The 57671-nt window shown below is 72.9% G+C and carries 43 protein-coding genes, 1 tRNA gene and 1 pseudogene (1 of these 45 only partly in view); 10 read left to right on the top strand and 35 right to left on the bottom strand.

Annotated elements, in window-relative coordinates:
- Positions 1 to 14 precede the first annotated feature (14 nt).
- From J1M41_RS09250 to J1M41_RS09260, 3 genes are read left to right on the top strand one after another with little or no spacing between them, the layout of a single operon-like run.
- Positions 15 to 1616: a glucose-6-phosphate isomerase gene (locus J1M41_RS09250; protein ID WP_206451623.1), complete on the top strand. Its 1602-nt coding sequence runs from the start codon at positions 15 to 17 to the stop codon at positions 1614 to 1616.
- Positions 1606 to 3168, top strand: a complete 1563-nt coding sequence (zwf, locus tag J1M41_RS09255) for a glucose-6-phosphate dehydrogenase (protein ID WP_185194727.1) — start codon at positions 1606 to 1608, stop codon at positions 3166 to 3168. The genes J1M41_RS09250 and zwf overlap by 11 nt, the downstream gene beginning before the upstream one ends.
- Complete coding sequence (locus tag J1M41_RS09260; RefSeq protein ID WP_036315284.1) at positions 3165 to 4106, top strand: glucose-6-phosphate dehydrogenase assembly protein OpcA; 942 nt, start codon at positions 3165 to 3167, stop codon at positions 4104 to 4106. Before zwf ends, J1M41_RS09260 begins: the two co-directional genes overlap by 4 nt.
- A gap of 93 nt (positions 4107 to 4199) precedes the next feature.
- Here the strand turns inward: J1M41_RS09260 and secG are convergent, their stop codons facing one another.
- The 11 genes from secG to uvrA all read right to left on the bottom strand — a co-directional run bounded on the left by secG (position 4200) and on the right by uvrA (position 17201).
- Positions 4200 to 4451, bottom strand: coding sequence for a preprotein translocase subunit SecG (secG, locus tag J1M41_RS09265; RefSeq protein ID WP_036315286.1), 252 nt, complete (start codon positions 4449 to 4451; stop codon positions 4200 to 4202).
- An 81-nt stretch (positions 4452 to 4532) separates the two neighbouring features.
- Positions 4533 to 5324 carry a triose-phosphate isomerase gene (gene tpiA / locus J1M41_RS09270; protein ID WP_144825452.1) on the bottom strand — a complete coding sequence of 264 codons (792 nt, stop codon included), beginning with the start codon at positions 5322 to 5324 and terminating at the stop codon, positions 4533 to 4535.
- Positions 5325 to 5326: 2 nt separating this feature from the next.
- On the bottom strand, positions 5327 to 6574 hold the full coding sequence (pgk, locus tag J1M41_RS09275; RefSeq protein ID WP_206451624.1) for a phosphoglycerate kinase: 1248 nt from the start codon (positions 6572 to 6574) through the stop codon (positions 5327 to 5329).
- Between the two features lie 107 nt (positions 6575 to 6681).
- Positions 6682 to 7692: a type I glyceraldehyde-3-phosphate dehydrogenase gene (gene gap, locus J1M41_RS09280; protein ID WP_041105191.1), complete on the bottom strand. Its 1011-nt coding sequence runs from the start codon at positions 7690 to 7692 to the stop codon at positions 6682 to 6684.
- A gap of 185 nt (positions 7693 to 7877) precedes the next feature.
- Complete coding sequence (locus J1M41_RS09285; RefSeq protein ID WP_036315296.1) at positions 7878 to 8504, bottom strand: superoxide dismutase; 627 nt, start codon at positions 8502 to 8504, stop codon at positions 7878 to 7880.
- Between the two features lie 149 nt (positions 8505 to 8653).
- The gene (gene whiA, locus J1M41_RS09290) at positions 8654 to 9619 is read right to left on the bottom strand and encodes a DNA-binding protein WhiA (protein WP_036315298.1); all 966 of its coding nucleotides are present in this window, start codon (positions 9617 to 9619) and stop codon (positions 8654 to 8656) included.
- A 31-nt stretch (positions 9620 to 9650) separates the two neighbouring features.
- Positions 9651 to 10697 carry a uridine diphosphate-N-acetylglucosamine-binding protein YvcK gene (yvcK, locus tag J1M41_RS09295; protein WP_206451625.1) on the bottom strand — a complete coding sequence of 349 codons (1047 nt, stop codon included), beginning with the start codon at positions 10695 to 10697 and terminating at the stop codon, positions 9651 to 9653.
- Positions 10694 to 11590 carry an RNase adapter RapZ gene (gene rapZ / locus J1M41_RS09300; RefSeq protein WP_036315303.1) on the bottom strand — a complete coding sequence of 299 codons (897 nt, stop codon included), beginning with the start codon at positions 11588 to 11590 and terminating at the stop codon, positions 10694 to 10696. Before rapZ ends, yvcK begins: the two co-directional genes overlap by 4 nt.
- Entirely contained in the window at positions 11587 to 13512 is a 1926-nt protein-coding gene (gene uvrC, locus J1M41_RS09305; protein WP_036315391.1) for an excinuclease ABC subunit UvrC, read from the bottom strand. The genes rapZ and uvrC overlap by 4 nt, the downstream gene beginning before the upstream one ends.
- Entirely contained in the window at positions 13505 to 14176 is a 672-nt protein-coding gene (locus J1M41_RS09310; protein WP_206451626.1) for a 1-acyl-sn-glycerol-3-phosphate acyltransferase, read from the bottom strand. The genes uvrC and J1M41_RS09310 overlap by 8 nt, the downstream gene beginning before the upstream one ends.
- A gap of 40 nt (positions 14177 to 14216) precedes the next feature.
- Entirely contained in the window at positions 14217 to 17201 is a 2985-nt protein-coding gene (gene uvrA, locus J1M41_RS09315; RefSeq protein WP_206451627.1) for an excinuclease ABC subunit UvrA, read from the bottom strand.
- Between the two features lie 114 nt (positions 17202 to 17315).
- Between uvrA and J1M41_RS09320 the strand changes: the two genes are divergently transcribed.
- Positions 17316 to 17996 carry an MBL fold metallo-hydrolase gene (locus J1M41_RS09320; RefSeq protein ID WP_036315309.1) on the top strand — a complete coding sequence of 227 codons (681 nt, stop codon included), beginning with the start codon at positions 17316 to 17318 and terminating at the stop codon, positions 17994 to 17996.
- A gap of 30 nt (positions 17997 to 18026) precedes the next feature.
- On the opposite strand, the gene J1M41_RS09325 is transcribed toward J1M41_RS09320, so the two are convergent.
- Positions 18027 to 18950 (bottom strand): methyltransferase domain-containing protein, encoded by a 924-nt coding sequence (locus tag J1M41_RS09325; RefSeq protein WP_036382741.1) that lies wholly within the window; start codon positions 18948 to 18950, stop codon positions 18027 to 18029.
- Between the two features lie 42 nt (positions 18951 to 18992).
- Between J1M41_RS09325 and J1M41_RS09330 the strand changes: the two genes are divergently transcribed.
- Both J1M41_RS09330 and J1M41_RS09335 read left to right on the top strand, forming a co-directional pair.
- Positions 18993 to 21626, top strand: coding sequence for an RNA helicase (locus J1M41_RS09330; RefSeq protein WP_044658952.1), 2634 nt, complete (start codon positions 18993 to 18995; stop codon positions 21624 to 21626).
- A 32-nt stretch (positions 21627 to 21658) separates the two neighbouring features.
- Positions 21659 to 23125, top strand: coding sequence for an alpha/beta fold hydrolase (locus tag J1M41_RS09335; RefSeq protein ID WP_206451628.1), 1467 nt, complete (start codon positions 21659 to 21661; stop codon positions 23123 to 23125).
- 53 nt (positions 23126 to 23178) lie between these two features.
- Here the strand turns inward: J1M41_RS09335 and J1M41_RS09340 are convergent, their stop codons facing one another.
- The 7 genes and pseudogenes from J1M41_RS09340 to coaE (J1M41_RS09375) form a co-directional block, all read right to left on the bottom strand.
- Complete coding sequence (locus J1M41_RS09340) at positions 23179 to 24438, bottom strand: TerC family protein (RefSeq protein ID WP_206451629.1); 1260 nt, start codon at positions 24436 to 24438, stop codon at positions 23179 to 23181.
- 241 nt (positions 24439 to 24679) lie between these two features.
- A pseudogene (locus J1M41_RS09350) lies at positions 24680 to 25624 on the bottom strand (TerC/Alx family metal homeostasis membrane protein); the annotation flags it as partial.
- A gap of 76 nt (positions 25625 to 25700) precedes the next feature.
- Positions 25701 to 26465 carry a hypothetical protein gene (locus J1M41_RS09355; protein ID WP_061867947.1) on the bottom strand — a complete coding sequence of 255 codons (765 nt, stop codon included), beginning with the start codon at positions 26463 to 26465 and terminating at the stop codon, positions 25701 to 25703.
- Entirely contained in the window at positions 26462 to 27100 is a 639-nt protein-coding gene (locus tag J1M41_RS09360) for a SatD family protein (protein WP_044658956.1), read from the bottom strand. The genes J1M41_RS09355 and J1M41_RS09360 overlap by 4 nt, the downstream gene beginning before the upstream one ends.
- Positions 27101 to 27176: 76 nt before the next feature.
- Positions 27177 to 29306 (bottom strand): excinuclease ABC subunit UvrB, encoded by a 2130-nt coding sequence (uvrB, locus tag J1M41_RS09365; protein ID WP_100058001.1) that lies wholly within the window; start codon positions 29304 to 29306, stop codon positions 27177 to 27179.
- A 37-nt stretch (positions 29307 to 29343) separates the two neighbouring features.
- Positions 29344 to 29991, bottom strand: coding sequence for a dephospho-CoA kinase (coaE, locus tag J1M41_RS09370; protein ID WP_036315330.1), 648 nt, complete (start codon positions 29989 to 29991; stop codon positions 29344 to 29346).
- Positions 29988 to 32357 carry a dephospho-CoA kinase gene (coaE, locus tag J1M41_RS09375; RefSeq protein ID WP_206451630.1) on the bottom strand — a complete coding sequence of 790 codons (2370 nt, stop codon included), beginning with the start codon at positions 32355 to 32357 and terminating at the stop codon, positions 29988 to 29990. The genes coaE (J1M41_RS09370) and coaE (J1M41_RS09375) overlap by 4 nt, the downstream gene beginning before the upstream one ends.
- A gap of 154 nt (positions 32358 to 32511) precedes the next feature.
- Here coaE (J1M41_RS09375) and J1M41_RS09380 point away from each other — a divergent pair, with 154 nt between their 5' ends.
- Positions 32512 to 33213 (top strand): YigZ family protein, encoded by a 702-nt coding sequence (locus tag J1M41_RS09380; protein WP_041102704.1) that lies wholly within the window; start codon positions 32512 to 32514, stop codon positions 33211 to 33213.
- Positions 33206 to 34423, top strand: coding sequence for a methyltransferase (locus J1M41_RS09385; RefSeq protein ID WP_230260433.1), 1218 nt, complete (start codon positions 33206 to 33208; stop codon positions 34421 to 34423). Before J1M41_RS09380 ends, J1M41_RS09385 begins: the two co-directional genes overlap by 8 nt.
- A 135-nt stretch (positions 34424 to 34558) precedes the next feature.
- On the opposite strand, the gene rpsA is transcribed toward J1M41_RS09385, so the two are convergent.
- From rpsA to polA, 3 genes are all read right to left on the bottom strand, one after another.
- Positions 34559 to 36016 (bottom strand): 30S ribosomal protein S1, encoded by a 1458-nt coding sequence (gene rpsA / locus J1M41_RS09390; protein ID WP_036315338.1) that lies wholly within the window; start codon positions 36014 to 36016, stop codon positions 34559 to 34561.
- 142 nt (positions 36017 to 36158) lie between these two features.
- Positions 36159 to 37532 (bottom strand): GNAT family N-acetyltransferase, encoded by a 1374-nt coding sequence (locus J1M41_RS09395; RefSeq protein WP_155933116.1) that lies wholly within the window; start codon positions 37530 to 37532, stop codon positions 36159 to 36161.
- Complete coding sequence (gene polA, locus J1M41_RS09400; protein WP_206451631.1) at positions 37516 to 40329, bottom strand: DNA polymerase I; 2814 nt, start codon at positions 40327 to 40329, stop codon at positions 37516 to 37518. The genes J1M41_RS09395 and polA overlap by 17 nt, the downstream gene beginning before the upstream one ends.
- Positions 40330 to 40396: 67 nt before the next feature.
- Here polA and J1M41_RS09405 point away from each other — a divergent pair, with 67 nt between their 5' ends.
- Entirely contained in the window at positions 40397 to 40915 is a 519-nt protein-coding gene (locus tag J1M41_RS09405) for a PaaI family thioesterase (RefSeq protein ID WP_155933120.1), read from the top strand.
- Positions 40916 to 40946: 31 nt separating this feature from the next.
- On the opposite strand, the gene J1M41_RS09410 is transcribed toward J1M41_RS09405, so the two are convergent.
- The 8 genes from J1M41_RS09410 to J1M41_RS09440 all read right to left on the bottom strand — a co-directional run bounded on the left by J1M41_RS09410 (position 40947) and on the right by J1M41_RS09440 (position 47226).
- Positions 40947 to 41324: a monovalent cation/H(+) antiporter subunit G gene (locus J1M41_RS09410; protein ID WP_010078746.1), complete on the bottom strand. Its 378-nt coding sequence runs from the start codon at positions 41322 to 41324 to the stop codon at positions 40947 to 40949.
- A 13-nt stretch (positions 41325 to 41337) separates the two neighbouring features.
- Positions 41338 to 41622 carry a monovalent cation/H+ antiporter complex subunit F gene (locus J1M41_RS09415; protein WP_010078747.1) on the bottom strand — a complete coding sequence of 95 codons (285 nt, stop codon included), beginning with the start codon at positions 41620 to 41622 and terminating at the stop codon, positions 41338 to 41340.
- Positions 41619 to 42053 (bottom strand): Na+/H+ antiporter subunit E, encoded by a 435-nt coding sequence (locus J1M41_RS09420; protein WP_010078748.1) that lies wholly within the window; start codon positions 42051 to 42053, stop codon positions 41619 to 41621. Before J1M41_RS09420 ends, J1M41_RS09415 begins: the two co-directional genes overlap by 4 nt.
- 38 nt (positions 42054 to 42091) lie before the next feature.
- On the bottom strand, positions 42092 to 43762 hold the full coding sequence (locus J1M41_RS09425; RefSeq protein WP_010078749.1) for a monovalent cation/H+ antiporter subunit D family protein: 1671 nt from the start codon (positions 43760 to 43762) through the stop codon (positions 42092 to 42094).
- Positions 43759 to 44190, bottom strand: a complete 432-nt coding sequence (locus J1M41_RS09430; protein ID WP_010078750.1) for a cation:proton antiporter subunit C — start codon at positions 44188 to 44190, stop codon at positions 43759 to 43761. Before J1M41_RS09430 ends, J1M41_RS09425 begins: the two co-directional genes overlap by 4 nt.
- Positions 44187 to 45281, bottom strand: coding sequence for a hydrogen gas-evolving membrane-bound hydrogenase subunit E (mbhE, locus tag J1M41_RS12090; protein ID WP_241247895.1), 1095 nt, complete (start codon positions 45279 to 45281; stop codon positions 44187 to 44189). Before mbhE ends, J1M41_RS09430 begins: the two co-directional genes overlap by 4 nt.
- Positions 45209 to 47074, bottom strand: a complete 1866-nt coding sequence (locus tag J1M41_RS12095) for a proton-conducting transporter membrane subunit (RefSeq protein ID WP_342214095.1) — start codon at positions 47072 to 47074, stop codon at positions 45209 to 45211. Before J1M41_RS12095 ends, mbhE begins: the two co-directional genes overlap by 73 nt.
- A gap of 70 nt (positions 47075 to 47144) precedes the next feature.
- Positions 47145 to 47226, bottom strand: a tRNA-Leu gene (locus J1M41_RS09440).
- A 176-nt stretch (positions 47227 to 47402) separates the two neighbouring features.
- Between J1M41_RS09440 and J1M41_RS09445 the strand changes: the two genes are divergently transcribed.
- Positions 47403 to 47999 (top strand): ANTAR domain-containing response regulator, encoded by a 597-nt coding sequence (locus J1M41_RS09445; protein ID WP_010078752.1) that lies wholly within the window; start codon positions 47403 to 47405, stop codon positions 47997 to 47999.
- Positions 48000 to 48017: 18 nt separating this feature from the next.
- Here the strand turns inward: J1M41_RS09445 and pyk are convergent, their stop codons facing one another.
- The 5 genes from pyk to trpA all read right to left on the bottom strand — a co-directional run.
- Positions 48018 to 49505 carry a pyruvate kinase gene (gene pyk / locus J1M41_RS09450; RefSeq protein ID WP_036338629.1) on the bottom strand — a complete coding sequence of 496 codons (1488 nt, stop codon included), beginning with the start codon at positions 49503 to 49505 and terminating at the stop codon, positions 48018 to 48020.
- A gap of 76 nt (positions 49506 to 49581) precedes the next feature.
- On the bottom strand, positions 49582 to 51042 hold the full coding sequence (locus tag J1M41_RS09455; RefSeq protein ID WP_158183747.1) for a glutamate synthase subunit beta: 1461 nt from the start codon (positions 51040 to 51042) through the stop codon (positions 49582 to 49584).
- Entirely contained in the window at positions 51035 to 55687 is a 4653-nt protein-coding gene (gene gltB / locus J1M41_RS09460; protein WP_036338633.1) for a glutamate synthase large subunit, read from the bottom strand. Before gltB ends, J1M41_RS09455 begins: the two co-directional genes overlap by 8 nt.
- Before the next feature lie 203 nt (positions 55688 to 55890).
- Complete coding sequence (gene lgt, locus J1M41_RS09465) at positions 55891 to 56814, bottom strand: prolipoprotein diacylglyceryl transferase (RefSeq protein ID WP_342214098.1); 924 nt, start codon at positions 56812 to 56814, stop codon at positions 55891 to 55893.
- A gap of 100 nt (positions 56815 to 56914) precedes the next feature.
- Positions 56915 to 57671: the 3' portion of a tryptophan synthase subunit alpha gene (gene trpA / locus J1M41_RS09470; RefSeq protein WP_206451632.1), read on the bottom strand. Its footprint extends 50 nt past the window's final position; 757 of the gene's 807 nt are visible here — the last part of the coding sequence; its start codon lies off the right edge, out of view; its stop codon occupies positions 56915 to 56917.

Below are 57671 nucleotides of genomic sequence, written 5' to 3' on the forward strand. Positions count from 1 at the left end.
GAAGGACCCCCCCCATGAGCACCCTCGGCCTCACCGCCACCGGAGCCGCCCTCGAGGCGATCGACCGCCATCTGCCCGCTCTCCTTCAGGACCGCGTCGCCTCCCGCCTCGGGGAGCAGGACGCCGACCTGTGGGGGGCGTCGGCCCGCGACGAGGCTGCCAAGCGGCTCGGCTGGATCGACCTGTTCGAGGACTCCCGCGCCCTCGTCCCGCACATCGCCCAGCTGACCCGGGAGCTGCGCGCCGAGGGTGTGGACCGCGTGATCCTGGCGGGCATGGGTGGCTCGTCCCTGGCCCCCGAGGTGATCGCGGCGACGGCCGGCGTCGAGCTCGAGGTCCTGGACTCCACGGACCCGTTCCAGGTCTCCCGCGCCCTCGAGCGCGACCTCGAGCGAACCGTGCTGGTGGTCTCCTCCAAGTCCGGCTCCACCGTGGAGACCGACTCGCAGCGCCGCGTCGTCGAGGCCGCGTTCCGCGACGCCGGGATCGACCCCCGCACCCGCCTGGTCGCCGTCACGGACCCGGGCTCACCGCTGCACGCCGCGTGCGAGTCCGCCGGCTGGCGCGCCGTCTTCACCGCGGACCCGACCGTGGGCGGGCGCTTCTCGGCCCTCACCGCGTTCGGCCTGGTCCCCACCGGCCTGGCCGGTGTGGACGTCGCGGCCCTGCTGGACGACGCGGAGGCCGTGCTCGACCTGCTGATCGCCGACGACGAGGACAACCCGGGCCTGCAGCTCGGCGCGGCCCTGGGCGGCACCCGCCCGCTGCGCGACAAGCTCGTCTTCGCCGACCACGGGTCCGGCATCGCCGGACTGCCGGCCTGGATCGAGCAGCTGATCGCCGAGTCCACGGGCAAGGACGGCACCGGGCTGCTGCCCGTCGTCGTCGCCCCCGGCGACCCCGAGACCGCGTGGGACGCCCCCGACCTGCTGCAGGTGCAGCTCGTCGGCGAGGACGACGTCGCGGCCCCGGGCCACGGCGTGCAGGTCGCCGGCTCGCTCGGCGCCCAGCTGCTGCTGTGGGAGGTGGCCACCGCGGTGGCCGGTCGCCTGCTCGGGATCAACCCCTTCGACCAGCCGGACGTGGAGGCCGCCAAGGCCGCCGCCCGCACCCTGCTGGACAGCCCCGCCGCCGAGCGGACGGCCGACGGTGAGGTGGAGGGCGTCGAGGTCTCCGGCCCGGCGTCCGTGACCTCTGCCCCGGACCTGGCCGGCGTGCTGCGCGCCACGGCGGCGCTGGTGCCCGAGGACGGCTACCTGGCGGTCCACGCCTACCTCTCCCGTCACGACGACGCCGAGCTCGAGGAGCTGCGCGCGGACCTGGCGGACCTGGTCGGCCGCCCGGTCACGTTCGGCTGGGGTCCGCGGTTCCTGCACTCCACCGGACAGTTCCACAAGGGCGGCCCGGCCGTCGGCGTGTTCCTGCAGATCACCGGCGACGCCGGCCTGGACCTCGAGGTGCCCGGCCGCCCGTTCTCCCTGGGCAGGCTCATCGCCGCGCAGGCCGCGGGCGACGCCCGGGTGCTGGGCGATCTCGGCCGCCCCGTGGTCACCCTGCACCTGCGCCGCCGCGACGCGGGCATCGAGGCCCTGAGGAGCGCCGTCCGTGGCCGGTGAGTCCCGGACCGCCCCCCGCAACCCGCTGCGCGACCCCCGTGACCGGCGCCTGACCCGCATCGCGGGCCCGTCGGCGCTCGTGCTGTTCGGCGTGACGGGCGACCTGGCGAAGAAGAAGCTCCTGCCGGCCATGTACGACCTGGCCCAGCGCGGCCTGCTGCCGCCGGCGTTCTCCCTCGTCGGCTTCGGCCGCCGCGACTGGTCCGACGAGGAGTTCGCCGACTACGTGCGCGCCGCCGTCGAGGCCTCCTCCCGGACCACGTTCGACGAGACCGTGTGGGACCAGTTCCAGGGCGGTCTGCGCTTCGTCTCCGGCGCGTTCGACGACGAGGCGGCCTACGTCCGTCTCGACGAGGTGCTCGCCGAGCTCGAGACCTCACGCGGCACGCGCGGGAACACGGCGTTCTACCTCTCCATCCCGCCGGACTGGTTCGAGGCCGTCTCCCGCCACCTGGCCGACCAGGGCCTGGCCGACCGGTCGCAGCCGGCCGAGGGCCCGTGGCGCCGCGTGGTCATCGAGAAGCCCTTCGGCCACGACCTGGCCAGCGCGCAGGAGCTCAATGCTGTGATCGAGCGCGTCTTCCCCTCGGACGCGGTGTTCCGCATCGACCACTACCTCGGCAAGGAGACGGTGCAGAACATCCTCGCGTTCCGGTTCGCCAACCGGATGTTCGAGCCGCTCTGGAACGCGGAGCACGTGGACCACGTCCAGATCACGATGGCCGAGGACATCGGCATCGGTGGACGGGCGAGCTACTACGACGGCGTGGGCGCGGCGCGCGACGTCATCCAGAACCACCTCCTGCAGCTGCTCGCGTTCACCGCGATGGAGGAGCCGATCTCGTTCGACGCGGACCATCTGCGCGCGGAGAAGGAGAAGGTCCTCGAGGCCGTGACCGTCCCGGACACGCCCGAGGGACTCGCGGCGGCCTCCGCCCGCGGCCAGTACACCTCCGGCTGGCAGGGCGGCGAGCGGGTCACGGGATTCCTCGACGAGGAGGGCTTCAACCCGGCGTCCGTCACGGAGACGTACGCCGCGCTCAAGGTGGGCATCCGCACGCGGCGCTGGCAGGGCGTGCCGTTCTACCTGCGGGCCGGCAAACGCCTCGGCCGGCGGGTGACGGAGATCGCCGTCGTCTTCAAGAAGCCCCCGCACCTGCTGTTCCCCGTCCACGACGGGGACGAGTTCGGGCAGAACATCATCGTCATCCGGGTGCAGCCGGACGAGGGCGTCACCATCCGCTTCGCGTCCAAGGTGCCCGGCACGCAGACCGAGATCCGCGACGTCACGATGGACTTCGGCTACGGCCACGCCTTCACCGAGGACTCCCCCGAGGCGTACGAGCGTCTCATCCTCGACGTGCTCCTCGGGGAGCCGCCGCTGTTCCCGCGCCAGGCCGAGGTGGAGCTGTCCTGGCGGATCGTGGACCCGTTCGAGGAGCACTGGGCGAGCCTGGGCACCCAGCCCGAGCCCTACGCCCCGGGCACGTGGGGACCGCCCTCGGCCGACGCCCTCATGGCCCGCGACGGACGAAGCTGGAGGCGCCCGTGAAGATCCGCATGCACGACACCACCACCTCCCAGGTGGCCAAGCGCATCACGCAGCTGCGCGAGAAGAGCGGGGTCGTGGCCCTCGGCCGCGTCCTCACGCTCGTGATCAGCACGGACGACGCCGGCATCGAGTCCGCCGTCCAGGCCGCCAACGCGGCCTCGCTCGAACACCCGTGCCGCATCGTCGTCCTGGCCCTGGGCGACCCCGCGGCCCCCACCCGCCTGGACGCCGAGATCCGGGTCGGGGGCGACGCCGGCGCCTCCGACGTCGTGGTGCTGTGGTGCGCCGGGGAGAACGCCCACGCCGACGAGTCGCTCGTCTCCGGGCTGCTCCTGCCCGATGCGCCCATCGTCGTGTGGTGGCCCGGGGTGCCACCCGGGGTCCCCTCGGCGACGGCGCTCGGTCGCCTGGCCCACCGCCGGATCACGGACACGGCCTCGGCGTCCGCGGCCGAGCCCGCCCTGTGGGCTCTGCGCGCGGGCCACCATGAGGGGGACACCGACCTGGCCTGGACGCGCCTGACGCTGTGGCGGATCCAGGTGGCCGGGATCTTCGACACGCTCGACGTGGCCACCCTGCGCTCGGTGACGGTGGACGGGGCGCCGGACTCCCCCAGCACCATGCTGCTCGCGGCGTGGCTCACCCTGACCCTGAAGGTGCCCGTGACGATCGCGCACTCGAAGGTCGGCCACGGGATCCGTGCGGTGCGCCTGCGGTGCACGGACGGGGACGTGGTGCTCTCCCGCTCGCAGTCGCAGGTGGCCCGGCTCTATCAGCAGGGCCGGCCGGTGCAGCGCATCTCCCTGCCACGCCGGACGATCCAGGACTGCCTGGCCGAGGAGCTGCGCCGCCTGGACCCGGACGAGGTCTTCGGCGCCGTGCTCCACCAGGGCCTGCCGCGCACGGACCTCTCCCCCGTGCAGGCCTCCGAACGCTGAGGGGCCCCCGGCGCCCCACCGGTCCGGGACGCGCGAACGCCCCGCACGGATCTTCCGTGCGGGGCGTTCGCGTCGGGGCCCGGCGGGGCGGCCTCAGGACTCCATGGTCAGACGCGGCAGGACGCCGAGCAGGGCGATCACGACACCCCAGGCGACCACGGAGCCGACGGTCAGGCGGGTGAGCAGACGCTGGGCGGAGCCCGAGGAGCTCATCGAGCTGGTCACGCCGCCGCCGAACATGTCCGAGACGCCGCCGCCGCGGCCCTTGTGCAGCAGGATGAGCAGCACGATGACCACGCTGAGCACGACCACGAGGATCTGCAGGGCCAGGGTCAGGACGTCCACGGGAGGGCTCCTCGGGTCGAGGTGCGGCCCCGGCGCGCGCCGGGGCCGTCACGGAGAATGCGGTCGGTCGGGCCGGACGGATCAGGCCTGGTCGAACCGGACGATCTTAGCAAACTCGTCCGCGTCGAGGCTGGCGCCGCCCACGAGGGCGCCGTCCACGTCTGGCTGCGCCAGCAGCGCCGGCGCGCTGGAGGACTTCACGGAGCCGCCGTAGAGGATCCGCAGTCCGGCGGCGACGTCGTCGCCGTGCAGTGCGGCCACGCGGGCGCGCAGGGCCGCGCCCATCTGCTGAGCGTCCTCGGGGCCGGCGACCTCGCCCGTGCCGATCGCCCACACGGGCTCGTAGGCGACGACGACGCCGGCCACGTCCTGCGCCGACAGGCCCGCGATCGAGCCCTCCAGCTGGGCGAGCGTGTGCTCGACGTGCCGGCCGGCCTGGCGCACCTCCAGGCCCTCGCCCACGCAGATCACCGGGGTGAGGCCGTGGCGCAGGGCCGCGGCGGCCTTGCGCGCGACGAGCGCGTCGTCCTCCCCGTGGAGGGTGCGACGCTCGGAGTGGCCCACGATCGCGTAGCGGCACCCCAGCGCGGCCAGGAACGCGCCGGAGACGTCGCCCGTGTAGGCGCCGGCGTCCTCGGGCGAGAGGTCCTGCGCGCCGTAGGCGAGGTCCAGGCGGTCGCCGGTGACGAGCGTCTGCACGGCCCGCAGGCCCGTGAAGGGCGGGAACACCGCGACCTCCACGGCCTCCTGGTCATGGTCCGCGTCCGTGAGGAGCCACGTGAGGCGCTGCACCAGGGTGACGGCCTCGAGGTGGTCCAGGTTCATCTTCCAGTTGCCCGCGATCAGCGGCACGCGTGTGGTCTGCTCCGCCATGCTCACGCCCGCCCCTCGCCGGCCAGGGCGGTGACGCCCGGGAGCTCCTTGCCCTCGAGGTATTCGAGGGAGGCGCCGCCGCCGGTGGAGATGTGGCCGAACGCGTCGTCGGCGAAGCCGAGCGTGCGCACGGCCGCCGCGGAGTCGCCGCCGCCGACCACCGACAGGCCGCCGGCCGCGGAGGCCTCGGTGAGGGCCCGGGCCACCGCCCGGGTGCCCTCCGCGAAGGCCGGGAACTCGAACACGCCCATGGGGCCGTTCCAGAACACGGTCTGGGCGCCGCGGATCTGCTCCGCGAACGCCCGGGCCGTCTCGGGGCCGATGTCCAAGCCCATGGCGGACGCGCCGTGCGCGCCCGAGGTGAGGGCGTCCACGGCCAGGACCTCGTGCTCGGCGTCGGCCGCGAAGCCGGAGGCCATGACGATGTCCGTGGGGAGCACGATGCGGGCGGCCCCGGCCTCGGAGCGGCGCAGGTACTCGCGGACGGTGTCGAGCTGGTCCTCCTCGAGCAGGGGGGCGCCCACCTCGTGGCCCTGCGCCTTGAGGAACGTGAAGAGCATGCCGCCGCCGATCAGCAGCGTGTCGGCCTTGTCCAGCAGGTTGTCGATCACGGCCAGCTTGTCCGAGACCTTCGACCCGCCCAGCACGACGACGTAAGGCCGCTCCGGGGACTCGGTCAGACGGGTGAGCACCTCGAGCTCGGCGGCGACCAGCGGGCCCTGGTGGGCCGGCAGCTGTGCCGCGACGTCGAACACGGAGGCGTGCTTGCGGTGGACCGCGCCGAAGGCGTCGCCCACGTAGGCGCCGTCGTCGCCGGCCAGCGCCGCCATCTCGCCGGCCAGTGCGGCGCGCTCGGCATCGTCCTTGGAGGTCTCGCGGGCGTCGAAGCGCACGTTCTCCAGCAACAGCACCTGGCCGTCCTGCAGGGCGGCGGCCTTCGCGCGCGCGTCGTCCCCGGTCACGTCCGCGGCCAGGGCGACGTCGGCGCCCAGCAGCTCGGCCATGCGCGCGGCGACCGGACGGAGGGAGTACGCGGGGTCCGGCTCACCCTTGGGGCGGCCCAGGTGGGCCATGACGATCACGCGCGCACCGGCCTCGGCCAGGTCCCGGATCGCGGGCAGCGAGGCCCGGATGCGGCCGTCGTCGGTGACGGTGTCCCCGTCCAGCGGGACGTTCAGGTCGGACCGGATGAGCACGGTGCGGCCGGCGACGCCGGCCTCGAGCAGATCGGTGAGGGTCGGTGCGGGCATGATGCCTCCTGGGGTGCCGGAGCGGGGTCGGTTCACGGTGCAGTCTAGGCGGACGGCCCGGGCCGACGGAGGAACCGTCGGCCCGGGCCGTCGGGCGCCGTGCGGGCTCAGAGCTTCGAGCCGATGAGGTCTGCGAAGTCCATGAGCTGGGAGGTGTAGCCGTACTCGTTGTCGTACCAGCCGATGATCTTCACGGTCTGGCCGATGGACTTGGTCAGCGGGGCGTCGAAGGTGCACGCCGCCGGGGAGGTGATGATGTCCGAGGACACGATCGGGTCCTCCGAGTAGACCAGGCGGCCCTGCAGCGGACCGGACTCCGCGGCCTTCTTGAACGCCGCGTTGATCTCCTCGACCTCCACGTGGCGCGTCAGCTCCACGGTCAGGTCGGTGGCCGAGCCGGTGATGGTGGGCACCCGCATGGCGAAGCCGTCGAGCTTGCCCTTCAGCTCCGGGATGACCTCGCCGATGGCCTTGGCCGCGCCCGTGGAGGTGGGCACCATGTTCTGGGCGGCGGCGCGCGCCCGACGGCGATCCTTCTTGTGCACGTTGTCGTGCAGGTTCTGGTCGCCGGTGTACGCGTGGATCGTGGTCATGATGCCGTCCACGATGCCGAACTCGTCGTTGAGGACCTTCGCCATCGGGGCCAGGCAGTTCGTGGTGCACGAGGCGTTCGAGACGATGTGCATCGTCTCCGCGTCGTAGGTGTGCTCGTTCACACCCATCACGAAGGTGCCGTCGACCTCCTTGGCGGGAGCGGAGATGAGGACCTTCTTGGCCCCGGCGTCGAGGTGGGCCTGCGCCTTGGGGCCGGTCGTGAAGATGCCGGTGCACTCGATGACCAGGTCCACGCCGAGCTCACCCCACGGCAGCTTCGTCGGGTCGGCCTCCTGGAAGAACGCGACGTCGCGGCCGTCGATGCGGAACCCCTTCTCGGTCCGCTCCAGCTCGCCCGGGTAGCGGCCCAGGATGGTGTCGTACTGGGTCAGCCAGAACAGGTCCTCGGGGTCGGCGAGGTCGTTCACCGCGACCAGCTCGAGGTTCTCGTGGCCGCGGTCCCTGAGCACGCGCACGATGTTGCGTCCGATGCGGCCGTAGCCGTTGATGGCGATCTTGGTCATGGTGGTCTCTCTCGTTAGTTCGCGTTGCGTGGTCCCCGTGGCGGTGGGTCCGGGGCGGTACGGTCGAGCGGTCGCGCCCGGTCCGGGCGCGCGGTGGGGACAGGGCCGGAGCGCCGAGCCCCTCCCCGCATCGGGGCGCTGACGTCGTGGGGCCACGACGTCAGCGCCCCGGTGCGCGGTGTGGATCAGGCCGGGAGGATCAGGCCGGAGGCGCCGGCGCGGGCGGCCTCGAAGCGGGCCTGCACGTCGGCCCAGTTCACGATGTTCCAGATCGCCTTGACGTAGTCCGCCTTGACGTTCTGGTAGTCGAGGTAGAAGGCGTGCTCCCACATGTCCAGCTGGAACAGCGGGATGGTGGCGACCGGCACGCCGTTCTGCTGGTCGTAGAACTGCTCGATCACCAGGTTGCCGCCGATGGGCTCGTAGGCCAGCACGGCCCAGCCGGAGCCCTGGATGCCGAGGGCGGCGGCGGTGAAGTGGGCCTGGAACTGGTCGAACGAGCCGAAGTACTCGTCGATGGCGGCGGCCAGCTCGCCGGTCGGCTTGTCGCCGCCCTCCGGCGAGAGGTTCTTCCAGAAGATCGAGTGGTTCGTGTGCCCGCCCAGGTTGAAGGCGAGGTCCTTCGACAGCTGGTTCACGGAGCCGAAGTCGCCGGCCTCACGCGCGGCGGCCAGCTTCTCCAGGGCGGTGTTCGCGCCCTTGACGTACGTGGCGTGGTGCTTAGAGTGGTGCAGCTCCATGATGCGGGCCGAGATGTGCGGCTCCAGCGCGGCGTAGTCGTAGTCCAGCTCCGGAAGGGTGTATTCGGTCATGCTTCCTCCTTGGTCAGGCGAGGCTGCGGGCAGGACGCCCTCGGCCTCCACCTCGGGCAACCTCGCGTCTCGGCGGCGTATTCCGTCCGTCTCCATTGTGATCGGGGGCGGAGCGCCGGGGCCAGATCCCGTCGACGGTGATCCCGCGCTCAGCCTTCGGAGGCCGCGTCCGTCCCGGGGATGCCCCGCTCGGCGGCCCGCTTGTCCGCCATGGCCAGTAGCCGGCGGATGCGCCCGGCGACGGCGTCCTTGGTCATCGGCGGGTCCGCGAGGCGGCCGAGCTCGTCGAGGGAGGCCTGCTTGTGCTCGAGGCGCAGCCGTCCCGCGTAGCGAAGGTGGTCGGGCACCTCGTCCCCGAGGATCTCGAGGGCCCGCTCCACCTTCGCCCCGGCCGTGACAGCGGCCTGGGCGGAACGGCGCAGGTTGGCGTCGTCGAAGTTCGCCAGGCGGTTGGCGGTGGCCCGGACCTCTTTGCGCTCGCGCCGCTCGCGCCAGAGGGTCGCGGTCTGCTCCGCGCCGACGGCGGCGAGCAGCGTGGCGATCGCCTCGCCGTCGCGGACCACGACGCGGTCCGACTGACGCACCTCGCGCGCCTTCGCCGCCACGCGGAGCCGACGCGCGGCCCCCACCAGCGCGAGCGCGGCCTCCGGGCCCGGCGTGGTCACCTCGAGGGCCGCCGAGCGGCCGGGCTCGGTGAGGGAGCCGTGGGCCAGCAGGGCCCCGCGCCACACGGCGGCGGTGGCCGCCGTCGTCCCGCTGACGAGGACCGGCGCGAGGCCACGCACGGGCCGTCCCCGCTGGTCGATGAGCCCGGTCTGCCGGGCGAGGTCCTCTCCCCCGCGCACGACCCGGAGCACGTACCGCTGACCACGGCGCAGGTTGCCGCCGGAGACCACCACGATCTCCGGGGCCAGGCCGTACAGCTCGGTGATGGCGGCGCGCAGGCGGCGCGCACTGGCGCCGTGGTCCAGTTCAACCTCCACGACGACGCGGCCGGCCACGAGGTGCAACCCCCCGGCGAACCGCAGCATCGCCGCGGTCTCCGCCCGCCGCTCCGGGGTCGCGGCGACCGGCACACGGGCCAGCTCCTCCTTGAGGGTCATGGTCAGCGCCATGCTCGTGCTCCTTCTCGGCGAGGTGCGCGCGTCAGTGGGTCATCGCCTCGTCGATCGCGACGGCCAGGCGCAGCGGGTCGTGGACCTGGGGATCCTGGGCACTGCTCACTCTACTGAACGCCACGCGCGCGCCCATCCGGGCCGCCTCGGCCTCCACCGCCGCCCGGTCGGTGACCGCGTCCACGTCGGCGATCACCACGTCCAGCCGGAGGTCCGGCGCATAGGAGTGCAGCACCTTGAGGTGGTCGGCGTGGGTGAGGCCGGTGGTCTCCTGGTCTCCCGTGCGCAGGTTCAGCACCATGAGGCGCCGGGCGGTGGTGGCGGCGAGGGCCGCGCGCACGTCCGGCATCAGCAGGTGCGGCAGCACCGACGTGTACAGCGAGCCGGGTCCGAGCACCACCCAGTCGGCCAGCTCGATCGCCGAGAGCGCCTCCGGGGTGGCGGGGGCGTCGGACGGGCTCAGGCGGACGTCGGTGACGCGCCCCTCGAACGCGGCGACCGCGAGGGCCACCTGGCCCTCCACGCATCGGGTGCGCAGGCGGCCGTCCGGGCCGGCGCTGAGCACGTCCCCGCCGATGGTCAGCGGCACCCGCGAGACCGGCAGGACCTCACCGTGCGCCCGCAGCAGGGCGCCGGCCCAGCGCAGCCCGTCCACCGGGTCGCCCAGCAGCTCCCAGAGGGCGACGATCAGGAGGTTCCCGAGCGCGTGGTTGTCCAGGGTGGCCTGGTCGGCGGGCACCTCGGTGGAGCGGAAGCGGTGCTGCATGACGTGGGCCCAGGTCCGACCCCAGTCGGTGTCGTCGCACAGGGCGGCCAGCGCCATGCGGAGGTCGCCGGGCGGCAGCACCGCCATCTCCCGGCGGATGGTGCCGGAGGAGCCACCGTCGTCCGCCACCGTGACGATGGCCGTGAGGTGCCCGGCCACGTGCCGCAGGGCCGCGAGGGACGCGGAGAGGCCGTGGCCGCCGCCGAGGGCGGTGACGCGGGCCGTGGGGCGGGACATGCCCGCACCCACCCCGCGCCCTTCCGAACCCATCCCGGGCGGCAGGGGCAGTTGGCCGGTGAGCGGGGACGTCATTCGCGCCCCATGTCCCGGTGCTGGACGTGCACCGTGACGTGGGGCACCTGGGCCAGGCGCCGGGCCAGCTCCTCGGCGACGGCCACGGAGCGGTGCTTGCCGCCCGTGCAGCCGATGGCGAGCGTAGCGTAGTGCTTGTTCTCCCGCCGGTAGCCCTCGAACACCGGCCCCAGCATGGCGACGTACGTGCGCAGGAAGTCCTCGACACCGGGGCGGGAGAGCACGTAGTCCGCGACCGCGGCCTCCGTGCCCGTGTGCGGACGCAGCGCCGGCACCCAGTGGGGGTTGGGGATGAAGCGCATGTCCGCCACGAAGTTCGCGTCCGCCGGGACGCCGTACTTGAACCCGAAGCTCATGATGGTCAGGCGCAGCGTGACGGGGCCGGACTCCGAGAACAGCTCGGTGATCTCCGTGGCCAGGCCGTGCACGTTCAGCTCGGTGGTGTCCACCACGACGTCGGCACGCGCCTTGAGCGGCTCGACGACGTCCCGCTCCGCGCGGATGCCGTCCAGCAGCCGGGCGTTGCCCTGCATCGGGTGGGGGCGGCGGCCGGCCTCGAAGCGTTGCAGGAGGACGTGGTCCTCCGCATCGAGGAACACGGTGCGATACTCCACTCCGCTGTTGGCCAGGTGCTGCAGGGCGGCGTACAGCTCCTCGAAGTAGGAGCGCGAGCGCACGTCCACCACGATCGCCAGGCGCGGGAACGCCTCCGGCGAGCGGGCGATGAGCTCGGCCAGCGTGCCGAACAGGGCCGGCGGCATGTTCTCCACCACGTCCCAGCCGTGGTCCTCGAGCGCGTGCGCGGCGGTGGTCCGTCCGGCGCCGGACATCCCGGCGATCACGAGCACCTCGGATGTCGGCGGCTTCTCCGGCTGGAGGGTCTCCTCGGTCATGACTCCACTGTATCCGCGGGCGTGTCGGCCGTGAGCGCCGTGTGGACGGCCTCGGCCAGCCGCGGCCCGATGCCGGCGACCTCGGTCAGCCGGTCCACGCCGGCGGCCCGGATCTCGGCGACGGAGCCGAAGTGGTTCAGCAGCGCGGTGCGCTTGGCCGGGCCCAGGCCCGGGATCCCGTCCAGGGCGGAGACGGTCATCGCCTTGGACCGCCGGCTGCGGTGGCCCGCGATCGCGAACCGGTGCGACTCGTCACGGATGCGCTGGAGCAGGTACAGGCCCTCCGAGGTGCGCGGCAGGACCACCGGGAACTCGTCGCCCGGCAGCCACACCTCCTCGAGCCGCTTGGCCAGCCCGACCACGGGCAGGTCGTCCAGGCCCAGCTCCTCGAGGACCGCCGCGGCCGCGGCCACCTGGGGCGGGCCGCCGTCGACCACCACGAGCGAGGGCGGGTACGCGAAGCGGCGCCCCGCCTCCTGATCGTCCCCCTCGACCTGACCGGAGAGCGGGGCGCCCTCCGCGCGCTCCTTGGCCAGGCGGGCGAAACGACGCCGCAGGACGTCGCGCAGGGACGCCGTGTCGTCCCGGGCGGCCTCCCCCGTGACGTTGAAGCGGCGGTAGTCCTTCTTCTTCGGCAGCCCGTCCTCCATGACGACCATCGAGCCGACCACGTTGGTGCCCTGGGAGTGGGAGATGTCGTAGCACTCGATGCGCAGCAGGGGCTCGGTGATCTCCAGGGCCTCCTGCAGCTCCCGCAGGGCGGCGGAGCGGGTGGTGAGGTCCCCGGACCGCCGCGACTTGTGCAGCTTGAGGGCCATCTCCGCGTTCTCCCGGACGGTCTCCATGAGGTCCGCCTTCGAGCCCCGCCGGGGCACGCGCACGGCGACCCGGGACCCGCGCAGGCCCGAGAGCCACTCGGTGAGCTGTGCGGCGTCGTCGGGCTCGACCGGGACGAGGATCTCGTGCGGGATGCGCTCCGGCCCCTCGAGGTCGCCGTAGACCTGCTGGAGCAGGTGCGCGACCATCTCCGGCTCGGCGACGTCCTCCACGCGCTCCATGACCCAGCCGCGCTGGCCGCGGATGCGTCCCTGCCGGACGTGGAACACCTGCACCGCGACCTCCAGCTCGTCCGCGTGCAGGGCGAAGATGTCCGCCTCCGTGTTCTCCGGCAGCACCACGGCGTTGCGCTCGAACACGCGGCGCAGCGCGGCGATGTCGTCCCGCAGCCGGGCCGCGTCCTCGTAGCGCAGCTCCTCGACGGCACGGGCCATGGCCTTCTCCAGCTCGCGGATGAACCGGTTCGCGTCCCCGGCCATGAAGTCGCAGAAGTCCTGGGCCAGCGCGCGATGGTCCGCCGGGCTGATCCGGCCCACGCAGGGCGCCGAGCACTTGCCGATGTAGCCGAGCAGGCACGGCCGGTCCTGGGCGCGGGCCCGCTTGAACACGCCGGCCGAGCACGTGCGGACCGGGAAGACGCGCAGCATCAGGTCCACGGTCTCGCGGATCGCCTTGGCCGGGTGGAACGGGCCGAAGTACTTCACGCCGGGCTTCCGGTCGCCGCGCATCACCTGGACGCGCGGGAACTGCTCGTTCATGGTCACGGCCAGGTACGGGTACGACTTGTCGTCCCGGTACATGATGTTGAACCGGGGGCGGTACTCCTTGATCCACGTGTACTCGAGCTGGAGCGCCTCCAGCTCGGAGCCGACGACGGTCCACTCGACCGCGGCCGCCGTGAACACCATGGTCCGGGTCTTGGTGGCCAGCCGGGCGGGGTCCTGGAAATAGGAGCTCAGGCGGGCGCGCAGGTTCTTCGCCTTGCCGACGTAGACGACGCGTCCGTCCGCGTCGCGGAAGCGGTAGACGCCGGGCGACGTGGAGATCTCGCCCGGAGCCGGGCGGTAGGAGGCCGGATCAGCCACGGGCACCCGGGGCGGCGTTGTAGGCGTCCACCCGCTCCTGCCCCGAGAGCGCGCCGATGGCGTCCATGATCGCCGCCGTCGCGTCGCGGCGCTGCGGCAGGGTGTGTCGACGCCCGGGGTGGCCGAAGTCCAGGGGCGCGCCCACGCGCACGGAGAACCGGTGGGGACGGAAGCCGTTCGTGTCCGGCGGCTGGAGGTGCTGCGTGCCGACGAGGCCCACGGGCACCACGGGTGCGCCGGTGGCCAGGGCCAGCCAGGCCGCACCGGTGCGGCCGCGGTAGAGGCGGCCGTCGCGGCTGCGGGTGCCCTCCGGGTAGATGCCGACGCCCTGGCCGGACTCGAGCAGGCCCACGAGGGACTCGAGCGCGGCCACGGAGGCGGCCTGCTCGCCCCGGCGGACGGGGACGGAGCCCACGGACTCGAAGAACCGCCGCCGGACGCGGCCCCGCAGGCCCGTGCCCGTGAAGTACTCCTCCTTGGCGAAGAAGTGGACCGGGCGGGGGGCGAGGGCCTGGAGGATCACCGAGTCGACGAAGGACAGGTGGTTGGAGGCCATGACGAAGGGGCCCCGCGCAGGGACGTGCTCCATGCCGACGACCTCGGGGCGGCAGGTGAGCAGCAGGAGCGCGGCGGCGCTCCTGCGCACGGGCTCCGACGTCGCCATGGCTCTCCTTCGTCCGCGTCCTGCGTGGGCGGGGTCCATGCTACGCGAGCAGTTCCGCGAGGAACCGGCCCGTGTGGCTCTCCGCGACGTGTGCGACCTCCTCCGGCGTGCCCGCGGCCACGATCGTGCCGCCCCCGGAGCCGCCCTCGGGGCCGAGGTCGATCACGTGGTCGGCACTCTTGATCACGTCGAGGTTGTGCTCGATGGTGAGCACCGTGTTGCCCTTGTCCACGAGGGACTGGAGCACGTGCAAGAGCTTGCGGATGTCGTCGAAGTGCAGCCCCGTGGTCGGCTCGTCCAGCACGTAGATGGTGCGGCCGTTGGAGCGCTTCTGGAGCTCGGCCGCCAGCTTCACGCGCTGGGCCTCGCCGCCCGAGAGCGTGGTGGCGGGCTGGCCCAGGCGGACGTAGCCCAGACCGACGTCGACGAGCGTGTCCAGGTACCGCGAGATGCGGGTGTACGCGCTGAAGAAGTCCGCGGCCTCCTCGATCGGCATGTCGAGGACCTCGGCGATGTTCTTGCCCTTGTAGGTGACCTCGAGCGTCTCCCGGTTGTACCGGGCCCCGTGGCACACCTCGCACGGCACGTAGACGTCCGGCAGGAAGTTCATCTCGATCTTCAGCGTGCCGTCCCCCGCGCACGCCTCGCAGCGCCCGCCCTTGATGTTGAAGGAGAACCGGCCCTGCTGGTAGCCCCGGACCTTCGCCTCGGGGGTCTCTGCGAAGAGCTTGCGGATCGCGTCGAACACGCCGGTGTAGGTGGCGGGGTTGGAGCGCGGCGTGCGCCCGATGGGGCTCTGGTCCACGTGGACCACCTTGTCCAGGTGCTCGAGCCCCTCCACGGACCGGTGCCGGCCGGGCACGAGCTTGGCGCCGTTGAGCTGGTTGGCCAGGACCTTGTAGAGGATCTCGTTGATCAGCGTGGACTTGCCCGAGCCGGACACACCCGTCACGGCCGTGAGGACCCCGAGCGGGACCTCCACCGAGACGTCCTTCAGGTTGTTCTCCTGGGCGCCGCGGACCGTCAGCACGCGCCCCTTCTCCGGGACGCGACGCCGCTCCGGCACCGCGATGGAGCGGCGCCCGGAGAGGTAGTCGCCGGTGACGGACCGCGTGTTCGCCTTGAGATCCGCCAGGGAGCCCGAGTGCACGACCTCGCCCCCGTGCTCGCCCGCGCGAGGACCGATGTCCACGATCCAGTCCGCCTCGGCGATCGTGTCCTCGTCGTGCTCGACGACGATGAGGGTGTTGCCGAGGTCCCGCAGGCGCAGGAGGGTCTCGATGAGGCGGCGGTTGTCCCGCTGGTGCAGGCCGATGGACGGCTCGTCGAGCACGTAGAGGACGCCGACCAGCCCGGAGCCGATCTGCGTGGCCAGGCGGATGCGCTGGGCCTCGCCTCCAGAGAGGGTGCCGGCCGGCCGCTCCAGGTTGAGGTACTCCAGGCCGACGTCCAGCAGGAACGCCAGCCGGGCCAGGATCTCCTTGAGCACCTGGTCCGCGATCTGCCGCTCCCGGTCCGTCAGCCGCAGCCCCGAGAAGAACTCCATGGCCTCCCGCATGGGCAGGCGGGTGGCGTCCGCGATGGACAGGCCGCCCACGAGCACGTTCAGGACCGTGGGGTTGAGGCGGGCCCCGTGGCACGCCGGGCACGGGATCTCCCGCATGAACGACTCGTAGCGCTCGCGGGCGCCGTCCGACTCGGTCTCCCCGTGCTTGCGCATCACGTAGGGGATGACGCCCTCGAAGCCCGTGGTGTAGCGGCGCTCGCGGCCGAACCGGTTGCGGAACGTCACCTCCACCTTGAAGTCCTTGCCGTGCAGGACGGCGTCGCGCTCCGCCTCCGTCAGGTCCTTCCACGGGGTGTCCAGGGAGAAGCCCATCTCCTTGCCCAGCCCGCCGAGCACGCGCAGCCAGTAGTCCGAGGTGGACTTGCCGAGCGACCACGGCACGACGGCGCCCTCGCGCAGGGACAGCTCGTCGTTGGCGACGACGAGGTCCGGGTCCACCTGCAGACGGGAGCCGATGCCGGTGCACTCGGGGCACGCGCCGAACGGGTTGTTGAAGGAGAACGAGCGCGGCTCGATCTCGTCCACGGTCTGCTCGTGCCCGTTGGGGCAGGAGAGCTTCTCGGAGAACGAGCGGTACCGGGGGTTGCCCTCGGCGTCCCGCCCGCCGAACTCCGCGGTGTTCTTCCTGCCCTTCTCGGCGACCGGCTCCACGTCCACGAACTCGGCCACGACGAGGCCGTCCGCCAGCTTCAGGGCGGTCTCCACCGAGTCGGTGAGGCGCTGGCGGATGCCCTCCTTCATGGCGAGGCGGTCCACGACGACGGCGATGGTGTGCTTGACCTGCTTCTTCAGCACGGGCGGGTCCGAGAGCTGGACGGTCTCCCCGTCCACGACGGCGCGAGCGAAGCCCTGCGTGGACAGGTCCTTGAACAGGTCCACGAACTCGCCCTTGCGGCCGCGGACCACGGGCGCGAGCACCTGGAAGCGGGTGCGCTCGGGCAGCTCCTCGAGCTGGTCCACGATCTGCTGCGGGGTCTGCCGGCTCACCGGCTCGCCGCACTGCGGGCAGTGCGGCACCCCGACACGCGCCCAGAGCAGGCGCATGTAGTCGTAGATCTCGGTGATGGTCCCCACCGTGGAGCGCGGGTTGCGGTTGGTCGACTTCTGGTCGATGGACACGGCCGGGGACAGGCCCTCGATGAAGTCCACGTCCGGCTTGTCCACCCGGCCCAGGAACATGCGGGCGTAGGAGGAGAGCGACTCGACGTAGCGTCGCTGGCCCTCGGCGAAGATCGTGTCGAAGGCCAGGGAGGACTTGCCCGAGCCGGACAGACCCGTGAACACGACCATGGCGTCCCGCGGGAAGCTGACGTCCACGTCCTTCAGGTTGTGCTCGCGGGCGCCCTGGACGACGATGCGGTCCCGCTCGCCCGAGCGCGCGCCGCCGGGGCCGGAGGCGAGGCCGCCGGGGTGGGCCTCGACGGCGGAGGAGACGGTGGTGGAGGAGTTCTTGGGCACGCGGCCAGCATAGGGGCGGGTACGGACACGACACCGGGGTCTCGCCTGTGGGCGAACCCACCGCGGGCCGGGCCCGCCCTGGCGCCTCACCGCCCCGTCCGTACACTGTTGCGCATGCCCGAGACCGCCCGGAACCGCCTCCTGCACGATCTGCCCGCCGTCACGGTGCGCACCTGCTCCGTGTCGGAGATGGACAACAACGTGTACCTGCTCACCTCCAAGACCACGGGGGCGCAGGTGCTGATCGACGCCGCCGCCGAGGCCGAGGCCATCCGCGACCTCATCGCCTCGGCCGCGGACGACACCCCGTGCGAGCCGCGCCTCGAGATGATCGTCACCACGCATCGACACTGGGACCACGTGCGCGCGTTGCCGGCGCTGGCCTCCCTGACCGGGGCCCGCACGGCGGCCGGCGAGGACGACGCCGACGCGATCGCCGAGGCCACGGGGGTCGCCCCCGACGTGCGCCTGCGCCACGGGGACACCGTGGGGGCGGACGGGCTCCGGCTCGAGGTGGTGGCCCTGCGCGGCCACACGCCCGGGTCCATCGCGCTGGTGTGCCGCCCCGAGGCGGACGAGCCGGCCGTGCTCTTCACCGGCGACTCCCTCTTCCCGGGCGGGGTGGGCAACACCGAGGGCGACGACGGCCGGTTCCGTCAGCTGTTCACGGACGTGAGCGATCGGATCTTCGACGCGTTCGACGACGACGTGGTGGTCCACCCCGGCCACGGCGCCTCCACGACCCTGGGCGCCGAGCGCCCCCACCTGCCGGAGTGGGCCGAGCGCGGCTGGTGACGGTGCGCCCGGGCGGTCCCGGGCCCAGCGTCAGGCCGGCTTCTGCCCCGCCATGAACAGGCGCCGGGCCGGGAAGATCGTGACCGGGCCGCCGTCGTCGGCCGTGACACCGGGCACCGGCGGGTACGCCTCGCGCATGGCGGCGCGGTACCGGTCCACGAACGCCTCGAGCAGCCCGGCGCCCTCGGCGGCGCCCTCCTCGGCGTCCCAGCGGGCCAGGGCCTGCAGGCTCGGTCGCAGGGCCGCGCCGGAGGTCCACCGGAACACCGGGTCCTCGCCCGTCAGCACCTGCTGGTACTCCGTCTCCCAGACGACCGGGGACCACCCCGCCTCGAGGAATAGCCGCGTGTACTCCTCGGGCGGCGCCACGGTGCGGGTCGTCGCCACCCCGTGCAGCGGCTCGGAGAAGGCCGGGTCCTCCGCCAGCGCCACGATCGCCGCGTGGGAGGGCTGCTCGTAGGGCCGCGGGATCTGCGCCGCGAACCACGCCCCCGGCGTGAGGTCCCCGAGCCAGCGCCGGATCAGGCGACGGTGCGTCGGGATCCACTGGAGCATCGCGTTGGACACCACGACGTCCGTCGCCCCCGACGGGCGCCACTGCGAGGCGTCGACCGCCTCGAAGCGAAGGTTGGCGGGGGCGCCCGTGCGGGCCGCCTGCTCCCGGGCCCGCTCCAGCATGGCGGGCGAGTCGTCCAGACCGATCACCTCGGCGTCCGGCCAGCGCTCGGCCAGCGTCCGGGTCAGGGTCCCCGGGCCGCAGCCCAGGTCCACCACGACGCGCGGGGCCTCGGCGCGCACGCGCCCCACCAGGTCGTGGAAGGGGCGGGCGCGGTGTTCGGCGAAGCCCTCGTACTGCGCGGGATCCCAGGTGAACCCCCCGCCCTGTCGGCCGGTCACGTCCCCCACGACGGCGTCGGTGTCCGGGTGCGGGCTCTCGGGCGCGATCTGACTCATGGCGGCACCGTATCGCGCGGAGCGGCCGATACCCTGGGGGCGATGACTTCTGCCGCCACGAACCCGCCCTCGCTGACCGACCGCATCGACGCGCTCCCGCCGGCCCCGGACGCCGACGACGTCTTCGGGGCCTTCGCGGCCTGGACCGAGGACCGCGGGATCTCGCTCTACCCCGCCCAGGAGGAGGCCGCCCTCGAGCTGGTCCAGGGCCGGCACGTGATCCTGGCGACGCCCACCGGCTCCGGCAAGTCCCTGGTGGCGCTGGCCGCGCACGCCGACGCGCTCGCCCACGACGCCGTCTCCTACTACACGGCGCCGATCAAGGCGCTCGTCTCGGAGAAGTTCTTCGCGCTGGTGGACGTGTTCGGCGCGGAGAACGTGGGCATGGTCACGGGTGACTCCACCGTCAACGGTGACGCGCCGATCATCTGCTGCACGGCCGAGATCCTCGCCAACCGCGCGCTGCGCGAGGGCTCGGGCATGGAGATCGGCACCGTGGTGATGGACGAGTTCCACTACTACGCGGACCCCTCCCGCGGCTGGGCCTGGCAGGTGCCCCTCCTCGAGCTGCCGCAGGCCCGGTTCCTGCTGATGTCGGCCACCCTCGGCGACACGACCCGCCTCGAGGCGGACCTGACCGAGCGCACCGGGCGCGAGGTCGCCGTCGTCGCCCACGCGCAGCGCCCCATCCCGCTGACGTTCGAGTGGTCCGAGGTGCCGCTGCAGGAGAAGGTCGAGGAGCTCGTGGGCACCCACCAGGCACCGGTGTACATCGTGCACTTCTCGCAGCTGGACGCCGTGGAGACGGCCCAGGGTCTGTCCTCGATCTCGGTGACGTCCAGGGAGGAGAAGGAGGCGATCGCCGCGCGGATCGCCGGCTTCCGCTTCTCCGCGGGCTTCGGGCACACCCTGAACCGCCTCGTCCGGGCGGGCATCGGCGTGCACCACGCGGGCATGCTGCCCAAGTACCGCCGCCTCGTGGAGAAGCTGGCCCAGGACGGGCTGCTCAAGGTCATCTGCGGCACGGACACGCTGGGCGTCGGGATCAACGTGCCGATCCGCACCGTGCTGCTCACCGCGCTCTCCAAGTTCGACGGCGAGAAGACCCGCCTGCTCCAGGCCCGCGAGTTCCACCAGATCGCCGGCCGGGCGGGCCGGGCCGGCTTCGACACCTCCGGCACCGTGGTGGTCCAGGCCCCCGAGCACGTGATCGAGAACAAGGCGGCCGAGCGCAAGGCCGCGGCGAAGTTCGCGAACGTCAAGGACGAGGCCGAGCGGGCCAAGCGCATGAAGCAGTCCGTGAAGTCCGGCAAGCGCAAGACCCCGCCGGCCGGCTTCGTCTCGTGGGGGCCGGCGACGTTCGAGCGCCTCGTCTCCGCCGAGCCGGAGCCGCTGGTCTCCCGCATGCGGATCACGCACTCCATGCTGCTGAACATCCTCGACCGGCCCGGCGACCCGGTGATCGCGGTCCGGCGCCTGCTGCGCGGCACCCACGAGACCCCGGCCCGCCAGGCGGTGCTCATGCGCCGCGCGCTCGGGATCTTCCGGGAGCTGCTGGCCACGGGCGTCGTCGAGCGTCTGCCCGAGCCGGACGCCGAGGGCCGCACCGTGGACCTCACGGTGGACCTGCAGCCGGACTTCGCGCTCAACCAGCCGCTCTCCCCCTTCGCCCTCGCCGCGCTCGACCTGCTGGACCCGGCCGATCCCGACCACGCGCTCGACGTGGTCTCCGTGATCGAGGCGACCCTCGACCCGCCGCGCCAGGTGCTCTCCGCCCAGGTCAAGCACGCCAAGGGCGAGGCCGTGGCCGCCATGAAGGCCGAGGGCATGGACTACAACGACCGCATGCGGGCCCTCGACGAGATCACCCACCCGCGGCCGCTGGCCGAGCTCCTCGAGCAGCAGTTCGAGCTCTACCGGCAGGACGCCCCGTGGCTCGCGGAGTTCGAGCTGACCCCCAAGTCCGTGGTGCGCGACATGTTCGAGCGGGCCATGGGCTTCGGTGACTACGTCCGGTTCTACGGGATCGCCCGGTCCGAGGGCGTGCTGCTGCGCTACCTCACGGACGCGGTCAAGGCGCTGCGCCACACGGTGCCCGAGGCGGCGCGCACCGAGGAGCTCCAGGTGCTGCTGGACTGGCTCGACGAGATGGTGAAGCAGACCGACTCGTCCCTCCTGGAGGAGTGGGAGGACCTGGTGGCCGGGGACATCGACGAGCTGCGCCGGGACATGGAGGCGCTCGAGCCGCCGGCGCCGCCTCGCCTGACGGACAACGCGCCCGTGTTCCGCGTGATGGTCCGCAACGCGATGTTCCAGCGCGTGCGCCTGTTCGGCGACGAGCGGGACGAGGCCCTCGCGCGCCTGTCCGGCGACCTGTCCGCCGACGACTGGGCCGACGCCCTCGACGCCTACTTCGACGACCACGAGGACATCGACGACGGCCCCGCCGCGCGTGGCCCCGAGCTGTTCCGCGTGACCGCGGCCCCCGACGTCGCCGCCCCGCTGGAGCTGGCCGGCCCGCGCTGGTGGGCGGTGCGGCAGATCCTGAAGGACCCCGACGGGGACCTGGACCACGGGATCAACGCCGTGGTCGACCTGGACGCCTCCGACGAGGCAGGCCACCCCGTGATCCGGGTGGTCTCCGTGGGCGCGCCCGAGTCCGGGTGGGGCCTGTGAGCGGCGGGGACGCCCGGGCGGCAGGACGGCCCGTGGCGGGCGACCCGCGCGGCTTCGCCCCGCTCGAGCCGGCCCGCCACCGCGTGGGCGAGCGCACCGAGCTCTACGACGGCACCGTCACGGTGGACCACTGGTTCACGGTGCCGATCGACCACGCGCTGGGCCTCGCCGAAGCCGAGGCGCAGGACGCGGCGGGCACCGGCGTCGGGCCGCACCGGCGCGGCACGCTGACCGTCTTCGCCCGGGAGATCCGGGCGAAGGACGACCCCGGGGGCGAGCGTCCCTGGGCCCTGTACCTCCAGGGCGGCCCCGGCAGTGCCGGGCCCCGCCCGGCGCGCCTGAGCGGCTGGCTCGGCGCGCTGGCCGAGAGCCACCGCGTGCTGCTGCTGGACCAGCGCGGCACGGGGCGCTCGACCCCGGCCACCGTGGCGACCCTGACCGCCCCGGGCGCCTTCGCCACGGACGAGGCCCGCGCCGAGCACCTGGTACACCTGCGGGCGCCCTCGATCGTGCGGGACGCCGAGATGCTGCGCCTCGCCCTCGGCGCCGGGCCGTGGACCACTCTGGGCCAGAGCTTCGGCGGGTTCTGCACGCTGAGCTACCTCTCCTTCCACCCCGAGGGCCTGCAGCGCAGCCTGGTGACCGGCGGCCTCGCCCCGCTCACCGGCCACGCCGACCGGGTCTACCGGGCCACCTACGCCCGGATGCGGGCCCGCGCCGAGGAGTTCTTCGACCGGCACCCGGCCGACCGCGACGCGTGGGCGGAGGCCGTGGGGCTGATCCGCGCCGCCGAGGACGCGGGCGCCCCGATCCCCCTGCCCGGCGGCGGGCCGCTCACCGTGGGACGGGCCCAGGCCCTGGGCATGCTGCTGGGCGGCAACACCCGCGTGGACCGCCTGCACTGGGTCCTCGCCGAGGCCGTGGACCGCACCGGGCCCGCGCCGCGCCTGTCCGAGACGTTCCTGGCCGCCGTCGCCGACCAGGACGACCGCCTCGTCAACCCGCTCTACACCGTGCTGCACGAGGCGATCTACGCGCAGCCGGCGGACCTGGCCGGCGGCCGGGCGGACACCAGCTGGTCGGCGTCCCGGATGCTCGCCGAGCACCCGGACTTCGACCCGGAGGCGACCGCGGTCCCGCTGCCCACGGGCGAGCACGTCATGCCCTGGTCCGTCGAGGTCGACCCCCGGCTGCGACCCCTGGCCGGCACGGCGCGGCTGCTCGCCGAGCGCACGCAGTGGGGCCCGCTGTACGACGTGGCCGCCCTGGCGCAGAACACCGTCCCCGTGGCCGCCGCCGTCTACGCGGACGACGTGTACGTGGACCGGGACCTCTCGATCGAGACGGCGCGGCGCGTCCGCGGCCTGCGGGTGTGGGAGACCGACGCCTTCCACCACGACGGCATCGCCGACGACGGGCCGGCGATCCTCGACCGGCTCCTGGCGATGACCGCGGCGGACGGCGCCGGGACGACGACGGCCCCCGACCCGGTCGACTGACCGGCCCGGGGGCCCGGGCGTCGGCGGAGCACTCCCCCGGCGCCGTGATCGGCTCAGACGGTGGGCCCGTCCTGCCGCACGATCTGCTCGGAGACCCCGCGCGCGTCGTCGTCACGGGGATCGGCGAGCCGGGTCTCGTGGGCCGTGCGGATGATGGCCGACCACGCGTCCTTGTGCTCGAGCAGCTGGTCGCGCCAGCGCTGGTCCAGGGCCTCGGCCCGGGCCGTCCAGCGGTCCATCAGGGCGGCGGCGCGCTCGCGCTCGGCCGGGTCGGCGTCCTCGGGCAGCTTCGAGTAGCGGTACGAGTACTTCTCGGCGTTCTGCAGCGCCCGCAGGGCCTGGCCCTTCGGCGAGGCCAGGGAGATCGCCACGGTGATGGCCAGGATCACGACGACGACCACGAGGGACAGCGTCGTGGGGATCTCGACGACGGGCACGTTCTCGCCGCCGTTGATGAACGGCAGGTTGTTCTCGTGCAGGGCGTGCAGGATCAGCTTCACGCCGATGAACGCCAGCAGCGCGGAGAGCCCGTAGGCCAGGTAGACGAGGCGGTCGAGCAGGCCGTCGATCAGGAAGTACAGCTGACGCAGACCCATGAGCGAGAACGCCGTGGCGGTGAAGACGATGTACGCCTCCTGGGTCACGCCGAAGATCGCCGGGATCGAGTCGAAGGCGAACAGCACGTCCGTGGCGCCGATCGCGATCATCACGAGCAGCATCGGCGTCATGAGGCGCTTGCCGTCCACCGTCGTGAAGAGCCGGTCGCCGTCGAACTGGTCGGAGGCGGGCAGGAACCGCTTGACCAGGCGGACCATCACGTTGTCCGCCTCGTCCTGGGCGCCCTCGGCGTCGCCGGACATCTCGCCCTTGAGCTGGCCGCCGGCGATGATCAGCAGGAACAGGCCGAAGAGGTAGAACACGTCGGACCACGCGGCGATGACGGCGGCGCCCAGCAGGATGAACAGGGTGCGCGAGATCAGCGCGAAGGTGATGCCGAACAGGAGCACCTTCTGCTGGTACTCGCGCGGCACCCGAAAGCTGGCCATGATGACCAGGAAGACGAACAGGTTGTCGACGCTGAGCGCCTTCTCCAGCAGGTAGCCGGTGTAGTACTCGACCGCGTGCTGGGTGTCGCCGAAGGCGAAGAACACGAGGCCGAAGACGAGCGCGAGGCCGACGTAGACGCCGGACCAGATCGCGGCCTCCCGGATCGACGGCGTGTGCGCCTTGCGGACATGGGCGAAGTAGTCGAACGCGAGGAGCCCGACGATCAGCGCGATCGTCAGGCCCCAGGTCAGGCCGTTGATTTCCACGGGTCACCTCTCGGCGTCAGGGGTCGGGACGGTGCCGCAAGTCTCTCCGCCCGCCGCGACCGCGGCCCGGGCCCCTGTGTCCGGCCGACGGCGCGCTCTCGGCGGCCGCGGCGTGCTGACGTCCACAGTGTTCGGGATACTCCCCTACGTCGCCGGTCAGTCTACCCGGTCGCACGACGACGCCCCGACCCGCGGCGGGCGGAGCGGGGCGTCGTCGGGCCCGCTGGTGCGGGCCGCGGGTCAGCGACGCCACGGTGGCCAGCACCAGGGTGCCGACGATGACGCCGAGGGAGACGAACGTGGAGATCTCCGGGACGGCTGTCACCGGGTGGCCGCCGTTGATGAAGGGCAGCTCGTTCTCGTGCAGGGCGTGGAAGACGAGCTTGACGCCGATGAAGGCGAGGATGAACGCGAGCCCGTGCTTGAGGAACACGAGACGGTCCATGAGCCCGCCCAGCAGGAAGTAGAGCTGGCGCAGGCCCATGAGGGCGAAGATGTTGGCGGTCAGGACGATGAACCAGTTCTGGGTGAGGCCGAAGATCGCCGGGATGGAGTCCACCGCGAACATCACGTCCGTCAGGCCGATCGTGATGAACACGACCACCATGGGGGTGAACATGCGCCGGCCGTCCACGGTGGTGCGCAGTCGGTTGCCGTCGTAGTCGGGGGCCACGTTGAGGCGGCGGGTCAGGCGGGCCACGACGCCCGGCTCGGACTCCTCGTCCTCGCCGTCGTCCTTGAGCTGCTGCCAGGCGGTCCAGAGCAGGAAGGCGCCGAAGATGTAGAACACCCACGTCAGGTGCTCGATGGCGACGGCGCCGACCGCGATGAACACCGCGCGGGCGATCAGCGTGATGATGATGCCCACCATCAGCACCTCCTGCTGGTAGCGGCGGGGCACCTGGAACGTGGCCATGATGATGAGGAACACGAACAGGTCGTCCACGCTGAGGCTGTACTCGGTGACCCAGCCGGCGAGGAACTCGGTGCCGTGCTGTGCATCGCCCAGGGCGAAGAGCAGCCCCGCGAAGACCAGCGCCAGCGCCACGTAGAACCCGATCCACAGGCCGGCCTCCTACATGGAGGGCTCGTGGGGGCGGCGCGCGACGTACAGCAGGTCGAGCAGGAGGATGACGCCGAGGACCACAAGGGTCGTGATCTCGAAGACGGGACTGAGCACGTCCATGGAGGGGTTCCTTTCGTGGGGGCCGCGCCAGTCTAGACGGGTGCGGTCCCGCGCGCGGATGCGGGTGGGCCCGGTCTCAGGCTGCGCCGGGGGCGGTCAAGCCGAGGGCGAGCCAGACGACGACGGCGCCGGCGGCGGCCAGGCCCCAGCTGGCGAGGGAGCCGATGAGGAACTCCTCCGCGCGCGAGCCGGCTCCGCGGTCCGCCGAGATCTCCGGGAAGCGCACGATGCCCTTGGCCGCCATCAGGGCCGCGATCACCGGATAGGCCTGCGCGAGCCCCAGGACGACCATGAGCAGTCGCTCCATGGGCCCGATGTAGCGACCGCCGCGCAGGCCGTCGGCCGCGGGGTCCGTGGGCGCGGCGGACGGCACGGTCGTGGGCTCCGCCGCGGGGTCCTCCGCCTCCTCGTCGCCCCCGTCGGCGGACCGGCCCGCCAGGGCGAGGACCGCGCGGGTGACCCGGTTGCCGGTCTCGGTCAGCGCCACCGCCACCGCCGGCAGCGTGAGGGCCGGTGGCGCGGAGCGCAGGCCCGCGGGCGCCAGGGTCGACTCGAGCACGGCCACCAGGCCGACCGTGGCCACCACCGCGACCACCCCGAGCGGCCGGTCCGGGTGCAGCCACGTCCAGCCCATCAGTAGGCCGAGGGACACCAGGCCGCCGCCCACCGCGACGGCCACGCCGGTCGGCGCCAGCACGGCCACCAGCACCGCGGCGAGGACGGCGGCCACGGCCGCGCCGGCCCGGGCGAGCCACCGCCGCCGGGGGGCGGGCCAGGCGCCGGGCAGGACGGCGTCGAGCAGGTCGTGCAGCCCCAGGGCGAGCAGTGCGAGGGCGGTCACGGCGCGACCTCCGTCGCCGCGGCGGCGAGCTCGGCGTCCAGCTCGAGCAGCCGGCCGATCCCGGACCGCGCGACGGTCTGCGACACCGCGGACTGCGTGATCCGCTCCGCCCGTGCGGCCTCCGCCTGGGTCGCCCCGCCCAGCAGGGCTGCGGCGATCCGGCGTTCGCGGGCCTTGAGCCGGCCGAGGACGTGGTCGCGCAGCAGGGCGAGCCCGTCCACGGCGGCGGTGAGGGACGGGTCCGCGGCACGGAAGGCGGTCGCGGCGCCGGCGGCCCGCTCGTGCGCGTGCTCGACGGCCTCGCGGGCCCGATACCAGGCCGTGCCGTCCTCGATGCCGTCTCCGCCGGCGTCCAGGGCCCGCCGCTGCCCCAGGCCGATCCCGAAGCGCAGGTCGAGGCCCGGGGGCAGGGCGAGCGTGACGCGGACGGTCAGCCGGAGCGCGTCCGGCCAGGTGCGGTGCAGCGCCTGGAACTCGTCGCCGACGCTGGCCCAGGCGGGGCGCAGCGGCGGGACGTCCTGTTCCGCGGCCGCGAAGGCGGCCAGGATCTGCTCCTGCGCGCGCTCCCGGTCCGGGAGGGCGCGGGAGCCGACGATGTCCGCGATCACGGCCGCGACCGGGGGTGCTGCGCTCATGGCGTCACACTATCACTGATATGACGACATTCATCAGTGTTTTCATAACACCCTGGGTCGGCATCATGCCGGGTGGTCACTGCTCCCGCTTCATCTGCCGCAGCTCCTTCTTGAGCTCGCCGACCTCGTCGCGCAGGCGGGCGGCGAGCTCGAACTGCAGGTCCGCCGCCGCCTGGTGCATCTGCTTCGACATCTGCTCGATCAGATCGGCCAGGTCCTTGGCGGGCAGCGACGCCGGGTCCACCGCCGGAGCCTCGGTGCCCTCCCCTGTGGTCGCGTCCCGGTCCAGCGAGCTGAGGCCTCGGTGGCCCATGCCGAAGTCGAACCCGGACTTCACGCCGCCCATGCCCTTGAGGAAGTCGGCGGTGTCCGCGTCCTCCCGGGCCAGCTGGTCCGTGATGTCCGCGATGCGCTTGCGCAGCGGCTGGGGGTCGATCCCGTGCTCCTCGTTGTACGCGATCTGCACGGCCCGGCGCCGCTCGGTCTCGTCGATCGCCCGCCGCATGGAGTCCGTGACGTTGTCGGCGTACATGTGGACCTCGCCGGAGACGTTGCGGGCGGCGCGGCCGATGGTCTGGATGAGGGAGGTGGTGGAGCGCAGGAACCCCTCCTTGTCCGCGTCCAGGATCGCCACGAGCGAGACCTCGGGCAGGTCCAGGCCCTCGCGCAGCAGGTTGATGCCCACCAGCACGTCGAAGGTGCCCTTGCGCAGCTCCCGCAGCAGCTCCACGCGGCGCAGCGTGTCCACATCCGAGTGGAGGTACTCGACCTTCACCCCCGCCTCGAGCAGGTAGTCCGTGAGGTCCTCGGCCATGCGCTTGGTCAGCGTGGTCACCAGGACGCGCTCGTCCTTGGCCGTGCGCACGCGGATCTGCTCGAGCAGGTCGTCGATCTGCCCCTCGGTCGGCTTGACCACCACCTGCGGGTCCACCAGCCCGGTGGGCCGGATGATCTGCTCGACGTAGCCGTCCGCCTGGCCGAGCTCGTAGGCGCCCGGCGTCGCGGAGAGGTACACGGTCTGCCCGATCCGCTCGAGGAACTCGTCCCACTTCAGCGGGCGGTTGTCCATGGCCGAGGGCAGGCGGAAGCCGTGCTCCACGAGGGTGCGCTTGCGGGACATGTCCCCCTCGTACATCGCGCCGATCTGCGGGATGGTCACGTGGGACTCGTCCACCACGAGCAGGAAGTCGTCCGGGAAGTAGTCCAGCAGGCAGTGCGGGGCGGAGCCGGCGGGACGGCCGTCGATGTGGCGCGAGTAGTTCTCGATGCCGTTGCAGTAGCCCATCTGCTGCATCATCTCGAGGTCGTACGTGGTGCGCATGCGCAGCCGCTGCGCCTCGAGCAGCTTGTCCTGGGACTCCAGCTCCTGCAGCCGCTCCCGCAGCTCGTCCTCGATGGTGGTGATCGCCCGGCCCATGCGCTCGTCGCCGGCCACGTAGTGCGAGGCCGGGAAGATGTACATCTCCTCCTCCTCGCGCACCACCTGGCCGGTGAGCGGGTGCAGGGTCTGGATGGACTCGATCTCGTCCCCGAAGAACTCGATGCGCACCGCGAGCTCCTCGTACATGGGGATGATCTCCACGGTGTCCCCCCGCACCCGGAAGGTGCCGCGGTGGAAGTCGACGTCGTTGCGCACGTACTGCATCTGCACGAACCGCCGCAGGAGCACGTCCCGGTCCATCTCCGCACCGCGGCGCAGGGTGACCATCTGCTCGATGTACTCCTCGGGCGTGCCGAGGCCGTAGATGCAGGAGACGGTGGCCACCACGATCACGTCCCGCCGGGTCAGCAGCGCGTTCGTGGCCGAGTGGCGCAGCCGCTCGACCTCCTCGTTGATGGAGGAGTCCTTCTCGATGAAGGTGTCCGTCTGCGGGACGTACGCCTCGGGCTGGTAGTAGTCGTAGTAGGAGACGAAGTACTCGACCGCGTTGTTGGGCAGCAGCTCCCGGAACTCGTTGGCCAGCTGCGCCGCGAGCGTCTTGTTCTGCACCATCACCAGCGTGGGCCGCTGGAGGCGCTCGACGAGCCACGCCGTCGTCGCCGACTTGCCCGTGCCGGTGGCGCCCATCAGGACGACGTCCTTCTCCCCCGCCTCCACGCGCTCGGCGAGCTCGGCGATGGCCTTCGGCTGGTCACCGGAGGGCTGGTAGGGGGAGATGACCTCGAACGGGGCGACGACGCGGTTGATCTTCTGGGCCAGGCTCATGGCAGAACCCTACGTCGCGCCCCGGACACCCCGGCGGTCAGTCCGCCGAGGGCTCAGCCGCGCCGGGGGCGAGGAACCGGTCCCACACCTGGTTCGCCACGGACGCGAGCCGCTCGAGGTCGGCGTCGTTGACGATGACCACGTCCGCGACGGCGCGCCGCTGCTCGTCCGTGGCCTGGGCCGCGATCCGCGCCTCGGCGTCCGCGCGGCTCATGCCGCGGTCCTCCACCATCCGGCGCAGGCGCTCCTCGAGCGGGGCCTCCACCACGATCACGAGGTCGAACGCGTCCGCCTGCCCGGTCTCCACCAGCAGCGGCACGTCCTGGACCACGACGGCGTCCGGCCCGGCCTCGGCGACGATGCGCCGGGCCGCAGCCCGGATCCGGGGGTGCACGATGCGGTTCAGGCGCTGTCGGGCGCCCTCGTCCCCGAAGACGATGCGGGCCATCTCGACGCGGTCGAGCTCACCGTCCGCGGTGATGACGCGGTCCCCGAACTCGTCCTGGACGGCGGCCAGCCCGTCGGTGCCCTTCTCGAGGACCAGCCGGGCGAGGGCGTCCGAGTCCACCAGGAGCGCGCCACGCTCCTGCAGGACACGGGCCACCGCGGACTTGCCGGCGGCGATCCCGCCGGTCAGGCCCACATGGACGCGCGGCCGTTCGGCCACCGGGTCGGTCTCGGTCATACGCGCTCTCCTCGGGCGGCCTCGAGCTGAGGCTGGATCTTGGCCTCCCAGTATGCCCGGACGGCCTCCTGCAGGTCCTCGAGCGAGCCGTCGTTCTCGATCACGGTGTCCGCGATCTCGGCCCGCTCCTCGTCCGCCGCCTCCTCGTCGATGAAGGCCCAGGCCCGCTCGCGGGTCATGTCGTGGGACTCCATGAGCCGGGCGACGCGCACCTCGGCGGGAGCGGAGACGGCCAGCACCTGGTCGAAGTCCTGTCCGGAGCCGGTCTCGGCCAGCAGGGCCAGGTCGACCACCAGCACGGAGTCCTCGCCGATCTCGCGGGCCCGGCGGTTCGCCTCGTCGCGCACCGCCGGGGAGACGATCTCGTACATGCGCGTCCGGGCGGTCGAGCTCTCGGTGGTGAGCCGGTTGAGGGTGCGCGCGTCCAGGGTGCCGTCCGCGCGGACGATGTCCTCGCCGAAGACCGAGCGGAGCTCCTCGAGCACGGGGTTGCCGGGCACGAGGATCTCCCCCATCAGGTCGTCGAACTCCACGACGACGGCGCACAGCCGCTCGAGCTCCGCGCCGACCTCGGTGCGGCCCGCGGCGATGCCGCCGGTCAGGCCGACGGTGACGAGGGCCTTGGCCGCGTCGATGCGCTGCTGGTGCCACGTCTTCGGGGTGTGCGTGTCGTTCTCCGGCTCGGTGCCGACCTCGAACTCGGGGCGGATCACGAAGTCCGAGACGTCCACGCCGTCCTCGGTGGCGCGGCGGCGGTACTCCTCGACCGGCAGCACCTGCTTCCACTGGCGGGTCCGCATGGGCCGCGCGGCACCCGCGTCCTCGCGCAGGGCCTGCAGCAGCAGTGCGGCCTGCGTGACGGTGATGAGCAGGATGGGCAGGCCGATCACGATGATGACCTCCTGCAGCGCCGCCAGGCCGTTCTCGCCCGCGGTGAGGATGATGGCCGCGCAGACCGCGCCGATGGACACGGCCCAGAACACGGACTGGCGGCGGGGCGCGGCATCCTCGTGGCCATTGGCCATCGCGTCCATCACGAGCGCGCCCGAGTCGATCGAGGTGATGAAGAACAGCGTGATGACCACGAGCGCCACGACCGCGGCCACCGTGTAGAGCGGCGTGCCCTGCAGGTGCTGGAACAGGGCGGCCTGGACGTTGCCGTCGGTGACGATCGTCTGCGTGAGGTCACCGCCCTGGCCCGGCGCCGGCGCGGTGGCGCGGTCCGACTGGAACGCGGAGTAGCCGTAGATGCCCATCCAGATGATGACGAACGCCGTGGGCAGGCCGAGGCCGGCCATGATGAAGGAGCGGATGGTGCGGCCGCGTGAGATGCGGGCGAAGAACATCCCCACGAAGGGCGCCCACGTCACGGTCCAGGCCCAGTAGAAAACGGTCCAGTCACCGGACCACTGGCCCGAGTTGTACGTGTCGTTGTAGGTGGAGAGCACGGGCAGCATGGAGGCGTACTCGCCGATCGCCTGCACGGTGCCGCGGATGACGTCCATGCTGGAGACGGCCCACATCAGGACGTACACGAGCAGGGCGATCGCCAGCAGGATGTTGGCGTAGGACAGCCGCTTGACGCCCTTGTCCATGCCGACCAGCACGGAGGCCGTGCCCACGGCGGTGACGACGGCCAGGATGAGCGCCTGGACCCAGCCGGCCACGGGGGTGCCCAGCACGTAGTTCATGCCCGCGTTGATCTGCAGGGCGCCCAGGCCCACGGACACGCCGAGGCCGAACACGGTGGAGACCACGGCGATGATGTCGATCGTCTTGCCGATGGGGCCGTGGATGCGATCGCCGAGGAGGGGCTGGAAGGCGGAGGACACGCGCGGGGGCAGCTTGCGCTTGTACGTGAAGTAGCCGAAGCACAGGCCCGGGACGAGCAGGATCGCCCACATGTGGATGCCGAAGTGGAAGTTCGCGATCGCCATGGCCTCCGAGGCCGCGCGGTCGGAGAACGGCTCCGTCCCCGCCATGGGCGGGTTGGCGTAGTGGTTCATCGGCTCCGCGATGCCCCAGAACATCAGCACCGCGCCGACGCCGGCGGCGAACATCATGCCGAACCAGGTCAGGCCGGAGTACTCCGGCACCGCGTCGTCGTCGCCGAGCTTGACCCGGCCGTACCGGGTCACGGCGAGGATGAACAGGAACGCCACCAGCAGGGTCAGGCTGAGGGTGTAGATCCAGCCGACGTCGTAGCGCAGCCAGCTCGAGACCACGCCGAAGGCCGCCTGGACCGGGCCAGGGAACAGGCCCATCGCGGCGGTGAAGAGCACGACCGCGGCGGCCGAGCCGAAGAAGATCGCCGGACTCGTGCGGAGCCCCAACGTGTCGTGCAGGCGAGTGAGCGGGGAAGTCATGAGTCTCCCGGGACAGGGTCGTGGGAGGCCCGCGGCGGCACGCGTGCTCGCTCACCGGTGGGCCGGTGCCGGGTGGCACGGTCTTCCACTGTACCGAAGCTCACGTCCGGGCTCGACGGCGTGCCCGTCCTCGGCCAGCCCCTAGGGTGGGGTCATGCCCGATCCCGCCCCCGCCCCGACCGCGCGCTGCACGGTCCTGCCGGCGTCCGCCCGCGACCCCGACGGCTGGCTGGAACGGGAGGTGGAGATCCGCCGCAGCCGCTTCCTCACCTACCTCGGGCGCGTCGAGGACGAGGCGCAGGCGCGCGAGATGGTCGCCGTCCTGCGGCGCCGGCACCACGACGCGCGGCACGTGTGCAGCGCGTTCGTCCTCGGCCCCGCCCGGGACCGGATGCGCTCCAGCGACGACGGCGAGCCCGCCGGCACGGCCGGCGTCCCCATGCTCGAGGCCGTCCTCCAGCGCGAGACCGCGCCGGGCCGGACCGACCTGACGGACGTGTGCGCCGTCGTCGTGCGCTGGTTCGGGGGGATCAAGCTGGGCGCCGGGGGCCTGGTGCGCGCCTACTCGGACTCGGTGTCCGGGGCACTCGACGCCGCCCCGCTGCGCACCCGCTCCCGGCTGGCCCTGCTCGCGGTGGAGGCGCCCCACACCGACGCCGGCCGGTGGGAGAACGAGCTGCGCGCGGCGGGCGTGTCGGTGCTGGAAGCGAGCTACGGCGCCGCGGCGGTCCGCCTGACGGTCGGCGTGCCGGACACCGAGGAGGCCCGCGCGGCGTTCGCGGCGCGGCTCGCGGACGTCACGGCCGGCGCGGGGCGTGCGGAACGGATCGGAGAGGACTGGGTGGACCATGAGTGAGCCGTTGCCCCGGGGGGTCACCCCCGATGTCGCCCGTGGCGGGCTGCCGGACGACCTCACCGCGGGCGTGGACTTCGCGGCGCTGGATCGGTGGCCGCTGCCGACCGAGCCCGACCGCCAGGCCCACGACGCGGCGGACCTGCTCCTGCTCGACACCCTGGCCGGGTGGATCGCGAGCGGGCACGTCCCCGGCCCGGTGGCCGTCCTGGAGGACCGGCACGGCGCGCTGACCCTGCCCCTGCTCACGGCCGGCCACGACGTGCGGATCCACCAGGACGACGCCTCCGCCGAGCGCTCGCTGGACGCGAACCTCGCCGCGTGGCGCGCCGCCGGTCGCCTCGGCGGGGAGGCGGGCGAGCTCGAGCGAACGGCCACGCCCGAGGACGCGGCCCGGGGAGCCCGGACGGTCCTGCTGCCGCTGCCCCGCTCGCTCGACGAGCTCGACCGGCTGTCCCGGATCGTCGCAGCCGCGGCCGACCCCGGCGTGGTCCTGCTGGCCGGCGGCCGCGACAAGCACATGAGCCCGCGCATGAACGCGGTGCTCGGCGCGGCCTTCGAGGACGTCGTCGCCGGACGGGGCCGCCGCAAGGCGCGCGTGCTCACGGCCCGGGGCCCGCGTCCCGGCGTGACCCCCCGGCCACCGGAGGAGGCCGACCGCGACGTCCCCGGCGTGGGGAGCCTGCATCTGGTGGCCCACGCCGGCGCCTTCGGTGGTGCCGCCGCCGACCCGGGCTCCCGTCTGCTGCTCGCCTCGCTCGCCGACGACCCGCGCCCGCCCGGGCGCGTCGTGGACCTGGGCTGCGGCAACGGGCTGCTCTCGGTCGGGGCGGCGCGGCTGTGGCCGCACGTCACCGTGCTGGCCACCGACCAGTCCGCCGTGGCGGTGGCCTCGACGCTGGCCACGGCCCGCGCGAACCGCGTGGCGGACCGCGTCCGGGCCGTGCGCGACGACGCCCTGGCCACGTGGCCGGACGGGACGGAGGAGTGCGTGCTCCTGAATCCCCCGTTCCACGACGGCAACGCCGTGGACCCCTCCGTGGCCCACCGGCTGGTGGCGGCCGCGGCGCGGGTGCTGGAGCCGGGCGGCCGGCTGTGGTGCGTCTGGAACTCGCACCTGCGGTACCGGCCGGTGCTGGAGGACCTCGTCGGGCCGACCCGGCAGACGGCGCGCGACCGCACGTTCACCGTGACGGTCTCCGAGCGCCGCTGAGCGCGGCCGTCGGGTCCCGTCCGCTCCCCCACGGCCAGCCCCCCGGGACGCGACGACGCCCCGCCCCTCCGGAGGGAGGGACGGGGCGTCGGGTGCTCGGCGCGGGCCGTCAGGGACGGTCACGCACCGCGGCGATCAGTTGCCGGTGAGCTTCTCGCGCAGGGCGGCGAGGGCCTCGTCGGAGGCCAGGGTGCCTCCGTCCGAGGACGGGGCCTCGGAGGAGTAGGACGAGCCGCCCAGGCCCGCACCGGCGTCGGCGCCGGCGGTGGCCTCCTCCTGGAGGGAGCGGCGCACCTGCTCCTTGTGGGCCTCCCAGCGGGCCTGAGCGTCGGCGTACTGCTGCTCCCAGGCGGCGCGCTCGGTCTCGAAGCCCTCCATCCACTCGTTGGTCTCGACGTCGAAGCCCTCGGGGTACTTGTAGTTGCCCTCCTCGTCGTACTCCGCGGCCATGCCGTAGAGCGCCGGGTCGAACTCGGTGCCCTCGGGGTCCACGCCCTCGTTGGCCTGCTTGAGGGACAGGGAGATGCGGCGACGCTCGAGGTCGATGTCGATGACCTTGACGAACAGCTCGTCGTTGACCGACACGACCTGCTCGGCGGTGTCGATGTGGCGCGAGGCCAGCTCCGAGATGTGCACGAGGCCCTCGATGCCGTCCTCCACGCGGACGAACGCACCGAACGGCACGAGCTTGGTGACCTTGCCCGGCACGACCTGGCCGAGGGCGTGGGTGCGGGCGAAGAGCTGCCACGGGTCCTCCTGGGTCGCCTTCAGCGACAGGGAGACACGCTCGCGGTCCATGTCCACCTCGAGGACCTCGACGGTGACCTCCTGGCCCACCTCGACGACCTCGGACGGGTGGTCGATGTGCTTCCAGGACAGCTCGGAGACGTGCACGAGGCCGTCCACGCCGCCCAGGTCCACGAAGGCGCCGAAGTTGACGATGGAGGACACGGTGCCGTTGCGGACCTGGCCCTTCTCCAGCTTGTGGAGGAAGTTGGAGCGGACCTCGGACTGGGTCTGCTCGAGCCAGGCGCGGCGGGACAGGACCACGTTGTTGCGGTTCTTGTCCAGCTCGATGATCTTCGCCTCGAGCTTCTGGCCGATGTAGGGGGCCAGGTCGCGCACGCGGCGCATCTCCACGAGGGAGGCCGGGAGGAAGCCGCGCAGGCCGATGTCGAGGATGAGGCCGCCCTTGACCACCTCGATGACGGTGCCCTCGACGACGCCGTCCTCCTCCTTGATCTTCTCGATGTCGCCCCAGGCGCGCTCGTACTGGGCGCGCTTCTTCGAGAGGATCAGGCGACCCTCCTTGTCCTCCTTGGTGAGGACCAGGGCCTCGACGGTGTCGCCCACGGCCACGACCTCGTCCGGGTCCACGTCGTGCTTGATGGACAGCTCGCGGGACGGGATGACGCCCTCGGTCTTGTAGCCGATGTCGAGCAGGACCTCGTCGCGGTCCACCTTGACGACGGTGCCCTCGACGAGGTCGCCATCGTTGAAGTACTTGATGGTCGCGTCGATGGCGGCGAGCAGGTCCTCGGCAGAGCCGATGTCGTTGATGGCGACCTGCGGGGCGTTGGAAGTGGTGGTCATGTAGGAGGGACTCCGTTGGGATCGGGGGTCACGTCGGGATCGATGCCGCCGGTGGGCGGCATGCGGGCACCAGAGGGGCCCCACCCGGCGTGGGTCGTGATGGACATGTATCAAACGCGCACGAATGTGCTCGTCCAGCGTATCAGAAGCCGACGAGGGTGTGCAGGGGTCGGCTGGGTCGCACAAGCCCGTCGAACGCCTCCGCCGCGCCGGCCCGCAGCTCCGCCACGACACCGGCCTCCGCCAGCACCGCGGCGCCGGCCCCGCGGGAGTGCCCGCCGAGCCAGAGCGCGGAGAACCGGGCCGCGTCGAGCCGGAGTCCCGCGCCCAGGCCCACGGCGTCGGCCGCGGGGCCCAGCCGCTCGGCGGCGCCGCGCCCCTGGCGGACGGTGAGCCGCCACGTCCCGTCGATCGCGCCGAGCGCGTCCTCGACGGCGACGACGACCTCCCCGTCGCCCGCCCAGCCACGGGCCGCCATGGCGGCGGGCAGGTTCAGGACCCGCAGGTACAGGTCGTCGGAGCCGCGGTGCCGGCTCACCCGCCGCTCGTCGACGAAGAGCGCCTCGAGCCAGCCGGGCTCGGGGGCGCGGCCCCACTCGATCCGCTCGACCAGGTCCAGTCGGGCCAGGTGGTGGACGAGCCCGCGCCGCGCGTCGGCGGTCGCCGCGAGGAACGCGGTGACGGTGATCGTGGGCGGCTCCTTCTCCCAGCCCTCGAACCGATACAGCGCGACGCCCTGGACCCGCCCGTCGTCGTCGCGGTGGACCGCCGCGTACAGCCCCGAGCCGCGCCCCTCGTTCCGACTCGCCTCGCGGTCCTCCCAGCGAGGCACGCTGAACGAGGTCCGCTGGACCGAGCCCGGGGTGGCCGGCAGCACCCGCCCGTACAGCTCGTCCACGAGGCCGGGGATCTCCCGCGGCTCCTCGACCGTGACCCGCCCGCCGGCCGGGGCGCCCGTGAACGCGGGGGCGCCCGAGACGTCGATCCGCACGGCGTGCCACCGGGTGGCGGCCCCGAAGCCGAAGCGGCCGTAGATGGCGGCCTCGGTCGCGGTCAGGGCGGCCGCGCACAGGCCGGCGTCGCGGGCGTCCGCGAGGGACCTGAGCATCATGGCCCGCAGCACGCCGCGCCGGCGGGCGTCCGGCGAGACGGTCACGTCGGTGATCAGCCAGGCGTCGACGGTGCGGCCGGGCGACGTGGTCAGCGGCTGCACGAAGTCCTCGAAGGTGGCGGCGGGGCGGCGGGCCGCCGGGTCGTCCCCCGGCGCGTAGACGCCGAGCCGGCGCCGTCCGTCGGCCGCGTGGGCCTCGAGCTGCTGGCGGAGCGCGGCGCCCGTGGGCACCGTCTCGTAGAAGCCCCGTTCGACCGCGGCCGCGAAGTGCGATGCGGCGGGGTCCTCGGGGCCGAGGACCCCGAGGTCGCGCAGCGCGAGGCCGTGCTCGCCGAGCCGGTCCTCGGCGGCGTCGGCCAGCCGCCGCAGCGACGGACCCTCCGGCGCGTCAGTGTGCGGCGTCATGCCAGCTCCTTCCCTGGCCGACGTGCACGTCGAGCGGCACGGAGAGCTCGGCGGCCCGGCCCATCCGCTCCTTCAGGAGCGCCGTGGCCTTCTCGAGCTCGGCGGCCGGGACCTCGAGGATGAGCTCGTCGTGGACCTGCAGCAGCAGGCGCGAGGCCAGCCCGTGCTCCTCGAGGCCGGCCTGCACGTCGAGCATCGCGCGCTTGATGATGTCCGCGGCCGAGCCCTGGATGGGGGCGTTGAGCGCGGCGCGCTCGGCCATGTCCCGCAGCTGACGGTTGTCCGAGCTGAGGTCCGGGAGGTAGCGGCGGCGCCCCTCGATCGTCGAGGTGTACCCGTCCTGTCGGGCCTGCGCGACGACGTCGCGCAGGTAGTCGCGCACGCCGCCGAAGCGGTCGAAGTAGCCCTTCATGAGGCCGCGCGCCTCGTCCACCGAGATCTTCAGCTGCTTGGACAGCCCGAAGGAGGACAGCCCGTAGGCCAGGCCGTAGCTCATCGCCTTCACCTTGGCGCGCTGCTCGGCGGTGACGTCGTCCGGGTCCACGCCGAACACCTGCGAGCCGACGAACGAGTGCAGGTCCTCGCCCTCGCGGAAGGCCTGGATCAGCCCCTCGTCCTCGGACAGGTGCGCCATGATGCGCATCTCGATCTGGGAGTAGTCGGCCGAGAGCAGCACGGCCTGCTCGCCGGCCACCTCGTCCGCCACGAACACCTCACGGATGCGGCGGCCCGCCTCGGTGCGCACCGGGATGTTCTGGAGGTTCGGGTGCAGCGAAGACAGCCGGCCCGTGGCGGCGGCGGTCTGCGAGTAGGTGGTGTGGATGCGGCCGTCCGGGGCGACGGTCTCGAGCAGCCCCTCCACGGTCTGCCGGAGCTTCGTGGCGTCACGGTGGGCCATCAGGTTCTCGAGGAACGGGTGCCGGGTCTGCTCGAGCAGGTCCTGCAGCGAGTCCACGTCCGTGGAGTAGCCGGTCTTCGTCTTGCGCGTGCGCGGCATGTTGAGCCGCTCGAACAGCACCTCCTGCAGCTGCTTGGGCGAGCCGAGGTTGACCTGCATCCCGCCGGTCTCCTCCGCGACGGACGCCCACGCGGACTCCTTGGCGGCGTCGGCGGCGTCGGTGAAGTCCTCGCGCAGGCCGGTCAGGGCGTCGACGTCGACGGCGATGCCGGTCAGCTCCATCCGGGCGAGCAGCCGCGAGAGCGGGATCTCGAGCTCCTGCAGCAGCCGCTGGGCCCCGCGGTCGAGCACCTGGGGCGTGAACTGGGTGGAGAGACGGCGCACCACCCAGGCGGCCCTCACGGCGTCCGCGGCGCGGTCCGCGCGTTCGGCGGCGGCCTGACCCCCGTCGAGGTCGAACGTCCCCTGCGCCCGCTGCTGCGCGGGCTCGCGCGGGGCGGTGAGGGGGGTGTGCAGATGCGCCTCCGCCAGCGCCTCGAGCGAGGTGTCCCGCCGGTCCGGCTGGATCAGGTAGGCCGAAAGCAGCACGTCGTCCACCACGCCGTCCAGGGCCGCGTCCCGGCCGAGCCCGTCCCCCTCGGTGGGCGCGGCCAGCGCCTTGAGCGTGCGCTTGAGGTCGTGCACGGCCTTGGCCAGTCCGCCCTCGCCCAGGGCCTCGCGCACGGCGGCCACCAGCGCCGGGTCCGGGGCGTCGCCGTCGAGGGTGACGTGCAGGCCCGCGTGCTCGCCCACCAGCGCGACGCCGACGGGCGTGCCGAACGTGCCGGGCACGGGCACCTTGCGGCGGGGCAGCAGGGCCGGGCCCTCGACGTCCACGTGGACGCCGAGCAGGTTGCCGGCCTCGGCGGCGAGGAAGGATCGCACGTCCTCGGCCGTCGTCGCCTCGGTGAACTCCGGGGCGGCCTCGACCTCGGGGGGCGGCGCGTCCTCGCCCACCCGCTCACCGAACACCTCGAACACGCGCTCCCGGATGCGGTTGAACTGCAACGCGTCGAACAGCTCCTCCACGGGCTCGCGCTCCGGCATCTCGAGCCGCATCGCCTCGAGCCCGATCGGCAGGTCGAGGTCGCGCACGAGGGCGTTGAGGCGGCGGTTGCGGCGCACGTCCTCGAGATGCTCGCGCAGCGCCTCCCCCTTCTTGCCCGTGATCTCGTGCGCGTGCGCGAGCACGCCGTCGAGGTCCCCGTACTGCTTCAGCCACTTCGCGGCGAACCCGGGGCCGACGCCGGGCACTCCGGGCAGGTTGTCCGCGGCCTCGCCGACGAGGGCCGCGAGCTCGGGGTACTGGGCGGGGGCGACCCCGTACTTGGCCATGACGGCGTCCGCATCCATCGGCGGGATGTCGGAGACGCCCTTCTTGGGGTAGAGCACGGTGGTGCGCTCGGAGATGAGCTGGAACGCGTCCCGGTCACCGGAGACGACGACGGCCTCCCACCCCGCCTCCTCGGCGCGCGCGGACAGCGTGGCCACGATGTCGTCGGCCTCGTAGCCCTCCAGCGTGAGCGTGGGGATGCCCAGGGCCTCCATGACCTTCACGGTCAGCTCGATCTGGCCCGCGAACTCCGCGGGCGTCTCGGAGCGGCCGGCCTTGTACTCACCGTACTCCTCGGAGCGGAACGTGGGCCCGGAGAGGTCGAACGCCACGGCCACGTGCGTGGGCCGCTGCTGCCGGATCATGGTCAGGAGCATGGCGGTGAAGCCGTACACGGCGTTTGTGTGCTGGCCCGTGTCCGTGGCGAAGTTCTCGGCGGGCAGCGCGTAGAACGCGCGGAACGCCATCGAGTGCCCGTCCAGGACCAGCAGCCGCTGCGGGGCCTCTGGGGTCGGATCTGCCGCCATGGGTGCTCACGTCTCCTCTCGGCGCGCGGCGCGGGGCGCGCCGGTCGCGTGTGCCAGCCTAGTGCTCATGAGTGAGCACACCGAGACCACCCCCGCCGCCTCCGAGCGCGTGTACCGCCCCGGCGTCACCCCCGAGCTGAGCCCCGCCGAGCTGGCGGCGGCCTGCGCCGAGGCCGGTCTGACGCCCGAGCTCGTCGCCGCGCTCGGCGGCGCGGCGATCAGCCCCCTGGCCCAGAAGATGGGCCTGCGCTTCCTCGAGCTCACGGCCGAGCGCGCCGTCGCCACCCTGCCCGTGGCAGGCAACGAGCAGCCCGTCGGGCTGCTGCACGGCGGCGCCCACCTCGTCCTCGCCGAGTCCCTGGGCTCGATGGCCGCGAAGATCCACGCCGGGCCGGACCGCAACGTCGTCGGGGTCGAGATCAGCGCCACGCACCACCGGGCCGTCCGCTCGGGCCTCGTGACCGGCACCGCGACCGCCGTCCACCTGGGCGGCACCCTCGTCACCCATGAGGTGGTGATGACGGACGGGCAGGGCCGGCGGCTCTCGACCGTGCGCATGACGAACATGCTCCTCGACGCGCGCTGAGGCACGCCGCCCGGGCGGGCCGGCCCGTGCCTCAGTCCATGTCCGGAAGGCGCGGGGCCGCTCGGCCACCCTCGCGGCCGGGGGTATCCTCGGCGAGCTCGTCGTAGTGCCCCGGATTCATGGGCACCCCAGTGAGGTAGGCCGAGCGGCCCAGGGCCATGGTGGCCACCGAGGCCGAGCCCAGCTGCAGCACCACGATCAGGGCCACCTTCACGAACGCGGCCACCCCCGGGGCCAGTAGCAGGGCGCCCACCACGATCAGGATCATCCCGACGCCGCCGGCGGTGCCCACGGCGGAGACGCGGGTGTAGGGGTCGGGGAACCGGATCAGACCGAGTCCCGCGGTGACGAACGCAAGGGCTCCGATCACCACGAGCACGGAGCCGGCGGCGGTCAGGACGACGTCCACGGGTGCGACCTCCTCAACGCTTGCCGCGCGTGAGCGCGCGGGCCAGGGACATGCCGGACAGGAAGGCCACGACCGCGGCGATCAGGACCAAGTCGAACGTCCACGGGTTGTCCGCCCGGACGCCGAACAGCACGAGCATCCCGAGCACGCTGAACGTGAGCAGGTCGCCCGAGACCGCGCGGTCCGCGTCGAGCGGGCCCACCACGATCCGGTACGCGGACACGAGCGCCGACACGGTCAGCAGCGCGATGGCCAGGTCGATCCCCACCAGGGACCAGTCGTAGGCGAAGGGCATCATGCCACCCCCGTCTTCCGCATCGCGTGGAGCATGCGCGCCTCCATGTCGTGGATCTCCGCGCGCAGGGCGTCGGCGTCGTCAGCGTACAGGCCGTGCACGTAGAGCAGGCGCCGCGCGTCCGGGTCACCGTCCTCGTCACCGACGGCGCCGGCACGCCGGGTGCCCAGCGTCAACGTGCCGGGCGTCAGGGTGATCAGCGCCGAGAGCAGGGTGACCTCGGCGTCCGTGCGGCAGTTGCTGCGCACGCGGGCGATGCCCGAGCGCGCCTGGACGCCGGGGGTGACGAGGTCCTTGATGACCGCCTTCGAAGAGGTCACCAGGGCCCACGCGTACCAGCACCAGAACACGAGCCACCGCCAAGGCCAGGACACGGCGGAGGCCGTGCCGGGCGCCAGGTCGACGGTCCCGTCGGCGGGGGCGACGGTGTGCATGGGGGCGTCTCCTTCCGGAGGCTGCGGGAGTGCGGTGCTCATGGGTTGAGCACCGCCTCGATGTACCTGCTGGGGTCCATCAGGCCCTGAGCCGCGAGGTCGGTGACGGTCCACAGGGCCTGACCGCCGAGCCCGAGGGCGAGGGTGGCCATAGCTAGGACGACGGCGGGGGCGGCCAGCCGGCCTGGGATGCGGGAGCGCGTGACGTCCTCGTCCGGATCCACGGTCACCGGCAGCACGCCCGTGGGCGGATCGAGGGTTTCCTGCGAGGCCCACGACTCGGTGCGCTCGTGGTCGGTGCTCGAGCCGCGGCCGGAGGGCGACGGCACGGAGCCCGCCCGGCCCACGATGGGCATGGCCGCGGTGGCCAGGCGCTCGCGGTGCCCGTGTGGGGCCGTCGGAGCGCCCCAGAACCAGGCGTCCCACACCCGCAGCAGAGCCCACAGGCTCACCAGGGAGGCGCCCAGCACCAGCGCAGCGGTGACACCGCGGCCGGCGTCCAGGCCGGCGCTGACGAGCATGAGCTTGCCCACGAACCCGGAGAAGGGCGGGATGCCGACCAGGGAGAGCAGGCCCACGAAGAAGGCGACGGCGATCAGCGGCTCGCGCCGGGCCAGGCCCTGCAGGTCCGCGAGACGGCCGGTGCCGTAGCGCACCTCGATCGCGCCGGCCGCCATCAGGAGGCAGCCCATCGCCACCATGTGGTGCACGAGGTAGAACAGGCCCGCCGCGAGACCCAGGCGCGTGGAGAGCCCGAGTCCGACGAGGATGCCGCCGATGCCGCTCACCATCTGCCACGACAACACGGCGCGCACACCGTGCTCACCGACCGAGGCGAGCGCACCCACCACGAGGGTGGCGAGGGACAGGACCAGGATGAGCGGCAGCAGACGCGCATCGCCGTCGTACATGACGGAGTAGATCCGGTAGAGCCCGTACACGGCGACCTTGGTGTGCAGGGCGGCGAAGAGGGCCGTCACCGCCGGGGAGGTCGAGGAGTACGCCCAGGCCAGCCAGCCGTGCAGCGGGGCCACCGAGGCCTTGATGGACAGTGCGAACAGCACCATGCCCGCGGCGATCGCGATGCGTGGGTCCGCCGCGGCGGACCCGGCGAGCATCGCGAGGTTCACCGAGCCGGTCAGCCCGTAGACGAAGCCGACGCCGACCAGGAGGATCGTGGAGGTTAGCAGGTTGAGGGTGACGTACAGCCGCGCCCCGTCCACTCGGCGCAGGGGCTCACGGCGGTTGGCGGAGAGGACGTAGAGGCCGTAGCTGGGCACCAACATGACCTCGATGAACACGAACAGGTTGAACAGGTCCGCCGTCAGCAGGGCGCCGTTGACTCCGCCGATGAGGATCAGGAGCAGCGGGGCGAAGAACTGGGAGTTAGCGACGCGGGAGCCGTAGGCGAACGCCGCGCCCACGATCGTGAGGGCGCTCGTGAGCACGAGCATCAGGGCGGACAGCATGTCCGCTGCGAAGCCGATCCCGATGCCCCCGGGCCAGCCGCCCAGCGAGGTGGCGAGCACGGACCCGTCGAGGGCGTGGACGCCCAGGGCCAGCCCGCCGGTGGTGACGAGTCCGAGCACCGCGAACAGGACTGCCCGGTGGAGGCGGGGACGCTCCCCCGCCAGCACGAGCAGACCGGCGGACAGCAGCGGGACGGCGGCGAAGAGGGGCAGCAGCTGGCCCAGCGGGACGGCGCTCATCGACGCACCTCCGGGCCCTGGCCGGCGTAGTGCTGCGCGATCCGGCCGGCCGCGGCGTGCCGCTCCTCGCGCGGGAAGCGTGCGTCGGCGGCGGCCTGCTCCAGGGAGTCGCGGGTCTCCCCCGGCGAGGCCACCGCGTCGTCCGCGCGCCCGGTGACGGCCAGCGCGAGCAGCAGCACGGTGATCGCGAAGGCGATCACGATAGCGGTCAGGACGAAGGCCTGCGGCAGGGCATCGGCCTGCACCTCGACGTCTGAGGTCCCCGCGAAGGGCAGCCCGCGGCGGTCGGTGCCGCCCGCGGCGATGATGGCCAGGTTGGCGGCGTGGCCCAGCAGGACCATGCCGAGGATCACGCGCAGCAACTCGCGCTTGGAGAACAGGTAGAACGCGCCGAAGGTCAGAAGTCCCACGGTAAGGGCGACGGTCATCGGGTGACCTCCTCTCGTGCAGTCGTGGTGGTCGGGGCCGAGGGATCGGAGGACGGGGCCGCCGGCGCGACGCCGGGGTCACGGCTCGAGGCGCGGAGCGGGTCCTCACCCGGCCGCTCGGGGCCGAGCAGGGAGAACGCGGCCACGATCAGGCCGATCACGGCCAGGTACACGCCCATGTCGAACGCGAGCGTGGTGGAGAGCCCGTAGTCCAGGACCTTCACTCCCGCGGCTCCGAGGAAGCCCTTGCCGGTGAGGTAACCGACGATCCCCGTCGCGGTGCCGACGGCGATGCCCGAGCCGATGAAGGCCAGGTACGGCCACCGCAACTCCGGGGCCGTGTCCGAGTCGGCGGCCAGGTAGAGCAGGGCGTAGCCGGCACCGGCGACCAGTGCGGCGATGAAGCCGCCGCCGGGCTCGTAGTGCCCGCGCAGCAGCAGGAACGCGGACAGCAGGATGATCAGCACGCCGAAGACACGGCCGAACACCCGGATGTGGACGAGGTTCTCGCGCACGTGGGCGAGTGGGGAGCGCATGTCCACGGCGGAGGGCTGTGGAGGCGTCGGCCGACGGTTGAGCAACAGGGCCGCGATGGTCAGCGCCGTCGCCCCGAGCACGGTCATCTCGCCCCACGTGTCCACGGCGCGGAAGTCCACGAGGATCACGTTCACCACGTTGGTCCCCCCAGCCTGGGCATAGCTCTGGGTCAGGTAGAAGTGGGCGATCTCCGACATGCTGGAGCGGCCGGTGAACGCGAGCACGCCCAGGGTCGCGGCGACGCCGGCGACGGAGGCGGCGAGGACCGCCTGCATCCTGCGCGGGGTCGGCTCGTCGCTGAAGCGGGCGGGCAGGCGGCGCAGCAGCAGCACCATGACGCACACCGTGAGCACCTCGACCATCAGCTGGGTCAGGGCCACGTCCACGGCGCCGAGGGTGAGGAACCACAGGGTCATGCCGAACCCTACGACGCCGACCACCACCATGGCGGCGATGCGCGTCTTGGCGCGGATGGTGGCGATCACGCCGGCACCCACCAGGACGACCAGCACCCAGTCGTGCCAGCGCGAGGGCTGGCCGACGACGGCGGGCAAATCCTCGATCGTGGCGACACCGGCCACGGCGAGGAGCCCCAGGACCAGGGCGGGGATGAGGAGGTGGGGATGAGGAGGTGGGGGCGGGGAGCCAGGGTGCCGGAGGCGCGCGAGACGACCGCGCCGACGCCGATCAGCCGGTGCCGAACCTCGTCCACCGCATCCAGGGCGGAGAACGGCAGGGCGGCGTGGGAGGCCACGCGCTCCACCGGGCGGCGCAAGGCCACCAGCAGCAGACCGAGCACGATGATGGCGGCGGAGACGAGCAGGGCCGTGTTCACGCCGTGCCACAGCGCCAGGTGCGCGTGCACCTCCGCGCCGGAGGCGGCCTCGGCCGCGTATGAGACGGGGGTGTCCAGCACACCGGGCAGCAGGCCCAGGGCCACGCCCGCGGCCGCGGCCAGCACGGGCACGCCCCAGAAGGTGGCAGGAGCCTCGTGGACCTCGTCCTCCCGGCCGGTCGGCCACGAATGGGCGGCCCCGTCCGGGCTTGGACCCCAGAGGCCCAGGGCGCCGAGCACGAGACGGCCGGAGTAGGCCACGGTGAACACGGAGGTCAGGGCGATGCCGGCGGTGACGAGGACGGGGAGCCATGCGGGACCGGGGGTCCCGAGAGCGGCCTCGACCAGGCCCTCCTTGGAGATGAAGCCGAACAGCGGCGGGATGCCCGCCATCGACAGGGCGGCGACGGCGATCGCCGTGCCGGTGACCGGCATGCGCACGTGGCGGGCCGCGAGCTCTCGCAGGTCGCGGGTGCCGGCCTCGTGGTCGACCACGCCGATCAGCATGAACAGCGCCGACTTGAACAGCGCGTGCGCCACGGTGTGCACGATCGCCGCGGTAAGCGCGACGGGGGTGCCGATGCCGATGGCGGTCACCAGCAGGCCCAACTGGCTCATCGTGGAGTAGGCCAGCAGACCTTTGAGGTCGTGGCGACGGATCGCGGAGACGGCGCCCAGCAGGGCCGTGATGAGGCCCGAGCCGATCAACAGCGCGGACCACACCGGGTTCCCGGCCAGGACCGGGCTGAACACCAGCAGCAGGAAGATGCCGGCCTTGACCATCGCCGCGGCGTGCAGGTAGGCGGAGACCGGGGAGATGGCCACCATGGAGTCCGGCAGCCACGCCTGGAACGGGAACTGGGCGGACTTGGTGAACGCGGCCACCGCCAGCAGGACGGCGACCGTGGTGGTGAAGCCCGCCTCGGACCACACGTCCGAGGCCAACACCCCGGACAGCGAGGCAGTGCCGGTCCGCACGGCCATGAGGGCGACGGCGGCCAGCAGCGCGAGGCCGCCGCCCACGGTCACGAGCAGGGTCCGGATCGCGGGGTCGCGGGCATGGTCCCCCGAGCGCCCGATGAGGAAGAAGGAGGTGAAGGAGGTGAACTCCCACGCAACGAAGAGGACCACGATGTTGTCGGCGAGCACCAGCAGCAGCATCGACGCCGCGAACGCGGTCATCAGCAGGTAGAAGGAGCCGGGTCGGCTCTCCGTGCGGTCCCGGCTGAGGTACCGGCTGGAGTAGGCGAGGATCGCGGCGCCGATGACGAGGACGATCATGGCGAACACCAGGGCCAGGCCGTTCAGCCGGAGGTCGAGGTCCACCCCGACCGCGGGGATCCACGGATGGTGCTCCGTCCGGACGTCGCCCGTCCACGCCGCGATCAGCACGCCGGCCGCGGCGAGCAGGGGTGCGGCCAGGACCCAGCCCGCATCCCTGCCCAGCACGCGGGAGGCCGGAACGGCCGCCACCACCGAGAGGAGGGTCAGCAGGAGACTGGTCAGGAGCACAGGACACCACTCAGCTCGGGTCGATCGGTCACGGACACGGCGCACACGACGGGTGGCCGCGCGCCGACGGTGCCCGAAGTGGGACTCGAACCCACACGCCTCTCGGCACCGCATTTTGAGTGCGGCGTGTCTACCGATTTCACCATTCGGGCAGTGCCGCCCGGAGGCGGGACTCGATCACCCTATCAGCGCCCCGACCCGGCGTCCCCGGCCTTCCGGCGGGCGGTCCCCGCCGCCGCGCCCGCGCCGCGCCCATGGCGCACGGTAGCCTGGTGGACCACCAGCGGCGCCACACCGACGCCGTCCCGGCCCGCACGAAGGAGCTGCCGTGTCCACGCTGACGCCTCCCGAGGAGACCGGCCTGCGGGCCGTCGTCGCCGAGGACGAGACCCTGATCCGCCTCGACCTGGTGGAGGTGCTCACCGGGGCGGGATACCGGGTGGTCGCCGAGGCCGGCGACGGCCGCGCCGCCGTCGAGGCCGTGCGCGAGCACCGCCCGGACATCGTGGTGATGGACGTGAAGATGCCCGTGATGGACGGCATCGCGGCCGCCGGCGAGATCGCCGGGGAACGGCTCGCCCCCGTGGTCATGCTGACCGCCTTCAGCCAGCGCGAGCTGGTGGAGCGCGCCCGGACGGCCGGGGCCATGGCCTACGTGGTCAAGCCCTTCACCGAGGCCGACCTGGTCCCCGCCATCGAACTGGCCGTGGCCCGCTTCGACGAGCTGCGCAGCCTCGAGGCCGAGGTGCGGGACCTGGGCGACCGCCTGGAGACCCGCAAGATCGTGGACCGGGCCAAGGCGCTGCTCCAGGAGCGGATGCGCCTGACCGAGGCCGAGTCCTTCCGCTGGATCCAGAAGACCTCCATGGACCGGCGCCTGACCATGCGGGAGGTCGCGCAGGCCGTCATCGACCAGGTCGGCTGAGCGGCGCCCGCGCGCTCGTCAGAGCGGGGAGCGGGCCGGCCAGAAGCCGACGGGCTCGCGCGTCTGCGGCGACGCCGCGGACGAGCCGCCCGCGGCGTCGTCGCCCACGCGGTGCACACGCAGCGTGTTCGTGGAGCCCACGGCCCCGGGAGGGGACCCGGCGGCGATCACCACGAGGTCGCCGTGCTCGGCGATGCCCTCCGACGTGAGCGACTGCTCGACCTGGAGGGTCATCTTGTCCGTGGAGTCCTGGAACGGGACCATCTTCGGGTAGACGCCCCACGTCAGGCACAGGATGTTGTGCGTGTGCTCGTGGTGGGTGAACGCGTAGATCGGCTGACGCGGCCGCAGGCGGCTGAGCCGACGGGCCGAGTCGCCGGACTCGGTGAACGTGGCGAGGAACGGGATCTCGAGCTGGTTCGCGACCTCGACGGCGGCCCGGGTGATCGCGCCGCCGCGCGTGCGGGGACGCGAGCCGAGCGGGTGGATGAGTTCGAGGCCGTGGGTCTCGGTGGACTCGATGATCCGGGCCATCGTCTGGACCGTCTCGACTGGATACGCGCCCACTGAGGTCTCGCCCGAGAGCATGACGGCGTCCGCGCCGTCGAGCACGGCGTTGGCGCAGTCCGAGGCCTCGGCGCGCGTCGGGCGCGGGCTGTCGATCATCGACTCGAGCACCTGGGTGGCCACGATGACCGGCTTCGCCCACCGGCGGGCGAGGTCCACCGCACGCTTCTGCACCACGGGCACGTCCTCGAGCGGCAGCTCCACACCGAGGTCGCCGCGGGCCACCATGATGGCGTCGAACGCGTCCACGATGGCCTCGAGGTTCTCCACCGCCTGGGGCTTCTCGATCTTGGCGATGACCGGGACCCGGCGCTCCTCCTCGTCCATGATCTCGTGCACCCGGTCCACGTCCGCGGCGTCCCGCACGAAGGACAGCGCCACCATGTCCACGCCGGTGCGCAGCGCCCAGCGCAGGTCCCGCTCGTCCTTCTCGGACAGGGCGGGCACGTTCACCGCCACGCCGGGCAGGTTGATCCCCTTGTTGTCCGAGACCATGCCCGGCACCTCGACCTCGGCCAGCACGTCCGTGTCCGTGACCTCGACGGCGCGCAGGCGCACCTTGCCGTCGTCCACCAGGAGCACGTCACCGGGGGCGACGTCCCCGGGCAGCCCCTTGTGGGTGGTGCCGACCAGCTCGCGGGTCCCGGGCACGTCCCGGGTGGTGATGGTGATCCGATCGCCCCTCTCGAGCAGATGCGGGCCGTCGGTGAAGCGGCCGAGGCGGATCTTGGGGCCCTGGAGGTCCGCGAAGATCGCGACCGGGCGCCGCTCCTCCACGCTGAGCCGGCGCACCCGCTCGAAGGAGGCCGCGTGCACCTCGTGGTCCCCGTGGCTCATGTTGAGGCGGACCACGTCCGCCCCCGCCCGGATGATCGAGCGGGTGGTCTCGTCGGAGTCGGTGGCGGGCCCGAAGGTGGCGATGATCTTGGCGTGTCGCATGCGACCCACGATAGGGGGCGGGCCCGCCCTCGGTGGAGGGCGGGCCCGCGTGGCGTCGGAAGATGAGACGGAGGACTCAGCCGAGGACGAGGCCGCGGTCGTCCGGGTCCACGGGGTGCGGCAGTCGGGACCAGCGCTCGAGCGACTCGTCGACCTCCTGCGCGCACGCACGCCCCTCGGCGATGGCCCAGACCACCAGGGAGGCGCCGCGCCCGGCGTCGCCGCACGCGAACACGCCCGGCTCGTCGGTCTCGTACCCGTCCTTCCGGGCCACGAGCCCGCGTGTCACGTGCACGCCGAGCTGCTGCGTGAGCAGCCCCTCCTCGATGCCGGTGAAGCCCAGCGCCAGCAGCACCAGGTCCGCCTGGACCTCGCGCTCGGTGCCCGCCTTGGGCCCGCGCGTGCCGTCCTCGCGGTACTCGGTCTCCGCCACGCGCAGGGCGCGCACGCGGCCGTGCTCGTCGCCGAGGAACTCGACCGTGGAGGCAAGGTGCGCGCGGGCGCCGCCCTCGGCGTCGGCCGTGGTCTGCCGGTGGACCTTGGGGATCGTGGGCCACGGCTGGTGGACGGGGCGCTCGACCGGCAGCTGCTGGCCGATCGCCAGCGTCGTCACGGACGCCGCCCCCTGGCGGTGCGCGGTGCCGATGCAGTCCGCGCCAGTGTCGCCGCCGCCGAGGATCACCACGTGGCGCCCCTCGGCGGAGATCTGGTCCGGGACCTCGTCGCCGGCGACCGCGCGGTTGGACTGCACGAGGTAGTCCATGGCGAGGTGGATCCCGTCGAGGCCGCGGCCGGGGACGGGCAGCTCGCGGGCCACGGGGGCGCCGGTCGCCACGATCACGGCGTCGAAGCGGGCCTTGAGCTGGTCCCAGGGCAGGTCGACGCCGATCTCCACGCCGGTGCGGAACCGGGTGCCCTCGGCCTCCATCTGCGCCAGGCGCCGGTCCAGGACGTCCTTCTCCAGCTTGAAGTCCGGGATGCCCAGCCGCAGCAGGCCGCCGAGGCGCTCGTCGCGCTCGTAGACCACCACGGTGAAGCCGGCGCGGGTGAGCTGCTGCGCCGCGGCCAGTCCCGCCGGGCCCGAGCCGACGACGGCCACGGTGTGGCCGTTCAGGCGGGCCGGCACGACCGGCTCGAGCCAGTCGTTGTCGAAGATCTGCTCCGCGATCGCCACCTCGGTCTGCTTGATGGTGACCGCGGGCTGGTTGATGCCCAGGGTGCAGGAGTCCTCGCACGGGGCGGGGCAGATCCGCCCGGTGACCTCGGGGAAGTTGTTGGTCGAGTGCAGTCGCGCGGCGGCCTCGGCCCAGCGTCCCCGCCGGACCAGGTCGTTCCACTCCGGGATGAGGTTGCCCAGCGGGCACCCGGAGTGGCAGAACGGGATGCCGCAGTCCATGCACCGGCCGGCCTGGGTGCGCACGATCGCCTCGTCCTGGCGGACGTACACGTCCTTGAAGTCCATGATGCGCACCGGCACCGGACGCGTGGGGCGCTCGACGCGCTCCCGGTTCTTCAGGAATCCGCGCGGATCAGCCACGGGTCACCTCCAGCAGTCGGTCCCAGACGGCCTCCCCGTCCGGGTCGAGTCCCTCGGCCGTCGCGGCCTGACGGGTGCGCAGCACGAGGTCGTACTGCCGGGGCAGGACGGTCGTGAAGCGGTCCCACGCGGCGTCGGCGGCGTCCCCGCCGGCCCGCAGGTCGGCGAGCAGCGCGGCGGCGACGGCGGAGCCCGTCTCCGCGCGGTGCAGCTCCAGCAGCTCGGCGATCCGCAGCCGGTCCTGCGCGGACGGCGCCTCGAGGATCAGGGCGTCCTCGCGGACGGCGAGTGGGTTCAGGTCCTCCCGGTCCAGGTCCAGCACCCAGGCCCGCCCGCCGGACATGCCGGCGGCGAGGTTGCGGCCGGTCTCGCCGAGGATCAGCGCCTCACCGCCGGTCATGTACTCCAGGCCGTGGTCGCCGATGCCCTCGGCCACCGCGGTGGCGCCGGAGTTGCGCACGAGGAACCGCTCCCCCACGCGGCCGCGCAGGAACAGCTGGCCCGAGGTGGCGCCGTAGCCGATCACGTTGCCGGCCACGGTGTTCTCCTCGGCCACGAACGGGGCCTCGGCGTCGGGGCGGACGATCACGCGTCCCCCCGACAGGCCCTTGCCGACGTAGTCGTTGGCGTCGCCCGAGAGCCGCAGGGTGACGCCGGCGGGCAGGAAGGCGCCGAGGGACTGGCCGGCCTCGCCCGTCAGGCGCACGGTGATCGTGTCGTCGTCCAGCTCGTCGGCGAGCCGCGTGCTCGTGACGTGGTAGCCCAGCAGCGTGCCCACGGACCGGTCCGTGTTCACGACGGCCTCGTCCATCACGACGGGCGTGCCCGTCGTGAGCGTGTCCCCCAGCCGGGCGATGAACCGGTGGTCGATGTGGGAGGCGAGGTCGTGGTCCTGCTCGGTGGTGCGGCGCATGGGCGCGTCCTCGTGGCCCGGACGCCGGCCGACGGAGGGGTCCGCGAGGATGCCCGAGAGGTCCAGGCCCTCGGACTTCCAGTGGTGCAGGGCCGCGTCCACGTCGAGCAGCTCGCGGTGGCCGATCGCCTCGTCGAGCGTGCGGAAGCCCAGCTGCGAGAGCAGCTCGCGGACCTCCTGCGCGATGAACTCGAAGAAGTTGACGACGAACTCGGGCTTGCCCGTGAAGCGCGCGCGCAGCTCGGGGTTCTGGGTGGCCACGCCCACGGGGCACGTGTCCAGGTGGCACACGCGCATCATGATGCAGCCGGAGACCACGAGCGGGGCGGTCGCGAAGCCGAACTCCTCGGCCCCGAGCAGTGCGGCGATCACGACGTCCCGGCCGGTCTTGAGCTGCCCGTCCACCTGGACGGTGACGCGCTCGCGCAGGCCGTTGAGCATGAGCGTCTGCTGCGCCTCGGCCAGGCCGATCTCCCACGGGGTGCCCGCGTGCTTGAGGGAGTTCAGCGGGGAGGCGCCCGTTCCGCCGTCGTGGCCGGAGATGAGCACGACGTCGGCGCGCGCCTTGGCGACGCCCGCGGCCACCGTGCCCACGCCGGACTCGGAGACGAGCTTGACGTGGACCCGCGCGGTCGGGTTGGCCCGCTTGAGGTCGTGGATCAGCTGCGCCAGGTCCTCGATCGAGTAGATGTCGTGGTGCGGCGGCGGGGACACCAGGGAGACGCCCGGGGTCGAGTGCCGCGTGCGGGCGACCCACGGGTACACCTTGGTCCCCATCAGCTGGCCGCCCTCGCCGGGTTTGGCGCCCTGGGCCATCTTGATCTGCAGGTCGGTCGCGGTGGCCAGGTACAGGCTGGTGACGCCGAACCGGCCCGAGGCGATCTGCTTGATCTTCGAGCGGCGCTCCGGGTCCAGCAGGCGCTCGGGGTCCTCGCCGCCCTCGCCCGAGTTCGAGCGGGCGCCGAGGCGGTTCATGGCGATCGCGAGGGTCTCGTGCGCCTCCTGCGAGATGGAGCCGTAGGACATCGCGCCGGTGGAGAAGCGGCGCACGATCGACTCGACGGGCTCCACCTCGGAGACGGGCACCGGCGGCCGCTCGCCCGTACGCAGGCGCATGAGCCCGCGCAGGGTCATGAGCTCCTCCGCCTGGTCGTCCACGCGACGCGTGTAGTCCTTGAAGACGTCGTAGCGCCGCTCCCGCGTGGAGTGCTGGAGGCGGAACACGGTCTCGGGGTTGAACAGGTGCGGCGCGCCCTCGCGCCGCCACTGGTACTCGCCGCCCACCTCGAGCTCGCGGTACGGGTTGATGTCGTTGCCGTCCGGCGGATACGCGAACTCGTGGCGCGCCTGGATCTCGGCGGCGACGACGTCGATGCCCACGCCGTCGAGCGGGCTCGTGGTCCCCACGAAGTAGCGGTCCACGAAGCGCCGGGACAGGCCGAGCGCCTCGAACGTCTGGGCGCCGGTGTAGGAGGCGACCGTGGAGATGCCCATTTTGGACATGATCTTCTGGACGCCCTTGCCGAGCGCCTTGATCAGGTTCGCCACGGCCTGCTCGGCGGTGACGCCCGAGACCTCCCCCGTGCGCACGAGCTCCTCGGCGGACTCCATGGCCAGGTACGGGTTGACCGCGGAGGCCCCGTAGCCGAGCAGGACGGCCACATGGTGGACCTCGCGCACGTCGCCCGCCTCGACGATCAGCGAGCTCTTGGTGCGGTTGGCCGAGGCCAGCAGGTGGTGGTGCACGGCGGAGGTCAGCAGCAGGGACGGGATCGGCGCCCACTGGGCGGTGGCGCCGCGGTCGGACAGCACCACGTACTCCACGCCGCGGTTGACGGCGGCCGAGACCTGCTCGCAGATCGCCTTCAGCTGGGCGCGGAGCTCCTCGACGCCTCCGGCCACCCGGTACACGCCGTTCACCTTGAGGGTCAGGCGGGTGCCGTCGGCGTCGCGCAGGTGCTGGATGCGGGCCAGCTGGTCGTTGTCGATCACGGGGAACGGGACGTCGACCTGGCGGGTGCGCACCTGCTCGAGGGAGAGCACGTTGCCCTGCGGGCCGATCGCGGTGCGCATCGAGGTCACCTGCTCCTCGCGGATCGCGTCGAGCGGCGGGTTCGTCACCTGGGCGAAGGACTGCACGAAGTAGTCGAAGAGCAGCCGGGGCCGCTTGGCGAGGACGGCGATGGGCGTGTCCGTGCCCATCGCACCGAGCGGCTCGGCGCCCGTCTGGGCCATCGGCCCGACGAGGATGCGCAGCTCCTCCGAGGTGTACCCGAAGATGCGCTGACGCTGCAGGATCGACTCGGAGGTGTGGCGGACGTGCTCGCGCTCGGGGAGCGACTCCAGGTCCAGGAGGTTCTGGCGCACCCAGTCCTCCCACGGCTGGGCGGAGGCGACCTCGGCCTTGATCTCGTCGTCGCCGATGATCCGGCCCTGCTCGGTGTCCACGAGGAACATGCGCCCCGGGGCCACGCGCCCCTTGCGCACCACCGCCGAGGGCTCGATCGGCACGACGCCGACCTCGGAGGCCAGGACGACGAGGCCGTCGTCGGTGACCCACCAGCGGGCGGGGCGCAGGCCGTTGCGGTCCAGCACGGCGCCCACCTGGGTGCCGTCGGAGAAGGCGACGGCGGCCGGTCCGTCCCAGGGCTCCATGAGCATGGAGTGGTACTGGTAGAAGGCGCGGCGGGCCGGGTCCATGGTCGCGTGGTTCTCCCACGCCTCCGGGATAATCATCATGATCGCCTGGGTGAGCGGGCGCCCGGAGAGCATGAGCAGCTCCGCGACCTCGTCGAAGGAGGCCGAGTCCGAGCCGATGGGGCTGATCAGCGGGAACAGGTCCTCGGGGACCTCGCCGAGCATCGGGTGCTTGAGCTGGCCCTGACGGGCGCGCATCCAGTTGCGGTTGCCCTTGACCGTGTTGATCTCGCCGTTGTGCGCGATGGTGCGGAACGGCTGGGCCAGCGGCCACGAGGGGAACGTGTTGGTGGAGAACCGCGAGTGGACCACGCCCAGCCGGGTGGTGAACCGCTCGTCGGAGAGGTCCGGGTAGAACGGCTCCAGCTGGGCCGTCGTCAGCATGCCCTTGTAGACGATCGTCTGGGACGAGAGCGAGGGGAAATAGACGCCGGCGCGGGACTGGGCGCGGCGGCGCACCCGCCACGCCCGCACGTCCAGCGACTGCCCCGGCTCGGTGCCGTCCTGACCGTCCGCCAGGGACAGGAACAGCTGCTCGAACGCGGGCATGGCCGCCCGGGAGCCGACGCCCAGGGCCGAGGGGTCGGTGGGCACCTCGCGCCACGCCAGGACCTGCAGCCCCTCCTCCTCGGCCAGCCGCTCGACGGCCTCCTTCGCCTCGGCGCGCTCGCCGTCGACGGGCGGCAGGAAGGCGGTGCCGGCGACGTACTCGCCCACGGGGGGCAGCTCGGCGTCGACGACGGCACGGAACAGCTCGTCGGGGATCTGGGTCAGCAGGCCGGCGCCGTCGCCGGTGCCCTCGTCGGCGCCCACCGCCCCGCGGTGCTCGAGCGCGCGCAGGGCGGTCAGCGCGTGCTGGACGATGTCGTGGCCCGGGGTGCCCCGCAGGGTGGCGATGACGGCGAGGCCGCAGTTCTCGGTCTCCCGGGACGGGTCGTAGAGGCCCTGGGCGGCGGGGACGTCCGCATAGCGGACGAAGGGATCCACCGGTCCCCCCGCGCGGGGGGCCGAGGCGGGCGAGGATGCCACGGGCATGGTGCCGTCCTTTCCGGAGAGCAGGGGCTCGGACGGGGACGGCGCTGGCCCCGACGCTCGGGGCCGACGGCCCCGAGGTGGAAGAGACGCTACCGGGCGCGACGTCCCACTGTGCGGAACCGGACGTTCTGTGACACGCCGAATGTCCACCATGTGGGACACCGGGGCCCCGGGCGCCCCTCGCGGGCGCGCCGGGGAGCGGGTCAGCGCCGGACGGCGTCGTCCTCCGCCGCGCCCACGGCGTGGGACCCGGAGCGGCCCGCGGCGACGGCGGCGCCGTCGTCGCCCTCGGGGGCGTGCCCGGCGCGCCACACGCTCTGGTGGGCGTGGGGGCCGGCGGCCGCGCCGCGATGGCGCAGCAGGATCCCGACGATGAACGCGAGGGCGATGACGAACACCAGCAGGGACGTCCACACGTTGAGCCGCTGGGTGACGCCGAAGAGCGTGACCATCTCGGCGTCGTCGATGCGCAGCATCTCGATCCACGTGCGGCCCGCGGTGTACCAGGCGACGTAGGACCACAGCATGAGGCCGTGGCGCAGGTGCAGCGCGCGGTCCACGAGGAGCAGCAGCGCGACCCCGGCCAGGTTCCACAGGCACTCGTAGAGGAACGTGGGGTGGAACAGCGTGTCCGGGGCGTAGCCGGCCGGGAAGTTCGGGCTGGCCGGGTCGACCTCGAGCCCCCAGGGCAGGGTCGTCGGGCCGCCGAAGAGCTCCTGGTTGAACCAGTTGCCCCACCGGCCGATGGCCTGGGCCAGCAGGATGCCCGGCGCGACGACGTCGCCGAAGGCCGTCAGCCGCAGCCCGTAGCGGCGGCACGCGATCCACGCGCCCACGGCGCCGAGGGCGATCGCGCCCCAGATGCCCAGTCCACCGTTCCACACGTACAGGATCTGGATCGGGTCGCCCGTGCCGTCGAAGCCGGGCCCGAAGTACCGGTCCGGTGAGGAGAACACGTGGTAGAGCCGACCGCCCACGAAGCCGAACGGGATGGCCCACAGGGCGATGTCGAGCACACGGTCCTCGGGGCCGCCGCGGGCGCGCCACCGACGCTCGGCGAGCCACAGCGCCAGGACGATGCCCAGGATGATGCTCAGCGCGTACGCGTGGATCTTCACCGGGCCGATCTCGAAGCCGTCCCAGGTGGGGGCGGGGAACGCGGCCAGGGGTGCGAGGCCAGGGGTGCGAGGGCGGCGGGGGACGCCAGGGAGGCCAGGGCGGTCATGCTCAGCCCTCCCGGACGGCGCCGGCGGCCAGCTCGCGGGCGAGGGCGCCGACGGCCTGCGGCCCGCCGTCCGTCAGCGCGCGCACCAGGGCCGTGCCGACGATCGCGCCGTCGGCGTAGGCGCCGATCTCGCGGACGTGCGCGGCCTGGGAGACGCCGAGGCCGACGCACACGTGCTCCGCCCCGGCATCCTGGGCCCGGCGGACCACGGTCTCGGCGACGGTGGACACCGCGTCGCGGGTGCCGGTGACGCCCATGACCGACACCGCGTACACGAAGCCGCGGGAGGAGTCGACGGTGAGGCGCACCCGCTCGTCCGTGGACGAGGGCGCGGTGAGGAACACGCGGTCCAGGCCGTGACGGTCCGCGGCCTCCATCCAGGCACCGGCCTCCTCGGGCACGAGGTCAGGGGTGACGAGACCGGCGCCCCCGGCCTCGGCGAGACGGCGCGCGAACTCGTCGACGCCCATGCGGTCCACCAGGTTCCAGTACGTCATCACCAGCACCGCGGCGTCGGTGCGCTCCGTCACCCGTCGGATGATGTCGAAGACGTCGGCCACGCGGAAACCGGCCTGCAGCGCCGCCTGGGTCGCGGCCTGGATCACGGGGCCGTCCATCACGGGGTCCGTGTAGGGCAGGCCCAGCTCGATGACGTCGGCGCCGTTCTCCGCGGCGGCGACGACGGCCTCGACGCACTCGTCCACGGACGGGTAGCCGGCCGGCAGGAAGGCGACGAGGCCGGTGCGGCCGGCCGCCTTC

Origin of the sequence: Micrococcus sp. KRD096 (assembly GCF_017168495.1) — a bacterium.
Classification (GTDB): Bacteria; Actinomycetota; Actinomycetes; order Actinomycetales; family Micrococcaceae; genus Micrococcus; species Micrococcus luteus.

Coding starts and splice junctions, on each gene's coding strand:
- J1M41_RS09250 (WP_206451623.1), top strand. CDS start 15: ATGAGCACCCTCGGCCTCACCGCCACCGGAGCCGCCCTCGAGGCGATC.
- tpiA (WP_144825452.1), bottom strand. CDS start 5,324: ATGGCGGAGCAGACCACACGCGTGCCGCTGATCGCGGGCAACTGGAAG.
- pgk (WP_206451624.1), bottom strand. CDS start 6,574: ATGCCCGCACCGACCCTCACCGATCTGCTCGAGGCCGGCGTCGCCGGC.
- gap (WP_041105191.1), bottom strand. CDS start 7,692: ATGACCAAGATCGCCATCAACGGCTACGGCCGCATCGGACGCAACATC.
- J1M41_RS09285 (WP_036315296.1), bottom strand. CDS start 8,504: ATGACCGAATACACCCTTCCGGAGCTGGACTACGACTACGCCGCGCTG.
- whiA (WP_036315298.1), bottom strand. CDS start 9,619: ATGGCGCTGACCATGACCCTCAAGGAGGAGCTGGCCCGTGTGCCGGTC.
- yvcK (WP_206451625.1), bottom strand. CDS start 10,697: ATGACGTCCCCGCTCACCGGCCAACTGCCCCTGCCGCCCGGGATGGGT.
- rapZ (WP_036315303.1), bottom strand. CDS start 11,590: ATGACCGAGGAGACCCTCCAGCCGGAGAAGCCGCCGACATCCGAGGTG.
- J1M41_RS09310 (WP_206451626.1), bottom strand. CDS start 14,176: ATGGCGACGTCGGAGCCCGTGCGCAGGAGCGCCGCCGCGCTCCTGCTG.
- J1M41_RS09320 (WP_036315309.1), top strand. CDS start 17,316: ATGCCCGAGACCGCCCGGAACCGCCTCCTGCACGATCTGCCCGCCGTC.
- J1M41_RS09325 (WP_036382741.1), bottom strand. CDS start 18,950: ATGAGTCAGATCGCGCCCGAGAGCCCGCACCCGGACACCGACGCCGTC.
- J1M41_RS09330 (WP_044658952.1), top strand. CDS start 18,993: ATGACTTCTGCCGCCACGAACCCGCCCTCGCTGACCGACCGCATCGAC.
- J1M41_RS09360 (WP_044658956.1), bottom strand. CDS start 27,100: ATGAGCGCAGCACCCCCGGTCGCGGCCGTGATCGCGGACATCGTCGGC.
- uvrB (WP_100058001.1), bottom strand. CDS start 29,306: ATGAGCCTGGCCCAGAAGATCAACCGCGTCGTCGCCCCGTTCGAGGTC.
- coaE (WP_036315330.1), bottom strand. CDS start 29,991: ATGACCGAGACCGACCCGGTGGCCGAACGGCCGCGCGTCCATGTGGGC.
- coaE (WP_206451630.1), bottom strand. CDS start 32,357: ATGACTTCCCCGCTCACTCGCCTGCACGACACGTTGGGGCTCCGCACG.
- J1M41_RS09380 (WP_041102704.1), top strand. CDS start 32,512: ATGCCCGATCCCGCCCCCGCCCCGACCGCGCGCTGCACGGTCCTGCCG.
- J1M41_RS09385 (WP_230260433.1), top strand. CDS start 33,206: ATGAGTGAGCCGTTGCCCCGGGGGGTCACCCCCGATGTCGCCCGTGGC.
- rpsA (WP_036315338.1), bottom strand. CDS start 36,016: ATGACCACCACTTCCAACGCCCCGCAGGTCGCCATCAACGACATCGGC.
- J1M41_RS09395 (WP_155933116.1), bottom strand. CDS start 37,532: ATGACGCCGCACACTGACGCGCCGGAGGGTCCGTCGCTGCGGCGGCTG.
- polA (WP_206451631.1), bottom strand. CDS start 40,329: ATGGCGGCAGATCCGACCCCAGAGGCCCCGCAGCGGCTGCTGGTCCTG.
- J1M41_RS09405 (WP_155933120.1), top strand. CDS start 40,397: ATGAGTGAGCACACCGAGACCACCCCCGCCGCCTCCGAGCGCGTGTAC.
- J1M41_RS09415 (WP_010078747.1), bottom strand. CDS start 41,622: ATGATGCCCTTCGCCTACGACTGGTCCCTGGTGGGGATCGACCTGGCC.
- J1M41_RS09420 (WP_010078748.1), bottom strand. CDS start 42,053: ATGCACACCGTCGCCCCCGCCGACGGGACCGTCGACCTGGCGCCCGGC.
- J1M41_RS09425 (WP_010078749.1), bottom strand. CDS start 43,762: ATGAGCGCCGTCCCGCTGGGCCAGCTGCTGCCCCTCTTCGCCGCCGTC.
- J1M41_RS09430 (WP_010078750.1), bottom strand. CDS start 44,190: ATGACCGTCGCCCTTACCGTGGGACTTCTGACCTTCGGCGCGTTCTAC.
- pyk (WP_036338629.1), bottom strand. CDS start 49,505: ATGCGACACGCCAAGATCATCGCCACCTTCGGGCCCGCCACCGACTCC.
- gltB (WP_036338633.1), bottom strand. CDS start 55,687: ATGCCCGTGGCATCCTCGCCCGCCTCGGCCCCCCGCGCGGGGGGACCG.